This is a genomic window from Variovorax sp. F042, assembly GCF_057814215.1.
In genome coordinates this window covers 335,246-376,135 of sequence record NZ_JBVASX010000005.1, presented here as the reverse complement: position 1 = coordinate 376,135, position 40,890 = coordinate 335,246, and the positions used below count along the sequence as shown (strand labels likewise).

Annotated in this window: 39 protein-coding genes (1 of these 39 running past the window's edge); 20 read left to right on the top strand and 19 right to left on the bottom strand. The window is 66.0% G+C overall.

Going from position 1 to position 40,890, the window contains the following annotated elements:
• Positions 1-150 precede the first annotated feature (150 nt).
• From ACZYSP_RS19485 to hppD, 5 genes are all read right to left on the bottom strand, one after another.
• A complete protein-coding gene (locus ACZYSP_RS19485; RefSeq protein ID WP_354338756.1) occupies positions 151-1,083 on the bottom strand; it encodes an MBL fold metallo-hydrolase in 933 nt (310 codons plus the stop codon).
• Entirely contained in the window at positions 1,084-2,778 is a 1,695-nt protein-coding gene (locus ACZYSP_RS19480; RefSeq protein ID WP_093059820.1) for an AMP-binding protein, read from the bottom strand. It abuts the gene before it with no gap.
• 128 nt (positions 2,779-2,906) lie between these two features.
• Positions 2,907-3,779, bottom strand: coding sequence for a phenylalanine 4-monooxygenase (gene phhA / locus ACZYSP_RS19475; RefSeq protein WP_489015975.1), 873 nt, complete (start codon positions 3,777-3,779; stop codon positions 2,907-2,909).
• A gap of 15 nt (positions 3,780-3,794) precedes the next feature.
• Positions 3,795-4,598, bottom strand: a complete 804-nt coding sequence (locus ACZYSP_RS19470; RefSeq protein WP_093059824.1) for a transporter substrate-binding domain-containing protein — start codon at positions 4,596-4,598, stop codon at positions 3,795-3,797.
• Between the two features lie 32 nt (positions 4,599-4,630).
• On the bottom strand, positions 4,631-5,758 hold the full coding sequence (gene hppD, locus ACZYSP_RS19465) for a 4-hydroxyphenylpyruvate dioxygenase (RefSeq protein WP_489015973.1): 1,128 nt from the start codon (positions 5,756-5,758) through the stop codon (positions 4,631-4,633).
• Positions 5,759-5,902: 144 nt separating this feature from the next.
• On the opposite strand from hppD, the gene ACZYSP_RS19460 reads away from it, so the two are divergent.
• The 4 genes from ACZYSP_RS19460 (at position 5,903) to lnt (ending at position 9,756) form a co-directional block, all read left to right on the top strand.
• Entirely contained in the window at positions 5,903-6,376 is a 474-nt protein-coding gene (locus ACZYSP_RS19460; protein WP_093059828.1) for an Lrp/AsnC family transcriptional regulator, read from the top strand.
• A gap of 108 nt (positions 6,377-6,484) precedes the next feature.
• Positions 6,485-7,213: a GNAT family N-acetyltransferase gene (locus ACZYSP_RS19455; protein WP_093059830.1), complete on the top strand. Its 729-nt coding sequence runs from the start codon at positions 6,485-6,487 to the stop codon at positions 7,211-7,213.
• 99 nt (positions 7,214-7,312) lie between these two features.
• Positions 7,313-8,191, top strand: a complete 879-nt coding sequence (locus tag ACZYSP_RS19450) for a CorC family transporter (protein ID WP_007836122.1) — start codon at positions 7,313-7,315, stop codon at positions 8,189-8,191.
• On the top strand, positions 8,191-9,756 hold the full coding sequence (lnt, locus tag ACZYSP_RS19445) for an apolipoprotein N-acyltransferase (RefSeq protein WP_489015969.1): 1,566 nt from the start codon (positions 8,191-8,193) through the stop codon (positions 9,754-9,756). The genes ACZYSP_RS19450 and lnt overlap by 1 nt, the downstream gene beginning before the upstream one ends.
• Before the next feature lie 3 nt (positions 9,757-9,759).
• Here lnt and ACZYSP_RS19440 read toward each other — a convergent pair whose 3' ends face one another.
• The 7 genes from ACZYSP_RS19440 to ACZYSP_RS19410 form a co-directional block, all read right to left on the bottom strand.
• Positions 9,760-11,142 carry an FAD-binding oxidoreductase gene (locus ACZYSP_RS19440; RefSeq protein WP_489015967.1) on the bottom strand — a complete coding sequence of 461 codons (1,383 nt, stop codon included), beginning with the start codon at positions 11,140-11,142 and terminating at the stop codon, positions 9,760-9,762.
• Between the two features lie 9 nt (positions 11,143-11,151).
• Complete coding sequence (locus ACZYSP_RS19435) at positions 11,152-11,964, bottom strand: ABC transporter permease (RefSeq protein WP_177142370.1); 813 nt, start codon at positions 11,962-11,964, stop codon at positions 11,152-11,154.
• Entirely contained in the window at positions 11,961-12,791 is an 831-nt protein-coding gene (locus tag ACZYSP_RS19430; RefSeq protein WP_093059836.1) for an ABC transporter ATP-binding protein, read from the bottom strand. The genes ACZYSP_RS19435 and ACZYSP_RS19430 overlap by 4 nt, the downstream gene beginning before the upstream one ends.
• Positions 12,792-12,807: 16 nt before the next feature.
• Positions 12,808-13,791 carry an ABC transporter substrate-binding protein gene (locus ACZYSP_RS19425; protein WP_093059838.1) on the bottom strand — a complete coding sequence of 328 codons (984 nt, stop codon included), beginning with the start codon at positions 13,789-13,791 and terminating at the stop codon, positions 12,808-12,810.
• An 87-nt stretch (positions 13,792-13,878) separates the two neighbouring features.
• Positions 13,879-14,742: a creatininase family protein gene (locus ACZYSP_RS19420; RefSeq protein ID WP_093059840.1), complete on the bottom strand. Its 864-nt coding sequence runs from the start codon at positions 14,740-14,742 to the stop codon at positions 13,879-13,881.
• 24 nt (positions 14,743-14,766) lie between these two features.
• Positions 14,767-16,041, bottom strand: a complete 1,275-nt coding sequence (locus tag ACZYSP_RS19415) for an amidohydrolase family protein (RefSeq protein ID WP_489015963.1) — start codon at positions 16,039-16,041, stop codon at positions 14,767-14,769.
• The gene (locus ACZYSP_RS19410) at positions 16,038-16,625 is read right to left on the bottom strand and encodes an NAD(P)H-dependent oxidoreductase (RefSeq protein ID WP_489015961.1); all 588 of its coding nucleotides are present in this window, start codon (positions 16,623-16,625) and stop codon (positions 16,038-16,040) included. Before ACZYSP_RS19410 ends, ACZYSP_RS19415 begins: the two co-directional genes overlap by 4 nt.
• A gap of 328 nt (positions 16,626-16,953) precedes the next feature.
• On the opposite strand from ACZYSP_RS19410, the gene ACZYSP_RS19405 reads away from it, so the two are divergent.
• From ACZYSP_RS19405 to ACZYSP_RS19380, 6 genes are all read left to right on the top strand, one after another.
• Positions 16,954-17,460, top strand: a complete 507-nt coding sequence (locus tag ACZYSP_RS19405) for a Csu type fimbrial protein (protein ID WP_093059846.1) — start codon at positions 16,954-16,956, stop codon at positions 17,458-17,460.
• A gap of 19 nt (positions 17,461-17,479) precedes the next feature.
• The gene (locus tag ACZYSP_RS19400) at positions 17,480-18,208 is read left to right on the top strand and encodes a fimbrial biogenesis chaperone (protein ID WP_489015959.1); all 729 of its coding nucleotides are present in this window, start codon (positions 17,480-17,482) and stop codon (positions 18,206-18,208) included.
• Positions 18,159-20,570 (top strand): fimbria/pilus outer membrane usher protein, encoded by a 2,412-nt coding sequence (locus tag ACZYSP_RS19395; protein WP_489015957.1) that lies wholly within the window; start codon positions 18,159-18,161, stop codon positions 20,568-20,570. Before ACZYSP_RS19400 ends, ACZYSP_RS19395 begins: the two co-directional genes overlap by 50 nt.
• Positions 20,567-21,586: a Csu type fimbrial protein gene (locus ACZYSP_RS19390; protein WP_354338736.1), complete on the top strand. Its 1,020-nt coding sequence runs from the start codon at positions 20,567-20,569 to the stop codon at positions 21,584-21,586. Before ACZYSP_RS19395 ends, ACZYSP_RS19390 begins: the two co-directional genes overlap by 4 nt.
• A 163-nt stretch (positions 21,587-21,749) precedes the next feature.
• A complete protein-coding gene (locus tag ACZYSP_RS19385; RefSeq protein ID WP_426390551.1) occupies positions 21,750-22,223 on the top strand; it encodes a hypothetical protein in 474 nt (157 codons plus the stop codon).
• Positions 22,224-22,376: 153 nt separating this feature from the next.
• Positions 22,377-22,691 carry a hypothetical protein gene (locus ACZYSP_RS19380; protein ID WP_093078316.1) on the top strand — a complete coding sequence of 105 codons (315 nt, stop codon included), beginning with the start codon at positions 22,377-22,379 and terminating at the stop codon, positions 22,689-22,691.
• A gap of 26 nt (positions 22,692-22,717) precedes the next feature.
• Here ACZYSP_RS19380 and ACZYSP_RS19375 read toward each other — a convergent pair whose 3' ends face one another.
• Positions 22,718-24,328 carry a carboxypeptidase regulatory-like domain-containing protein gene (locus tag ACZYSP_RS19375; RefSeq protein ID WP_489015954.1) on the bottom strand — a complete coding sequence of 537 codons (1,611 nt, stop codon included), beginning with the start codon at positions 24,326-24,328 and terminating at the stop codon, positions 22,718-22,720.
• A 155-nt stretch (positions 24,329-24,483) separates the two neighbouring features.
• Complete coding sequence (locus ACZYSP_RS19370; protein WP_176929073.1) at positions 24,484-25,161, bottom strand: TetR/AcrR family transcriptional regulator; 678 nt, start codon at positions 25,159-25,161, stop codon at positions 24,484-24,486.
• Positions 25,162-25,338: 177 nt separating this feature from the next.
• Between ACZYSP_RS19370 and ACZYSP_RS19365 the strand changes: the two genes are divergently transcribed.
• On the top strand, positions 25,339-26,409 hold the full coding sequence (locus tag ACZYSP_RS19365; RefSeq protein ID WP_093059858.1) for an asparaginase: 1,071 nt from the start codon (positions 25,339-25,341) through the stop codon (positions 26,407-26,409).
• A 69-nt stretch (positions 26,410-26,478) separates the two neighbouring features.
• Here ACZYSP_RS19365 and ACZYSP_RS19360 read toward each other — a convergent pair whose 3' ends face one another.
• Positions 26,479-27,294 (bottom strand): phosphatase PAP2 family protein, encoded by an 816-nt coding sequence (locus tag ACZYSP_RS19360; protein WP_489015951.1) that lies wholly within the window; start codon positions 27,292-27,294, stop codon positions 26,479-26,481.
• A 172-nt stretch (positions 27,295-27,466) separates the two neighbouring features.
• Between ACZYSP_RS19360 and glyQ the strand changes: the two genes are divergently transcribed.
• Genes glyQ through ACZYSP_RS19335 form a run of 5 tightly spaced genes read left to right on the top strand, consistent with a single transcriptional unit; the run spans position 27,467 to position 32,904 of the window.
• A complete protein-coding gene (gene glyQ, locus ACZYSP_RS19355) occupies positions 27,467-28,390 on the top strand; it encodes a glycine--tRNA ligase subunit alpha (RefSeq protein ID WP_093059862.1) in 924 nt (307 codons plus the stop codon).
• Between the two features lie 15 nt (positions 28,391-28,405).
• Entirely contained in the window at positions 28,406-30,538 is a 2,133-nt protein-coding gene (gene glyS, locus ACZYSP_RS19350) for a glycine--tRNA ligase subunit beta (protein WP_489015949.1), read from the top strand.
• Positions 30,539-30,575: 37 nt separating this feature from the next.
• Positions 30,576-31,154 (top strand): D-glycero-beta-D-manno-heptose 1,7-bisphosphate 7-phosphatase, encoded by a 579-nt coding sequence (gene gmhB / locus ACZYSP_RS19345; protein WP_093059864.1) that lies wholly within the window; start codon positions 30,576-30,578, stop codon positions 31,152-31,154.
• On the top strand, positions 31,154-31,924 hold the full coding sequence (locus ACZYSP_RS19340; protein ID WP_093059866.1) for a lysophospholipid acyltransferase family protein: 771 nt from the start codon (positions 31,154-31,156) through the stop codon (positions 31,922-31,924). Before gmhB ends, ACZYSP_RS19340 begins: the two co-directional genes overlap by 1 nt.
• A gap of 41 nt (positions 31,925-31,965) precedes the next feature.
• On the top strand, positions 31,966-32,904 hold the full coding sequence (locus tag ACZYSP_RS19335) for a M48 family metallopeptidase (protein ID WP_489015983.1): 939 nt from the start codon (positions 31,966-31,968) through the stop codon (positions 32,902-32,904).
• 491 nt (positions 32,905-33,395) lie between these two features.
• Here ACZYSP_RS19335 and ACZYSP_RS19330 read toward each other — a convergent pair whose 3' ends face one another.
• The 4 genes from ACZYSP_RS19330 to ACZYSP_RS19315 form a co-directional block, all read right to left on the bottom strand.
• Positions 33,396-34,166: an SDR family oxidoreductase gene (locus ACZYSP_RS19330; RefSeq protein WP_093078323.1), complete on the bottom strand. Its 771-nt coding sequence runs from the start codon at positions 34,164-34,166 to the stop codon at positions 33,396-33,398.
• A gap of 79 nt (positions 34,167-34,245) precedes the next feature.
• Positions 34,246-35,166, bottom strand: a complete 921-nt coding sequence (locus tag ACZYSP_RS19325; RefSeq protein ID WP_489015946.1) for a pseudouridine synthase — start codon at positions 35,164-35,166, stop codon at positions 34,246-34,248.
• Positions 35,163-36,473 (bottom strand): leucine-rich repeat-containing protein kinase family protein, encoded by a 1,311-nt coding sequence (locus ACZYSP_RS19320; protein ID WP_489015944.1) that lies wholly within the window; start codon positions 36,471-36,473, stop codon positions 35,163-35,165. The genes ACZYSP_RS19325 and ACZYSP_RS19320 overlap by 4 nt, the downstream gene beginning before the upstream one ends.
• Before the next feature lie 10 nt (positions 36,474-36,483).
• On the bottom strand, positions 36,484-37,548 hold the full coding sequence (locus tag ACZYSP_RS19315; RefSeq protein WP_093056766.1) for an MBL fold metallo-hydrolase: 1,065 nt from the start codon (positions 37,546-37,548) through the stop codon (positions 36,484-36,486).
• 106 nt (positions 37,549-37,654) lie between these two features.
• Between ACZYSP_RS19315 and ACZYSP_RS19310 the strand changes: the two genes are divergently transcribed.
• The 4 genes in view from ACZYSP_RS19310 to ACZYSP_RS19295 are tightly spaced (at most 46 nt apart) and all read left to right on the top strand, a layout consistent with a single transcriptional unit that may run on beyond the window.
• Positions 37,655-38,083, top strand: coding sequence for a MerR family transcriptional regulator (locus ACZYSP_RS19310; RefSeq protein WP_093056765.1), 429 nt, complete (start codon positions 37,655-37,657; stop codon positions 38,081-38,083).
• A gap of 29 nt (positions 38,084-38,112) precedes the next feature.
• A complete protein-coding gene (gene can / locus ACZYSP_RS19305) occupies positions 38,113-38,901 on the top strand; it encodes a carbonate dehydratase (RefSeq protein WP_093056764.1) in 789 nt (262 codons plus the stop codon).
• Between the two features lie 33 nt (positions 38,902-38,934).
• Complete coding sequence (aceK, locus tag ACZYSP_RS19300; RefSeq protein WP_489015941.1) at positions 38,935-40,755, top strand: bifunctional isocitrate dehydrogenase kinase/phosphatase; 1,821 nt, start codon at positions 38,935-38,937, stop codon at positions 40,753-40,755.
• Between the two features lie 46 nt (positions 40,756-40,801).
• Positions 40,802-40,890, top strand: the beginning of a protein-coding gene (locus ACZYSP_RS19295) for an acetyl-CoA C-acyltransferase (RefSeq protein WP_489015939.1). Its footprint extends 1,096 nt past the window's final position; the window shows 89 of its 1,185 coding nt (coding positions 1-89); it begins with the start codon at positions 40,802-40,804; its stop codon lies beyond the right edge, outside the window.

The following is a 40,890-nucleotide window of genomic DNA, read 5'->3' as shown; positions in this document are numbered from 1 at the left end:
ATCCCGAACAGGACAGTGAAACGCGTCAGCGCCGATGATAGTGCGGGTTCCCGTGTGAAAGTAGGTCATCGTCAGGCTCTTACAGCCCAGAAACCCCCAGTCAGAAATGACTGGGGGTTTTTGCTTTGGAGGGTGCAATCAGGACGCGAATTAGGTATTGCGAATACCTGGAGTGCTCATCTCAGCTGCGCCTGCAGCAACCAATTCCGCCAAGATCTCCTTAGTCAATTGATCTAAATCGACAGCGCCGAAAAAGCGTGATCGAATGGCTTCGAGATAAGCGGTGCTCCGCAGCCAGGCATTCCAATCCGCGACGGAGATCGATTGCACCTCCAGCAGCTTGAACTTCATCAACACCTTGATGGCGTGCCGTGCGTGTTTCACGGGATCGCGCTGCAAGCCATCGAGCCGCCGACGCGCGACGGACAAAGCCTTATCGACGTCATCGAAAACAGCGCCATGCCCCGGGATCACCTGCTTCGGTGCAAGCTCCCCAATCAGATCCAACGTAGCGCCCACATCTGCGAACGACGGTTCGCCGGCCAGCTCGGGAAACGCAATGCCAAATCCGTTCTCCCACAGGGCATCCGCCGAAATCAGCGTCCGTGATTCCGCGTCGAACAGAATGACCGAATGAGGATCGTGGCCTGGTGCGGCATGCACCTGCCACGGCCTGTCCCCGAGCACGCATTCCGTCCCAGGCTGCAGCAACCCCGTAAAGCCAAATCGTGGACACGTCTGCCCCGTAGCCAAGAAACTCAACCCGCGTTGATCCCAACGCTCCACCAGTGCAGCCTCGCCTGGCGGAATGTCCGTGCGAGCTAATGGATAGCGCGCCTGCAGCGCCGCGTTCCCCCCGCAATGGTCGCTATGGAGATGCGTATTCAGGATGCGATCAAGCGGCCGCTCCTTCAGCACCGATTCGACCAAGGCCAAGGTCTGATCGGCATGCGTCGCATACCCCGTATCGACCACAGCCGTCTCTTCATCGCCTACGAACAGCACATTGTTCGAAGACAACCATCCTCGCTCAAACACAATGACATTCGCCGGCAGCCCGGCGCTCGCCGACGAATGACTCATTCAGGCGACTGCAGCTGTGCGAAGCTCACGGCGCAGGATCTTCCCCACATTGGTTTTCGGCAGCGATTCCCGGAACTCGATGTGCTTCGGCCGCTTGTAGCCCGTGAGCTGCGAGTGACAGTACTGGAGCACGGCATCTTCGGTCAGCGTCGGGTCCCTGCGGACCACGAAGACCTTGATGGCCTCGCCCTGCTTCTCATCAGGCACACCCACCGCCGCGCACTCCACAACGCCAGGGCACAACGAAATCACGTTCTCGAGTTCGTTCGGGAACACGTTGAAGCCGCTCACCAGAATCATGTCTTTCTTGCGGTCGACGATGCGGCTGTAGCCGTCTTCCTGCATCACGGCAATGTCGCCGGTGCGCATGAAGCCGTCCGTGGTGAACGCTGCTGCAGTCTCGGCGGGCTGGTTGTAGTAGCCCGTCATCACGTTCGGCCCCTTGATGCAGAGCTCGCCAGACTGGCCAATCGGCAGCGAATTTCCGTCATCGTCCTTAATCGCGATCTCAATGCTGGGCAACGGTAGCCCAATCGTCCCGGTGAACCTGGTGTTCGATACCGGATTGTTCGTCCCGATCGCGCAGGTCTCGCTCATGCCCCAGCCTTCGATCATCGGACAGCCGGTGGCCTCGAACCACTTGCGCGCCGTACCTTCCGAGGCCGCCATGCCGCCTGCCTGCGAAACGAACAGCGTCGAGAAGTCGATTGACTTGAACTCGGGATGCATCAGCAGCGCATTGAACAGCGTGTTCACCGCCGGCAGCATGTGGAACGGCCGCTTCTTCAGCACGGCAATGAACTTGTTGAAGTCCCGCGGGTTCGGAATCAGCGTCATGTGCGAGCCCTGGCGGATCACCAGCAGGCACAGCGTCAGCGCGAAGATGTGATACAGCGGCAGCGCCGCGATGCTGTTGACCTTCGCGAGGTCACCGGCGCGCGACAGCGCCGGCGTGAACCAGGCCTCGGCCTGCAGCGTTGCCGCGACGATGTTGCGATGGGTCAGCACCGCGCCTTTCGACAGGCCGGTCGTGCCGCCCGTGTACTGCAGGAACGCGATCGAATCGAGCGTGCTCTGATCGGGCCCCAGCGTGCGGCCGCGCCCTTCGGAGATGGCCTGGGTGAAGGGCGTCACCGTGCGCCCATCGCTCAACGGCAACTTGTAGGCCGGCACGAGCTTCGCCAGATGGCGCACCGCCACAGTGATCCACGCGCCGTACAACCCGCCCAGCAGGTCGCCCATCGACGTCATGACCACATGCTTCACGGGCGTGCGCTCGATCACCTTTTCAAGCGTTGCCGCGAAGTTCTCGAGAATGACGATGGCCGTTGCCCCGGAGTCCTTCAGCTGGTGCTCCAGCTCCCGCGCCGTGTACAGCGGATTGACGTTGACGCAGGTATAGCCCGCACGCAGCACGCCGCACATGGTGACCGCAAACTGCGGAATGTTGGGCAGCATGATCGCCACGCGCGCCCCAGGCTCGAGCCCGCGCGACTGAAGCCAGGCGCCCATTGCCTTCGACAGCGTGTCGAGCTCCCCGTAGGACATCCAGCGCTCCATGCAGACCGAGAACGGTCGATCGGCATAACGACCGAAGGCCTCGTCGAACATGTGAGGCAATGAACGGTACTGCTCGGGATTGATTTCGTGCGGTACGCCGGCCGGATAGTTTTGTTGCGCGGATGTTGTCTGCATGCAAACTCCTTTGGCGCGGATTGTGGGAGGCAGTGCGCCTCCGCCGCCAGCGGGCTTGTCCTAGGGGGCGGGTGTGTGCTGTCGCGCGCGCGATAGCTGCGCGGCGCGACTCACAACCCTTCAGGAATTCAGGCCTTGCCCGATTCGCCCGGTAGCAGCACCCCGGCTTCGATATCGGATGCGACCTTCAGTGACTCGTACAACGGCGTGAAGTCGGGCGCCGTGCAGTCGAACAGCTGCGCAAAGCTGTCGATCACGAAGTAGTTGGCCTGGTAGGTGTCGATCTTGTAGCGCGTGCGCATGGTGCGCAGCAGGTCCAGCGGCAGCCGGCGCGGCTCGTCGCTGAGCACCGCGTGCTTCAGTTCGCCCACCGAGCTCAGGATGCCGGCGCCGTAGGCGCGCAGGCCGTCTGGTTGGCGGATCAGCCCGAACTCCACCGTGTACCAGTAGAGCCGCGCGAGCTTCTCGCCAGCGCCCAGTTCGTGCGCCTTGATGCCGCCTGCGCCGTAGCGCTGCACGTAGTCGGCGAAGGTCGGGTCGAACAGCATCGGCACGTGGCCGAACAGGTCATGGAACACGTCGGGCTCGACGATGTAGTCGAACTCTTCGGGCTTGCGGATCCAGTCGGTCACCGGAAACTTGCGGTTCGCGAGCAGCGTGAAGAACGGCAGCTCCGGAATCAGCCCCGGCACCGCCACGATCTCCCAGCCCGTTGCGCGGTGCAGCCGTTCGTTGAGTTCCTCGAAGCGCGGGATGCGGTCCTTCACGCCGAGCGAAGGCAGTGCCTTGATGAAGGCGTCGCAGGCCAGCCCCGGCAACTGCGCTGCCTGGCGCTCATAGAGCCGGCGGTACGTGTCGTGATCGGCTTCCGTATAGCTGGCCCAGTCCTGCGGGCAGGTGTAGTCGGCCAGCACCGCGCCGCCGCGCGAGTAGTCGCCGCGGGGCGGGCGGTCCGAGGCGCCGTAGACGGCAGGGGTGACAACAGCGGCAGGGGTTTCCATGAGATCGGTCTTGAGTTACTTGAGCCAGCGGTCCATCGTGCGCTGGAAGTCGCCGCCGGCTTGCTGCAGGTGCAGCCATTGGTCGACATACGACTTGAAGGCCACGTCGTCGCGCGGCAGCATCCAGGCCATTTCGCCGTACTGCAGCGGCTTGTCGGGGTTGATCGCGCACAGGCCCGGCTTGAGCTTTTGCTGCGTGATGGCCTCGGCCGCTTCGGTCACGAACACGTCCGCGCGGTTGGCGAGGATCTCGTCGAAGATCGTCACGTTTTCGCCGTGCAGCGTGAGCTTGGCCTGCTTGAAATTGGTCCGGGCGAAGCGTTCGTTGCTGCCGCCCGGGTTGAAGATGACGCGCACCGACGGCTTGTCGATGGCGGCCACGCTCTGGTACTTGGACACGTCCGCGCAGCGCGCAATGGGCGTCTTGCCGTTGACCATGTAGGGGGCGCTGAAGAAGGCGCGCTTCTGCCTGTCGGTGGTGACCGACACGCCGCCCACGGCGATGTCGCACTTGCCGGCGCTCAGGTCGGGCAGCAGGTTGGCCCAGGTGGTCTTAACCCACTCGGGCTTCGCGCCGAGGCTGGCGCTGAAGCCAGTCATCAGGTCGACGTCGATGCCCTCGAAGGCGCCGTCCGTCTTCTGGAAGCTGAAGGGCTTGTAATCGCCCGGCGTGCAGATGCGCAGCACCGCGGCCTTCTGCACCGCATCGAGGTGCGAGCCGGCCACCGGCGCGGCCGCCGGTGCCATGGCACAACCCGAAAGAACGGCGGCAGCTGCCGCGATGAAGGTCAAACCGATTGAAGACGTAAAGCTGCGCATGCGGGCTCCAGAAGCAATAAGGGAAGGGGCTCTTATTTTGCGGCGCTCAGCACGCCGCGGCGCATCTGGTCGAGCTCGATGCTTTCGAACAGCGCCTTGAAGTTGCCGTTGCCGAAGCCGTCGTCGCCCTTGCGCTGGATGAACTCGAAGAAGATCGGGCCCAGTTGGTTCTCGCTGAAGATCTGCAGCAGCAGCGCGTCCTTCTTGCCGTCGATCAGGATCTTGCGCTTTTGCAGCTCTTCCACGCTCTCGCCGTGGCCAGGGATGCGCTTGTCGACCAGCTCGTAGTAAGTGTCGATGGTGTCGAGCAGCGTCACGCCGTTGGCGCGCAGCGCGTCGACCGTGCTGTAGAGGTCGTCCGAGCCCATCGCGATGTGCTGGATGCCTTCGCCTCGGTACATGTCCAGATACTCCTGGATCTGGCCAGCCTGTTCCTTGCCCTCTTCGTTGATCGGGATGCGGATCTTGCCGCAGGGGCTGGTCATGGCCTTGCTCTTCACGCCCGTCACCTGGCCTTCGATGTCGAAGTATTTGATCTCGCGGAAGTTGAAGAGCTTTTCGTAGAAGCCGGCCCAGACGTTCATGCGGCCGCGATACACGTTGTGCGTCAGGTGGTCGATGTAGGTCAGGCCGTTGCCGAACGGCGAAAGCGCCTGTTCCGGCGCAACGCCTGGCAACGCCTCGAAGTCGACGTCGTAGAAGCCGATGTTGCCGATGTCGCCGGGCTTCGCGCCGTTCTTGCCGGGCCAGCGGTCCACCAGGTAGATCAGGCTGTCGCCGATGCCCTTGATGGCGGGAATGTTCAGTTCGCCGGGACCGGCCTTGTCGGCAAAACCCCATGCGCCGAGTGCAGTGGCGCGTTCGTAGGCTTGCTTGGCATCCTGCACGCGGAAGGCGATGGCGCACACGCTCGGGCCGTGCTCGCGAGCGAACTTCTGCGCGAAGGAATCGGGCTCCGCGTTCAGGATGAAGTTGATCGTGCCCTGGCGGTACAGCAGCACGTTCTTGTGGCGGTGCTTGGCCACGGCCTTGAAGCCCATGCGTTCGAACACCTTGCCCATGGCGACCGGATCGGGTGCCGCGTACTCGATGAATTCGAAGCCGTCGGTGCCCATGGGGTTCTCCCAGGGCGTGAAGGCGGGTGCGTCGGCTTGGCTCATGTGCGGTCTCCGGTGGGGTGGAAATTGAATGAATAAGGCGCTAAATCGGCCGGTCATGCAATGTAGGGTGGATGCCTCTCAGGTTTTCTGCGTTTCCGGGCGCTCCTGGTGGCTCTTGCGCAGTAAAACTGCAAGAATGATGAAATGGAAGCTCTGGACAAGATTGATAGGATGATTTTGCGCACGCTGCAAGCAGATGGGCGCGCAACCTACGACCAGATCGCGGAGCAGGTGAGCCTGTCGCCCAGCGCCGTGCTGCGGCGGGTCAAGCGCCTGGAAGAACACCGCGTGATCGACCGCTACGTGGCCCTGGTCCAGCCCGAAGCCATCGGCCTGGGGCTGACCGCCTACCTCAACGTGCGGCTCGAAAAGCACACCGAGACCCACAAGCGCAACCCGATGGACCTGTTCCGCGCCAGCGTGCAGACCTGGCCCGAGGTGGTCGAATGCGCCGCGCTCACCGGCGACATGGACTACCTGCTGCGCGTCGTGGTGGCCGACATGGCCCACTACAGCCGCTTCATCATGGACACCCTGCTCAAGCACCCCAGCGTGGAAGACTGCAAGACCAGCTTCGTGCTGGACCGTGTCAAAGCCACAACAGCTGTTCCGGTTTAGCTACATCTGGTTGCGTGAGCGCCACGTCCCTCGGTACTGGTTCACGAATGTGTCCCGCGATTGACCCTGTGGACTTGTTGTTTAAGGGAAAACCCTTACATTTGAGCCATGCTTACCGCCAAGACCCTTCTCAAAGCGTCTCTCGGCCTCGGCTCTTTCCTGAAAGCGCCGATGGTTGAAGCGCAACCACGCGCCGTCAGCGCGCCTCAACCCGTCATGGTGCCGATCCGCTCGATCGGCCCGCGCGAACGGGAGCGCATCGCCCGCCACCTGCTCGAACTCACCCCGCACGATCGCTACCTGCGCTTCGGCTACGCGGCGGCCGACGAACAGGTCCAGCGCTACGTCGACAGCCTCGATTTCGAGCGCGACGAGCTCTTCGGCATCTACAACCGCCGCCTCGACCTGATCGCGATGGCGCACCTGGCCTTCGCGCCCGGCGATGAGCACAGCGACTGCGCCGAATTCGGCGTGTCGGTTTCGGCGCACGCTCGTGGCCGGGGCTACGGCGCCCGCCTGTTCGAGCGCGCCGTGGTCGTGGCCCGCAACGAAGGCGTGGGCATGCTCTTCATCCATGCGCTGAGCGAAAACGCCGCCATGCTGAAGATCGCCCGCAACGCCGGCGCCACCGTGGTGCGCAGCGGCTCCGAAGCCGAAGCTCACCTGGAGCTGCCCAGCGCCACCTTCGACAGCCGCATGAGCGAAATCGCCCTGGAGCATTACGCTGCGGTCGACTTCGCGCTCAAGAGCCGCGCCAAGCAGTTCTGGGCCTTCCTGGCCAGCCTGCAGGAAGTGCGCAGCGGCATGCGCGACGCCCGAAAAAAATCCGCCCCCTGAGGGAACGCGGCGCCCCCAACCGGCTTATGCCGGCCGTGGGGTAGAGCGTGTCACACGCAATCCGGTATCCTTGTCCCTCCTCAACTAAGCCCTCCCGCAGTGGCCGACCCTCACCCTGAACGCGCTCCCGTTGAACGGGAAGACAAGCGCGGCTTTCTCCAGAAGCTCGCCGAATTCATCCACCCCGGTCCCGACTCGCGCGACGAGCTGATCGAAACCCTGGCGGACGCCGAGGACAACGAGGTGATCGGTGCAGAGTCGCGCGTGATGCTCGAAGGCGTGCTGCGCATGGCCGACATGACCGCCGGCGACGTGATGGTCGCCGCGCCGCGCATGGACCTGGTGAACATCGACGCGCCGTTCGATGCACTGCTGCACCTCATCATCGACACCGCGCACTCGCGCTTCCCGGTGTACGAGGGCGAAAAAGAAAACATCATCGGCATCCTGCTCGCGAAAGACCTGCTCAAGCTGCAGCGCGCGCCGGGCCTGAACATCCGCGCGCTGCTGCGCCCGGCCACCTTCGTGCCCGAGAGCAAGGGCCTGAACGACCTGCTGCGCGAGTTCCGCGGCAACCGCAACCACCTGGCCATCGTCATCGACGAGTTCGGCCGCGTGGCCGGGCTCATCACCATCGAGGACGTGCTCGAGCAGATCGTCGGCGAGATCGAGGACGAGTTCGACATTGCGGAAGACGAGGGCGACATCTTCGGCCTTGCCGACCACACCTACCGTGTTTCGGGCGACACGCCCATCGAGCGCGTGGCCGAGGCCTTCGGCATCGTCTTCGACGAAGAACAGCTCAGCGAAGACTTCGACACCATCGGCGGCCTGATCGCGCACGAGATGGGCCACGTGCCCAAGCGCGGCGAGCACCATGCGATCGGCGGCTTCGACTTCGTGGTGCTGCACACCAAGGGCGGCGCGGTGCGCTGGTTCAAGGTGTCCCCGGCCCGCGGCGGCGACGCGGCCGACTGATGCGCGGCGCGCCGGCTTCCTCTTCCGCCAACCTGTTCCGCCTGCTCGGCTTCGGTGTCGCCGGGCTCGCGCAGGCGCTTTCGATGGCTTCGCCCGTGGGCGGCAAGCCGCTGTGGTGGCTGCAGCTGCTGTCGCTCGGTGCGTTCGTGTGGCTGCTCGACGGCCTGCGGGCGCAGGGCGCGGGCTGGCGTCGGGCCGGCCTGCATGGCTGGCTGTTCTCCACCGCCTGGCTCACCGGCAGCTTCTGGTGGCTCTTCATTTCGATGCACACCTACGGCGGGCTGCCCGCGCCGCTCGCGGCCATCGCCGTGCTGGCACTGGCCGCAGCGCTCGGGCTGTACTACGCCGTGGCTGCTGCCTGGTTCGTGGTGCGCGGTCCGAAGGGGCGGGTAACGGGCGCGCTCGTCTTCGCTGCGCTGTGGACGTTGGCCGAGCTTGTGCGCGGCAGCTGGTTCACGGGCTTTCCGTGGGGCGCTGGCGGCTATGCGCATGTCGAAGGTCCGCTGGCCGCGCTCGCGCCGTGGGTCGGTGTCTACGGCATCGGTGCCGCGGCTGCGCTGGTCGTTGCGCTGGTCGCGCTGCATCGACCCGTTCGCGGCCTGGAGCTTGCGCAGGGGCTGGTGCTGATCGCGCTGGTGTTCGCGGTGCCGCACTTAGTGCCACAACTGAATGGTGACGTTCAGGGCGCCAAGGGTTCGACCGGCAAGCTCCAGGTCGCGCTCCTGCAAGGCAATATCCCGCAGGACGAAAAATTCATTCCCGGCGGCGGCATCGAGACCGCGCTGCGCTGGTACGGCGAACAGCTGCGCGATGCGAAGGCCTCGCTCGTCGTGACGCCCGAAACCGCCTTGCCATTGCTGCCGCAGCAGTTGCCGGCCGGTTACCTCGATGCGATCCAGGCGCGCTACAGCCAGGGCACGCAGGCCGCCATCGTCGGCCTGCCGATGGGCGGGCAAGGCAGCTACAGCAACTCGGTGCTTGGCTTCCAGCCCGGCGCTGTGCAGCCCTACACGTACAGCAAGCACCACCTTGTGCCTTTCGGCGAGTTCATTCCGCTGGGCTTCCGCTGGTTCATCCAGATGATGAACATCCCGCTCGGCGACTTCGAACGCGGCGGGCTCGCGCAGGCGCCTTTCGTCTGGCAGGGCCAGCGCATTGCGCCGAACATCTGCTACGAAGACTTGTTCGGCGATGAGATCGGCGCGAACTTCCGCGACGAGGCCACGGCGCCCACCATCCTGCTCAACGTGAGCAACATCGCGTGGTTCGGCGACTCGGTCGCCATCGATGAGCACCTGTCGATCTCGCGCATGCGTGCACTCGAGTTCGCGCGGCCGATGGTGCGCTCCACCAACACCGGCGCCACGGTCGTGATCGATGCCGAAGGCCGAGTGACGCACGAACTGCCGCGCCTCACGCGCGGCGTGCTCGAAGCCAGCGTCGAGGGCCGTCGGGGCCTCACGCCCTATGCGCGCTGGGTGGCGCCATTCGGCCTCTGGCCGCTGTGGATATTGGCGATGGCCATCGTGGCAGCAGCCTTCGTGCAAGGCCACCGCCGGCGCTGAATCTCAGGCGGCGGGCGCAGCCTTCACCGGCCAGTCGCGCAGCTTGCCCGGGTTCAGCAGGCCCATCGGGTCGAAGCGCTTCTTCACCGCGATGACCTCGGGCGGCAACGGCCCGCCGGCCTTGCCGTCTTCCACGATGTTCACGTGCGGGTTGTTGATGTGCACCTGATGCGCGCGGTGGATATCGATGATCTCGTTCAACCGCTCTTCAGTGCTGAAGCGCACCAGCTGCAGCCCGCTGCAGGTCATGAGCCCCGCCACGTTGCGCAGGAACTCGATGTGCATCATCACCTCGCCGCCTAGCAGCTTCTCCATCTCGATGACCTGTTCGACATGCTTGCCGGGAATGAATCCGCTCTGCAGGTAGGTCAGCGTCGGGTCGACCTTCAGCGCGTGCAGCGTCGTGTGGTTCCAGGTGAACTCCATCAGCGTGCGGTTGCTCTTCTGCACCTCGTCGGCCGTCTTGCGGTAGCTCACGGTGCCGCCGTGCGCTTCTACCAACAGCATCATCGCGGGCTCGCTCGACTCGGCCACCAGCGACAGCACCGTGTGGCAGCCCTTTGGCAGGTGCGCGGCCAGCTGCGCGAGGTGGTCGGAGATCGGCGCTGCGAAGAAGGAGATGCCGCGCTTGATGATGCCCGGCGCGTGCGCGAGCTTGTCCGCGAAGTTCAGCGCGTTCTCGAAGTCGTCGAAAGTCACCAGCGTTTCGAGCCATGGATGCGCGGGCGCCAGTGCGATCTCCAGCTCCAGCACGAGGCCGTTGGTGCCCCACAGGTGGTGCATGCGCATCGCCTCGGCGCCGCGCAGTTCAACCACTTGAGGCTCGGCCTCGATGGTCATCGCGCGAATGCCGAGCACATTGCCCGGCGCGCCCAGCGGCCCATAGTTGATCGAGCCCACGCCGCCGAAGCCGCCGCCGAAAAGGCCACCCAGCGTCGCGCTTCGGTAGGTCGAGGGCACGCAGCGCATCTCCTGCCCCGTGGGCTTCGTCTGCTTTTCCAGTTCGCCCAGGCGGATGCCGGCCTGCGCCCGCGCCACGCCGGGCCGCACCCACAGGCAGGTGTTGTAGCCCGTCATGTCGAGTACCACGCCGCCGGCCAGCGGCGTGGTCTGGCCGTAATTGCCGGTGCCGCTTCCGCGGATGGTGATCGGCACGCAGCGGCGCGCACAGGCACCGACCACCGCGCGAATCTCTTCCTCGGTGCGCGGGCGCACGACCACGTCGGCGCGCTTGTCTTTCAGCTGGCGCGTGAGGACGGGGCTGAACCAGGAGAAGTCTTGCGACAGCCGCGTGACGCGGCTTTCATCGGTGATCCAGTCGAGATCGGGCAGTTCGAGCAGCAACTGCTCGATGGCGCTGTCGAGCGTGAGGGTGGGAGCATTCATGGTCAAGGTTCAATCCTGGGAAAGTTCGCTCGCATGCCACGAGCCCAGCGCCAGCTTGGTCAGCCAGGCCATCAGTACGAAGAGCGCGACACCGGTCAGAGAAATGAGCAGCAGGGCCGCGAACATGCGCGGAATGTTCAGCTGGAAGCCCGCCTGCAAAATCTGGTACGCGAGCCCCGCGCCCGAGCCACCTGTGCCGGCCACGAACTCCGCCACCACCGCGCCGATCAGCGCAAGGCCGCTTGAAATGCGCAGCCCGCCGAAGAAGTACGGCAGCGCGCTTGGAATGCGCAGCCGTACCAGCTGCTGCCAGCGCGTCGCGCGGTTCAGCTTGAAGTAGCTCTGCAAATCGGGGTCGATGCTGCGCAGGCCGAGCGTGGTGTTGCTGATGATCGGGAACAGCGCCACCAGCGCCGCGCACACCGTCATGGCGGCCACCGGGTTCTTCACCCAGATGATGATCAGCGGCGCCACCGCCACGATGGGCGTCACCTGCAGCAGCACCGCGTACGGAAAGAGCGCAGTCTCGATGCGCTTGCTCTGCACGAACAGGAACGAGATCAGCACGCCCGCCACCGTGGCCAGCAGGAACGACAGCACCGTGATCTTCAGTGTGACCAGCAGCGCATTGCCCAGCGGCGCCCAATCGGTCACCAGCGTCTGCATCATCAGGTAGGGCGAGGGCACGAGGTAGGGCGGCAGCTCCATCGCCACCACCATCCATTGCCACAGCGCGACCAGCACCACGCCGATCAGCACCGGGTAAAGCACGCGTTGCACGCGCGGCTGGTTCAGCAGGGGCGTGGCTTTCACTTTCGTCATCGCGCGGTCTCCTCGTCGGCGCTGCTGGCGCGCAGCAGGCTGTCCTGCAGCCGCTTGGCGTAGCGCGCGAACTCGGGCGTCACCATGAAGTCGGCGCTGCGCGGATAGGGTTCGTCGATGCGGAACTCTTCCACCACGCGGCCCGGCCGCGCGGCCATCATCACCACGCGGCTCGACAAAAACACCGCCTCGTGAATCGAGTGCGTCACGAAGATCACCGTGAGCTTCTTCTTGCGCCACAGCTCCAGCAGGTCGGCATCGAGCTTGTGGCGCGTGATTTCGTCGAGTGCACCGAAGGGCTCGTCCATCAACAGCAGGTCGGGCTGCGTGACGAGGCCGCGCGCAATCGACACGCGCATCTGCATGCCGCCCGAGAGCGCACGCGGCAGCGCATCGGCAAACTTCTCGAGTCCCACCAGCGCGAGCGATTCCATCACCCGCGCATCGGCCTCCTTGCGCGGCACGCCGGCCAGGTCAAGCGGCAGGCGCACGTTGGTCCGCACGCTGGCCCACGGCATCAGCGTGGGCGACTGGAACACGAACGACAGCTTGTGCGGGCAATCGTGAAGCTGCGCCACGGGCCTGCGCCACACCAGCAGCCGGCCGTCGCTGGGTTCGAGCATGCCCGCCACCATCTTCAGCAGCGTGCTCTTGCCGCAGCCCGAGGGGCCCAGCAGCGTGACGAATTCGCCCTCGGCGATCGACAGGTCCACCGGCAGCAGCGCCTGCGTGCCGTTGGGATACGTCTTCTCGGCCGAGAGCACTTCCACCGCGGGCATGGCAGGCGCCGTTGGCGGCGCGAGGGTGTGAGGTTCGATGCGATTCATGAAAGGCTGAGGCTCGTCAGGGCAGGACCTTGGCGTCTTTCACGAACTCGGTCGTGTAGGTCTTCGCCAGTTCGACCTTGGCCGGGTCGAGCAGCTTCGCAGTCACGAGGAAGTCGTAGCTCGCCTTGGAGCGCGCATCCGTCATCACGCCGATGCCGAGCTTGGCCGCGTCTCCGCCGGTGACCATGCCCATCTCCTTGAGCTTGGCCACGCTGTAGGCCAACTGGTCGTCCGTCATGTTGGGGTTGTCTTTCTTGATGAGCGCGTTGGCGGGCGCCGGGTCGGCGAGGTAGCTCTTCCAGCCCTCGGCCGAGGCCTTCACGAACGCGGCGACCTGCTTGCTGCGCTCCTTCACCGTTTTATCCATGCACGACACGGTGGTCGCGTACGCGGGGAAGCCGTGGTCGCTGAACATCAGCACCGTGCTCTTCACGCCTGCCTTCTGGATGGCGTAGGGCTCGGAGGTCAGGTAGCCCTGCTGCGCGGTGTTCTTGTCCGCCACGAAGGGCTGGATGTTGAAGGTGTAGGGCCGCGTCTGTTCGTCGGTGAAGCCGAACTTGGCCTTCAGCCAGGGCCAATAGCCGCGCTGCGCCTGCGCGCCGATCAGCAGCGTCTTGCCCTTCAGGTCTTCGAATTTCTTCACGTCGTCGTGGGCGATCAGCACCTGCGGATCTTTCTGGAAGAAGGCCGCCACGTTGACCACCGGCACGCCGCCTTCGCGCACCTGCATCATCTGGATGTCGCTCGAACCCATGATGCAGTCGGCTTGGCCGGCGGCCATCATCTGCGTGATGTTGACCTGAGGGCCGCCCATCTTGATGGTCACGTCGAGGCCGTACTTCTTGTAGATGCCCTGCGCCACTGCCTGGTAGAAGCCGCCGTGCTCGGCCTGCGCGTACCAGTTGGTCATGTAGGTGAACTTGTCCTCGGCCTGCGCGGGCGCGGCGGCGAGGAAGGCGATGGCGGCGGCGCCGGCCAGGGACAGTGCGAAGGAGCGCATGGTGGAAACCTCTAGAGGGCAGGGAGTTGAAGGAAGAAGAAGCGAGAAAGCGAAGGGGCCGTTGCAAGAAGCGGGCTCAGGCCCACCTCAGGCCGGTTGGAAGCTCTGCTGGATGAAGCCCTGCTGATGGCCGCGCTCCCAGGTGGCTTCTTCGCGCACGACCCAGCGCAGCGCGTACAGCTCGGTCAGCGCCTGCACCCAGCTGTCGGAGAGCGTGTCGAGAATGGCTTCGCCCTGTTCGCGCGTGGCGGTGGTCGGGTCGCCGATCACGCCGCTGGGGCCGAAGTCGCGCGCGGTCCATGCGCAGGCCGGGCGGCCGTCGGCCGACAGCAGCTTGATCGGGAAGGGCGGCGGAAAGTTGGCGACCGCGCGCTCCATGTGCACCGTGTCGGGTGCGAGCGCGAGCATCAGTGCGGTTTCTGAATGGCCGGCGTGCATTGCGAGCTTCTTCTCCTGCTCGCTCACCTGTTTGCTCGCCGCACTCGGCAGGCGCGACACGCCATGCGGCACGATCACGAAGTCGCCGTGACGCAGGCGCAGTTCGCGCGCTGCCATTTCCAGCACCTGTGGCTGGCCGCCGTGGCCATTGGCGAACAGCAGCTTGCGAAAGCCCGAGCGGTACACCGACTCGCCGATCTCGATCACCGTCGACAGCAGCGTGGTGCCTGTGAGCGTCATGGTGCCGGGGAAGTGCAGGTGCTCTTCCGACTTGCCATACGTGATGGTCGGCAGCGCGAAGGCGCGCACCTCGGCGGGCAGCTTCTCCAGTGCCTTGCCCATCACGCCCGAGCAGATCACGCTGTCGACCGAGCACGGCAGGTGCGGCCCGTGCTGCTCGATGGCACCGCAGGGCAGCACGATGACGGTGTTCTCGCGGTCGGGCAGCGCGGCGATTTCGGTCCAGCTCAGATAGGGCAGGAAGCGGTGGGGCGGGATGTAGCCGTGGAGCATGGGGAATCCTTGTGCGTTCGTTCGTTACCGGGGAAGGAAGGGCGTTGCGTCGCCGTGCGTCACGCGGCCATCGCGCAGCACCACGCGGGTGGCGGTGCGCGAAGGCCAGCCATGGCGGTCGGCCTGCGTGAACAGCACCAGGTCGGCGGCGCGGCCCACCAGCGTGGGCGTGGCGGGCGCTGGTGCGCGCTGCAGCCAGTCGCTGCGGCACAGCGCCTGCGACCAGGTGTCGAAGGGCTCGTCGAGCTGTGCCACCAGCGCGGCCGTGCCCAGCGCTTCGACAGGGTCGAAGCTGCCGAGCCGGCAGAAGGGGTCTTGCACGTTGTCGCTGGCAAACAGCAGCGGAATGCCGCGCTCGCGGGCTTCCTTCACCAGCGTGATGCCGCGCTGGCGTGGCGTGCGGCCGGTGACGGCGTCCTGCAGCAGCAGATTGGTGGCGGGCAGCGAGACGACCGTGATCGGCGCACGCGCCACCGCATCGAGCGTGGCGAAGGCCTGCGCCTCGGGCTGGGCAGCGAGAGCGCAGATGTGTCCGCAGACCACGCGGCCTTCGTAGCCGATCTCGCGCAGGATGCGCGCCGTGGTCTGCAGGCCGAGCGCCGAGGCGTTGAGTTCTTCGTCGACATGCAGGTCGATGTCGAGATCGCAGGCCTGCGCCGACACCAGCAGGTTGCGCAGCGCGTTCTCGCTCCAGTTGGTGGAGTGAACGAAGCCGCCGAGCAGCGCATGCGGCCCCGTGGCCTTCACCTGCTTTGCGAGGCGCATCGCCTGCGCCGCGTCTTCGAACAGCGGCAGCTTGATGAGGCTCACCTGTTCGAGCCGCACCCTGCCGGCCCATTCCTGCGCCAGTTCGGCCATCACGGGCCAGGCCATCGCCACCGAGTCGGGCTCCCACCAGTCGACGTGCGTGCGCACGTGCGTGGTGCCGCACTCCCATGCCCACTGCAGCCCGCGCGCGGCGCGCTCGCGCACGTCGTCGGGCGTCCAGTGCACGCGGTCGCTCAGCATCGCGTCGATGGCGCCGAGCAGGCCGGGCTGCACCTGTTTCATGCGCGGCAGGGTGAAAGCCTTGTCGAGGTGGGTGTGGGCGTCGACGAAGCCGGGCAGGGCCAGTGTGCCGGCAAGGTTCCAGGCTGACGGTGACGACGGCGCTGCGGACGTGGCGGGCTGCACCGATTGCACGCGGCCGGCTTCGATCGCGATGCGCGCCAGTTCGGGCACGCCGTCGCGCTCCGGCCAGTCCGTGGGCAGCAGCCAGCGCGGCAGCCGCACGTTGTCGAGGAGCGAGGGCGCGCTCATGCGAAACGCGCCATGGCTTGCCCCACGCGCGCCATGAAGCGCTTGAGCTGGGGCTCGGTCGCGATGTTCATGTGGTAGTGGGCGTGGTAGTCCACCTTCGCGCGCTGCCCGGTCAGCCGCTTCATGTATCGCGTGACGATCTTGCGCGGCGGATCGCCCATGTACATCGCCATCCAGCGCGGCCGGCCGTAGGTAACGACGGCGCTGATGCGCTTGATGTGCGTGAGCATCGGCTTCACGTTCGCCGGGTCGCTGATGTCGAAGGCCACGCCCGGCATGAAGAGCCGGTCGAAGTAGCCCTTGAGCATCGCCGGCAGGCCGAAGCACCAGGTCGGAAAGCAGAAAACGATGCCCTCGGCCCACTGCAGCCGCTCCACATAGGGCTTCAGCGGCAGCTGGTTGGCCGGCACGTCGTGGTAGCCCAGCCGCTCCTCTCGCGACAGCACCGGGTTGAAGCCCTCGGCGTAAAGGTCGCAGTCGTCCACCTCGTGCCCGGCGGCGCGCAGGTTCTTCAGCACCTCCTGGTGCAGGGCGGCGTGGAAGCTGGTTTCGACCGGATGGCAGTAGACGACGAGCACGCGCATGGTGTGTTTGACCGCTTAATCAGAGCAAGTGGTCAGGTTATGCAAGCGACGTGCCAGTGCGGGTGCACCGGTTTGGTTCTACGTGGCGATCAGGCGACGTTAGGTCTAAAGACCGCCTCCGGGCTCGGCTGAATTTCGTAACAAAAGTCACGGAAGTCTGCAAAAACACAACGAGAAGAGCGAGGGTGCCGCTCTTTACGTAACACTCACACACCCTTTCTTCTAATTGTTAACTAAAATTCACACTTCCAAGGTTGTGAACTTTGGACTTCATTTTCCGTTCGATTCACCAAGAGTTCCGTCTTACTTACACCTGTAGGCATTCCTCATGAAAAAACCTTCCCTCATCGTTGCAGCCGTCCTTGCCGCCATGGCCACCAGCGCGGCGGTAGCCGCAACAGCCACCTCCACGTTCCAGGTCCTCATCACCGTGACCAAGGCCTGTTCGGTCACGGCAGGTGCGGCATCGAACATCGATTTCGGCTCGGTCGCTTCCACCGCCACCGCCCTGTCCGCCAGCAACAACATCAGCGTGACCTGCTCCAAGTCGACGCCCTACAACATCGGCCTGCTGCCCTCGAACAACAACACCACCGGCGCCGGCGTGATGAGCCCCGTCGTGGCGGGCCCTGACACCATCGCCTACCAACTGCGCTCGGTGAGCGCCACCGGTCCGATCTGGGGCAACACCGCCACGCCCGTCGCGGTCGGCAATGGCGTGGCCGGCACCGGCACCGGCGCGGCTCAGTCGATCCCCGTGTGGGCCACGGTCGCGAGCGTCAACGTGACGCCTGGCGCCTACCTCGACACCGTGACCGTCCAGGTCAACTACTGATCGATTGCCTGGATTGCCCGTGCACCGCTTGCTTCGCTACACCTTTGCCCTCGCGTTTGCCCTGGCTCACGCGGTCGCTTCGGCGAGCGGGCTGCAGGTTTCTCCGGTCACGCTGACGCTTCAGGCCACGCAGAACGCCGATGGTCTCTGGCTCAGCAATACCGGGGACGACGTGGTGCACGCCCAGGTGCGGGTCTATCAGTGGTCGCAGGAGAATGGTGGCGAAAAGCTGACACCCTCGCGCGAACTCCTCGTGAGCCCGCCGATGGTGCAGCTGGCCCCGTCCGAGCGGCAGCTGATCCGCGTCATCCGCACCGGGGTTCCCGCCGGCGCGGTCGAGAACTCGTACCGGGTCATCATCGATGAGCTGCCCGTCGAGATGAAGGAAAAGAAGGGCCTGCAGCTCGTGCTGCGCTATTCGGTGCCCATCTTCATCGCAGCCGCCGGCGCGCAGCCGGCCGCGCCCCAGCTCAGTTGGTCGCTGCGCCGCGAAGGCAGCCAGGCGGTGCTCGAAGTCGCCAACGGCGGCGGGATGCACGCCCAGCTTGCCGATCTGGATTTTGTCGATTTCGCCGGCAAGCGCACCGCGGTACACGGCGGCCTGATGGGCTACGTGCTGCCGGGCGCGAGCATGCGCTGGCCCTTGAAGACACCCGCGGAGGCCTTTGCTTCAGGCGGCGTCCTGGAAACGAAGATCAATGGCAACGCGACGCAGGAAAAAATCCCGCCGCTTCAACGCGTCCGCTGAGCGCCTGTTGCCACTGCTGCTGCTGCCCGGTCTGATGCCGTTTGCTGCTCAGGCCGAGGGCGCCGCAGCCGGCCCGAGCTCATGGCTGGTCGCGTCCGCCGCGGAAAGTGACCTTACCGGCCCGACCGGCAGCGACCTCTATCTGGAGCTGAGCCTTAACGGCAACCCGCAGGGGCTGGTGCATTTCGGCCTGCGCGGCCAGGAGCTCTGGGCCAGTGCCACCACGCTGCGGCAACTGGGCTTCATCTTGCCGGCGGGCGCGTCCGATCCCGTGCGGCTCAAGAGCCTTCCCGGGGTGCAGGTGTCGTACGACACCGCAAGGCAGACCCTTTCGATCAACGCCCCCGACGACGTGCTGCGCCTGCCCAGGACCGTGGTCAACACGTCGACGGTCGTCTCGCCGAAGGCCAGCGCCTCGCCCGGCCTGCTGCTCAACTACGACCTCTATGGCACGCAGGGCCGGGGCAACAACTCCAGCCTCAACGCGCTCGCCGAAGTGCGCGCGTTCAGCGGAACCAGCGTGTTCAGCAGCACGATGATGTCGCGCGCGACCCGCGTCGACAGCGAAGGCTGGCAGCACGATTCGGTCCGGCTCGACACCACCTGGAGCCAGTCGTTCCCCGAAGACATGCTGACGCTGCGCGTGGGCGACACCACCACCGCATCGTTGCCGTGGTCGCGCTCCACCCGGATCGGCGGCATCCAGCTTTCGCGCAATTTTTCGCTGCAACCCTATCGCACCACCACCCCGCTGCCGGCGTTCCTGGGGTCGGCCACGCTGCCTTCGCAGGTGGAGCTCTACATCAACGGCCTGCGCCAATACACCGGCCAGGTCCCGGCGGGGCCCTTCCAGCTCAACACGGTTCCGAGCATCAACGGCGCGGGCAACGCCCAGGTGGTTCTCACCGACGCCTTCGGCCGTGCCACGACACTCGATTTCTCGCTGTACGACACGCAGCGGCTGCTGGGGGAGGGCCTGTCCGACTGGTCCGTCGATCTCGGCGTGGTGCGCAAGAACTACGGCCTGCGCTCGAACGACTACGGCAGCGACCCCGCCGCTACCGGCGTCTGGCGCTACGGCGTGAGCAACAGCTTCACGCTGGAGGCGCACGGCGAGGCCACCAGGGGGCTGGTCAAGGGCGGCGTCGGCGGCGCATGGCTGCTCGGGCAGAGCGGCGTGTTCACTGGCGCCGTGGCGCGCAGCAGCTATCGCGGGGAGGGGGGCTCGCTGCTCAGCATGGGCTACAGCTGGCGCGACAACCAGTTCAATTTCGCGGTCGAGGGCACGCGCACGCGCGGCGAGTACCGCGACGTCGCATCCCTGTACGGCAGCGCGCCGCCGAGCGGTTCGGGCCGGGCGTCGATCGGCTACACCACCAAGGACTTCGGCAGCTTCGGCCTCAGCTACCTCTATCTGCGCTATCCGGCGCAGGAGGCGACGCGCTTGGCCAGTGTCTATTGGTTCAGGGCGATCGGATCCAGTGCCTCGATGAACGTGAGCCTCAACCAGAACCTGGACAACCGCCGGGAACGCAGCCTTTTCGTCGGCTTTACCTGGGCGCTGGACGGCAAGGTCACGGCCAGCGCCGGCATCCAGCGCGACCGCGGCCAGACCGTCTACACCGCCGATGCGCAGAGCTCCATGCCGGGCGACGGCGGCATCGGCTGGCGCGCCGGCCTGCGCCAGGGCGGCGGCCAGAACGGCGGACAGGCCGAGATCGACTACCTGGGCCGCTACGGCCGCGCCATGGCCGGCATCAGCGTGCTCGGCGACAACCGTTACGCCTATGCCGGCGCCACCGGTTCGATCGCGTTCATGGGCGGCCAGCCCTTCGCGGCCCGGCGCATCGACGATGCCTTTGCGGTGGTCTCCACCGACGGCATTGCCGGCGTGCCCGTGAGGCTGGAGAACCGGGACATCGGCACCACGGACGACAAGGGCATGCTGCTGGTGGCGCCGCTGCGGTCCTACCAGAGCAACCAGCTGTCGATCGATCCGATGCAGTTGCCCGCCGACGTGAAGATCGAGCGCGTGAAAACGGTCGCCACGCCGAGCGACCGCTCCGGCACGATGGTGCGATTCGGCATCACGCCGGTCAGCGCGGCCGCGCTGCTGCTGGTGGACGAGGCGGGCAAGCCCCTGCCGCTGGGCAGCCGCGTGCGCGCCAATGGGCAGGATGGCGAGCCGGCGCTGGTCGGCTTCGATGGCGCGGTGTATCTCGAATCGCTCCAGGCCCACAACACGCTCGATGTGCAGACGCCCGGCGGCGCCTGCCGGACCAGCTTCGACTATCGCAAGGACGGCGTGGCAATCCCGCAGATCGGGCCGCTGCGCTGCGCCAGGGAGGCCAAGACGCCATGAGTCTTCTGACCAGTACTTTGCGCGCCCTGCGCCTGCCTCTGTTCTGCGCACTGCTGTGGCTGCTGTCGGCGGGCAGCGCGCAGGCGTCAATCAATTGCACCGCGACGATGACGGCCGTGGCTTTCGGCACGGTCGACCTGGTCGCCGGCGGCACGCCCACGCCCGCCACCGCCACGCTGAGCTACACCTGCACCAAGACCGGCAACACCAACACTACCGAGTACGCGAGGGTCTGCTTCAACATCGGCGATGGCAACGAAGGTCTCACGAACTTCAATCCGCGCGTCATGAAGAGCGGCGCGGGCGACTCCTTGAAGTTCCAGCTCTACCAGGGGACGACCAGCACGATCTGGGGCTCGAGCGGCAACGCCGCGGTGCCGAACCCGTACACCATCAACATCGCCATTCCTGCCCGGTCCACCACCTCCTCGGGAAGCACCACGATGCGAGGGGAGCTGATTGCCCTGCAGACCACCGTGCCTCCGGGCGCGTACCAGGACAACTTCGCCGGAATCCATACCTCGATCACGCTGACGTCGAGCACGAACGCCCCGCCGACGACATGCGGCACGGCGGTGGCGGACCAGTTCGCCTTCATCGTCAGCGCGACCATCGCCAAGAGCTGCCTGGTCACGGCCGATCCGCTGAACTTCGGCTCCGTCGCGGGCCTCCCGGGCGGGGCCAACATCGACCAGATCAGCACCATCAACGTCACCTGCACGACGCCCACGGCCTACACGGTCGCGCTGACGCCATCCAACAACGCGACCACCGGTGCAGGGGCGATGACGCCGACCGGAGGCGTGCCCGGCAACACCGACACGGTGGCCTACCGGCTCTACAGCAATGCCGCCCGCACGAGTCCCTGGGGCGGCGTCACGGGAACCAACACCGTCGCGGGCACGGGCACCGGCCAGGTCCAGGCGCTGACCTTGTATGGCCGCGTTCTGGGCGCCAGCGTCAACGTGCGGCCGGACAGCTACCTTGACGTCGTGACGGTCGGCGTGACCTACTGAGCTGCACCGGCGGCTTTGCCGACACGGAAAAGCCTGCTGGCAAATTGCAGGCAATGCGCGAAGAATAGCGCCCGGACTGCCTTCATTTTCCCGAGACTCTGCCGATAAACAGGGTTGGGCATCGATGCGATGCCTCCCATCCAGGTTGCGAGGAGGAGTTCCCATGTCCGGAAACAGGCGCTTTGCAAGGGCGGCTGCGCTGCAATCACCGCGAACGGTGCCACCGCTGGCCGCCGTCGGCGTGCTGCTGCTCTTGCTGCCACTGCCGCTGCAGCTCAGTTCCGCGGAGCCGACGCGCGGCATGAACAGCGCCACGGGCCGCTTCGACCTGACGATAGTCGTTCTCCCGACTTTCAAGGTGCTGGAGGTCACGCCCGTGAAGGGAGGGCATGAATACCGTGTCTGGACCAACATGAAGTCGGTGCTCATCAAGGGGCGCGAGTACCGGTTCGACAAGGTCGGAGAAACGACGTTCATGGTGGCTGGCACCGATGCCGATGGCCGCGACAGCCTCGGCTCCGCTTGGCGCGGCGCGATCGGTGCGATGGCGGCGACCACGGGCGGCGCTGCGCCGCAGGCCGCAGCCGCTCCGGCCGGCGACGGCAGCAACGCGACGCGGGTGACGGTGACTTACTAGGGGGCTTGCCCTGGATGTTGCCTTCCGGGTCCGGAAGGACTGCTGAGAAAAAAGCCGCCTGAGCCCTGCACTTCTTCCCGTTTCCGCCGATATCCGGAGGTCGGGCGCCGATGCAGCGCCCGAAGCTCATGTTCTTCGGACGGATCGGGCCTTATGACGGGAAATTGGCTTCAATCGGCGCGCTGTGCGCTGGCCGCGTCGTTGCTGCTCGCGCCGATGCTGTGCGTGGCGGAGAGCGGCTTCGGCAGCAATTCCGCGACGGCGCGGGTGCGCATCACAGTAGTCGTGCTGCCGGTGTTCCGCGTGCTGCAAGTCACGCCGACCGCCGAGGGGTATGACTACCGCGTCTGGACCAACATGAAGTCGATCGTGCTCGGCGGGCACGAGTACCGCTTTGCGCGCGTCGGCGAGAACACGCTGCGCGTGCCTACAGCGCCGGGCGACACCTGGGTCGTGCACGGGCTGTAGGACGGGCGCGTGCTCGCGCCGTCACGTCAGTTGCAATACTGCGCGTTGCCGCTCGTATCGAGCGACACCGGCGGATCGGCCAGGAACTGCTGCACTGGAACGATCGACGCATTGCAGGCTTCATCCGTACGCACGTCGAAGACATGCCAGTAGTCCGTGCTGCTGCTTTCACCGGCGGGCGGCGAAAACACCGTCTGCGCACCCCGGTTGCTCACCTCGACCCGCGCAGGAGAGCCGGTCTGTCCCGGATCGAAGGTGCCGGAGAAGTTGCGGATGTAGAAGCGGTAGGTGCGGTTTTTGGCCAGCTTGGCGAAGGTCGTCACTTCGGGTCCGAAGCTGTCGACGTCGTCCACGTCGAGCGCGATGAAAGGCGCGGCCGCGAGGCTGCCCTTGTCGCTGTAGTAAACGTGTTCGTCGGCGTTGGCGCCCAGCGTGTGCGAGTCGAGGTCGCGCGGGCGCTCGCCCCAGGTCAGCTTGATCGACAGCGCGGAGCGCGTGAGTTCGAGGCAACTGCCCAGCGGCACGTCCTCGTCCGCGACGTTCACCGTCGGCGCATTGGAGATCTCGCTGGCGGTGGTGGCGACCACGAAGGCCGAACTGGTGCGCTTCACGGCCACCGAGAACTCGCCGTTCGCATTGGTCAGCGCAGTTGCCTGGCCGGTGTACGACTTGCCTTCGGAAGCCACCAGTGCGCCTGCGACTCGCGCACCCGTCGCATCCTGCACGCAGCCATTGATTCGCACGGTGTTGTAGATCTGGTCCGCGTTCCAGGTGGTGAAGTGCGTCACCGTGCCTTCGTAGTACTGGTTGGGCGCGGTGCCTTGCAGCGTGGCCGAGCCTTCCTGCACCCACAGCCCCGTGGCCGTGTTGTAGAAGAACAGCGGCACCGACGGCGGCAGCGTGCCGGCGCGCGAGGACGGGGCGATGCGCACCGTCGCGCTGGTGCCCGCGGCCAGGTTCAGCGGCGTGCCGTCGGCATCCGTGAAGCTGGCGTCGAGCGCGCCGAAGCTCTCCATCGGCGCGCTGCCGCCGTCCGTGGCGGCGAGGTAGTTGCCGGGCATCACGTTGACGTCGCTGGCCGGCGCGATGGGCGTCACCCGTGCGGTCACCAGTCCGCTAGGCGCGCTGCCGTCGGGGCGGCGAAGCGAGTTGGCGCTCAGGCGGACCATCGCGGTCGAGCCCGGAACGACAACGTCGTGCGCCGATTGCCCGTCGAAGGTCTCGGTCACCGCCACGGGCAGCATCGGCACGTTGACGACCGTCGATGCGCCCGAGCCGCTCAGCGCGGCCGTGGCTCGGCTCTGCGGCACCATGCCGGCCTTCGAGAAGCTCAGCAGCACCGACGCATTCGGCGGAATCTCGGCGAGCGAATAGCTGCCGTCGTCGCCTGTGACGGCGGAGACGCCGGCGGCCGCGACCGTGACCTGCGCGACGCCCTGGCCGTCGAGTGCATTCGTCACGCGGCCGCTGACCTTCGCGTTGGTCTGCTGCGGCGGTGGTGGAGGCGGTGGCGGCGGCGGCGGTGCGTTCTGGTCGGGTGGGGGCAGGGTGACGAAGCCCGCGCCTCCGTCGCTTCCGCCGCAGGCCACCAGTGCCACTGCTGCCGCAAGCGCGGCAAAAAACATCCTCGTTTTCATGATCCCTCTCTCCTTTGTGTTCGTGATTCGCCGCAACCGGACAACCCGGGCAGCGAGCGTGCGAAGGTAGGCGCGCAGGCGCGGCGTCGCCAGTGCCGAAAGTCACCGCGTCGCGGGAGTAAGAAGAAAGGATTGGCCCAGACAGGGCCGCTTGCTCAGGCCTTGATGCCGCAGCCGTTGAGCACGAAGGCTACGAGCTCGCGCGCGATCGGTTCGCGATCGATGGGCGCGTCGGGCGGCAGGCCGAGCATCACGCGCGTCTGGATCGCGTAGTCGGCATAGCTCTGGGTCATGGCCCAGATGTGCATCAGCAGGATGCGCGCGTCGAGCGGGCGCATCAGCCCGCGCGCGATCCAGCCGTTGATGATGTCCACCTTCTTCTGCGTCCAGGCCCGTGCGTTGGGCCAATAGCGGTCGAGGTTGCGGCCGCCGTCGAGGATCTCGCGCGTGAAGATGCGCGACATCTCGGGGCTGTCGATGGCGTGGTCGAGCTTCTTGCGGATGTAGTCGCCGAGCACCGTGGCAGGGTCGTTCGCGTCCTCGAACGAGAACACCACCTTCCACGCATGCAGCACCTGCATCAGCAGCTCTTCGTAGAGCTCTTCCTTGCCGGCGATGTAGTAATGAAGCTGGGGCTTGGTGAGGCCCGCGCGCGCCGCGATGGCCTGGGTCGAGGTGCCCTTCAGGCCGTGCAGGCTGAACTCGGCGACCGCCGCGGTGCGGATCGCCGCCATGATGCGTTCGCGCCCGGGCCGCGCGCGCGACAGCGGGCCGTCGGGGGCGGGCATTTCCTGGGCGGTCGAGACGGGGAGGGCGGCGGGATCGGCGTTCATGATGGCGGTGGGCGGCAGGGCGCGCGGTCGATGGTAATACCTCGCCCTTGTCCGGGCCGTCCCGGCCCTCGTGCATGACCGCATGCCATGCCGGCATGGGCAGGCAGGGCATGCGGGCACGGTTCATGTATCTTCCTCGCCGCCCCGAAAAATTCCACCTCAACACAGGAGTTCTCCATGTACCTCTCTCCCCGTTTCCGTGCCTTCGCGGCCGGCGCCGCTTTGCTGGCTGCCAGCGCGCTCGCGCAGGCGCAGCAGGCACTGCCCAACGTGGTGATCCTCGCCACTGGCGGCACCATCGCCGGGGCCGGTGCCTCGGCCGTCAACAGCGCCACGTACGCGGCCGCCAAGGTCGGCGTCGAGAAGCTGATCGCAGGCCTGCCGGAGCTCTCCAAGGTGGCCAACGTGCGCGGCGAACAGGTGTTCCAGGTCGCATCGGAAAGCCTGACCAACGACAACCTGCTGACGCTGGCCAAGCGCGTATCGGCACTGTCGAAGCAAGCGGACGTGGACGGCATCGTCATCACCCACGGCACCGACACGCTTGAAGAAACCGCCTACTTCCTGACCCTGACCGTGCACACCAACAAGCCGATCGTCGTGGTCGGCTCGATGCGTCCGGGCACTGCGCTGTCGGCCGACGGCGCGCTCAACCTGTACGACGCCGTGAACGTGGCGGGCAGCAAGGACGCGATGGGCAAGGGCGTGCTGGTAACGATGAACGACAACATCGACAGCGGCCGCGACGTGAGCAAGAACGTCAACATCAAGACCAATGCGTTCTCCAGCCAGTGGGGCCCGCTGGGCATGATCGTCGAGGGCAAGAACTACTGGTTCCGCGCACCGGTCAAGCGCCACACCATGAACTCGGAATTCGACATCGACAGCATCACCGCGCTGCCGCCGGTCGAGATCGCGATGGGCTACGAGGGCGTGTCGTCGGTGGCCATCGACGCCATCGCCAAGAGCGGCGCCAAGGCGCTGATCCACGGAGGCACGGGCAATGGCTCGGTGGCCGACCGCATCGTTCCGAACCTGCAGAAGGCGCGCTCCGACGGCGTGATCGTGATTCGCAGCGCGCGCGTGCCCGACGGCTTCGTCATTCGCAACGCCGAGCAGCCCGACGACAAGTACGACTGGGTGGTTGCGCACGACCTGCGCCCGCAGAAGGCGCGCATCCTGGCCATGGTTGCCCTGACCAAGACCAACAACACCAAGGAACTGCAGCGCATCTTCTGGGAGTACTGATCTCCCCTCGGGTGCATTCGGCACCCTTCCCGGATCGGGCCGCAGCGGTGCAAGCCGCTGCGGCCTTTTTCATGTGCGTGTGCCGCGATGGTGCCGTGCGTACTCGATGCTCGCGATGCAGATCGCCAGCCAGGCACCGCCCGAGCACAGTCCCGCGAGCACGTCGCTAGGAAAGTGCGCCCGCACGAAGATGCGGCTGCAGGCCACGGTGACGACCACCGCCGTTGCTGCCATCACCGACGGCACCCGCCAGCGCGGCGGCAGCATGCGCAGCCCCAAGTAGCCCAGCATGCCGTAGAGCACCATCGAGCCCGAGCTGTGGCCGCTCGGAAAGGAATAGCCCGACACCTGCGCGAAGCCGAAGTCGTGCACCGGCCGGGCGCGCTCGAAGATGAGCTTGAGCACGTGGTTCAGCACCCCGTTGCCGGCGATGGCTGCGACCCAGCCAGCCGCGAAACCGCGGTGCCCGCGAAGCCACAGCGCCACCGCCACGCCGGCGCACAGCAGCACTGCGACGATCGGGTCGGCCATGTGGGTGAGCCATGAGAACGCCTCCCTCACGACCGGCGGCGTGTGCGCGCCCACGGCACGGCTGATCGTCTCGTCCAGCAGGCCCATGGGCCGACCGTCGCCGAGGCCTTCCGCCACTTCGGCGAACAGCCAGGCCAGCGCGACCACCGACGCAGCACCGATGGCCAGTCCGCCGAACAGCAGGCCGGCGCCCGGCTCGGGCTGCGCCGCATGCCGGCGCCGCAGGTGCTCGAAGCCCCAGGCTGCGAGGCCGGCGGCCGCAGTCAGCGCGACGAGAAGAATCAGGAATCCGGGCCAGGCCTGGGCGCCGAGGCGCTCTCCCAGGGCGATCAATGCGGCATCTTCAACGGGCATGGGCGAGGCGGGCGGACGGCAGGGGCAGGCGAATCACGGCGTGTCGGCAGGAGTTCCAAAAGGGGAGGCCGAGCATAGCGGCCCGTTCCTGACCGCCCGCTGCCTCGTAAAATAGCCGGTTCGTTGCGCCGCGGGTTCTTCTCCCACCGGGCGGCCGCCTTCACGCAGAGCCATGCTGACCTTCCAACAAATCATTCTCAAACTGCAGTCGTACTGGGCCGACAAGGGCTGCGCGCTGCTGCAACCGTACGACATGGAAGTGGGCGCGGGCACCTCGCACACCGCCACCTTCCTGCGCGCGCTCGGCCCCGAACCCTGGAAAGCCGCCTACGTGCAGCCCAGCCGCCGGCCCAAGGACGGCCGCTATGGCGAGAACCCCAATCGTGGCCAGCACTACTACCAGTACCAGGTGGTGCTGAAGCCGGCGCCCTCGAACATCCTCGAGCTCTACCTCGGCAGCCTCGAAGCCCTGGGCTTCGACCTGAAGAAGAACGACATCCGCTTCGTGGAAGACGACTGGGAGAACCCCACGCTCGGCGCCTGGGGCCTGGGCTGGGAGGTCTGGCTCAACGGCATGGAAGTGACCCAGTTCACCTACTTCCAGCAGGTCGGCGGCCTCGATTGCAAGCCGATCACCGGCGAAATCACCTACGGTCTCGAGCGGCTGGCCATGTACCTGCAGGGCGTGGAAAACATGTACGACCTGGTGTGGACCGAAGGCCACGGTGGCAACAAGCTCACCTATGGCGACGTGTTCAAGCAGAACGAAGTCGAACAGTCTGCCTACAACTTCGAGCACAGCGACGCCGAGTTCCTGTTCACCGCCTTCAACGCGCACGAAAAGCAGGCCAAGCACCTCATGACCGAACAGCTCGCGCTGCCGGCCTACGAGCAGGTGCTGAAGGCCGCGCACAGCTTCAACCTGCTGGACGCGCGCGGTGCAATCAGCGTGACCGAGCGCGCGGCCTACATCGGCCGCATCCGCAACCTGGCGCGCAGCGTGGCGCAGAGCTACTACGACAGCCGCGAGCGCCTGGGCTTCCCGATGGCGCCGCGCGAATGGGTCGCGCAGATCCCCCCGAAGAAGGCCGCCTGAGCGATGACGACCCCCATGAACAAGAACTCCCTGCTGGTCGAACTGTTTGTCGAAGAACTGCCGCCGAAGGCACTGAAGAAGCTCGGCGATGCTTTCGCGGGCGTGTTGCGCGAACAACTGGTGGCGCAAGGCTTGGCCGAAGCCGGCTCGGTGCTCACCGCCTACGCCTCGCCGCGTCGCCTGGCCGCGCACCTCACGCACGTGGCCGAGCGCGCCGCCGACAAGGCCGTGTCGCAAAAGCTCATGCCCGTGGCCGTGGGCATCGACGCCTCGGGCCAGCCCACGCCCGCGCTGCTCAAGCGCCTGGGCGCGCTCGGCACCGACGCCTCGGCCGTGCCTGGCCTGAAGCGCGCGATGGACGGCAAGGCCGAAGCCCTGTTCTACGAAAGCACCGCCAAGGGCGCCACGCTGGCCGAAGGCCTGCAGAAGGCGCTGGCCGAGGCGATTGCCAAGCTGCCCATTCCCAAGGTCATGAGCTACCAACTCGAAAGCGGTTGCGAAATGCCGGGCTGGAGCAGCGTGAGCTTCGTGCGTCCCGCGCACGGCCTTGTGGCGCTGTATGGCGACGCCGTGGTGCCCATCGAAGCGCTGGGCCTGAAGGCCGGCCGCGAAACGCACGGCCATCGCTTCGAGGCGGCGGTCGATCCGGTCGTGCTGCGCGACGCCAACAGCTATGCGCTGCAGATGCAGGAAGACGGCGCCGTCATCGCGAGCTTCGAGGCGCGCCGCGCAGAAATCGCGCGCCAGCTTGCAGCGGCCGCGGTGAAGGTCGGCGGCGGCTCGGTGCCCATCCACGACGACGCGCTGCTCGACGAAGTGACCGCGCTGGTCGAGCGCCCCAACGTGCTGGTCTGCAGCTTCGAGCGCGAGTTCCTCGAAGTGCCGCAGGAATGCCTGATCCTCACGATGAAGGCCAACCAGAAGTACTTTCCGCTGCTCGACGCATCGAGCAGGCTCACAAACAGGTTCCTGGTCGTCAGCAACATCAGCCCCGACGACGCGAGCGCGGTCATCGGTGGCAACGAGCGCGTGGTGCGCCCGCGCCTGGCCGACGCCAAGTTCTTCTTCGACCAGGACCGCAAGAAGTCGCTGGCCTCGCGCGTCGAGTCGCTGGGCAAGGTGGTCTATCACAACAAGCTGGGCACGCAGGGCGAGCGCGTGGAGCGCGTGATGCGCATCGCGCGCGGCATCGCAGAGAAGATCGGCGACACGGCCTTGGCCGCGCACGCCACGCAGGCCGCCCAACTCGCCAAGGCCGACCTCGTGACCGACATGGTCGGCGAGTTCCCCGAGCTGCAGGGCACCATGGGCCGCTACTACGCGCTGCACGACGGGCTCGACGCATCGGTGGCCGACGCCATCGAAGACCACTACAAGCCGCGTTTTGCCGGCGACGAGCTGCCGCGCAACAGCGTGGGCCTCGTGGTCGCGCTGGCCGACAAGCTCGAAACGCTGGTCGGCATGTTCGGCATCGGCAACCTGCCCACCGGCGACCGCGACCCGTTCGCGCTGCGCCGCCACGCGCTGGGCGTGATCCGCATGCTGATCGAGAAAGACCTGCCGCTGGGCCTCGACGCCTTGCTGCAGGACACGGCCGCGCAGTTCAGCGGTATCGCCGGTTTCGAAGGCAGCCGCGCTACGGGCGAGCTGCAGGACTTCATCCTCGATCGCCTCGCCGGCAGCCTGCGCGAGCAGGGCGCCAGCGCGCAGGAAGTCGATGCCGTGCTGGCTCCGCGCCCGCGGCGCCTGGGCGAAGTGCCCAAGCTGCTGGCCGCCGTGCGCGCCTTTGCCGCCTTGCCCGCCGCCGCCGCACTGGCAGCTGCGAACAAGCGCATCGGCAACATCCTCAAGAAGGCTCCCGAAGCCGACGCGCACGTCAGCGAGCTGCTGCTGCAGGAGCCGGCCGAAAAGGCGCTGCACGCGGCCATGGCGCAGGTCGTGCCCGCTGCCAACGCACAGTTCGAAGCTGGCGACTACACCGCCTCGCTGCAGACGCTGGCCGCGCTGCGCGAGCCGGTCGACGCCTTCTTCGACGGCGTCATGGTCAACGCCGAACAGGCCGACCTGCGGCTCAACCGCCTGGGCCTGCTGATGTCGCTGCACACTGCGATGAACCGCGTTGCGCAGCTCGAACGGCTGGCCGTCTGAGCTCATTCACGACGCCTCCCCCAGGAGTGGCACCACCATGAAACTCGTCATCCTCGACCGCAACGGCACGATCAACGTGCACCGCGAAGACTTCGTGAAGAGCGACATCGAGTGGACGCCGCTGCCCGGTGCGCTCGAGGCCGTGGCGCGGCTCAACCATGCGGGCTGGCACGTGGTGATTGCATCCAACCAGTCGGGGCTGGGCCGGGGGCTGTTCGACATGGCTTCGCTCAACGCGATGCACGCCAAGATGCACAAGATGCTCGCGGCCGTGGGCGGCAAGGTCGATGCGGTGTTCTATTGCCCGCACAGCCCCGACGAGGGCTGCGAGTGCCGCAAGCCCAGGCCCGGCCTGTTCCTGCAGATCGGCGACCGCTACGGCATCGACCTCAAGGGCACCCCGACCTGCGGCGACAGCCTGCGCGACCTGCAGGCGGGCGCGGCTGCCGGCTGCGAGCCGCACCTGCTGCTCACGGGCATGGGCGCGGCCTGCCGCGGCGTCGATCCGCTGCCTTCCGAATACCCGGCGAACACGTTGGTCCACGACGATCTCGCCGCCTTTGTCGACTTTCTGCTCGCGCGCGAAGCGCGGGCCGCACTGCAGGTGGCTGTCTGATGGCGTTTTTCCGTTCCGTTCTCCACGCGCTGTGGATGCTCGTCACCGTGATCCCCTGGGGCATCATCATGTGCGTCAGCTCGCTCTGGAAGCGCGGCATTCCGCTCTACTGGATGGCGGAGCAATGGCTCAGCTGGGCCATCGGCGGCGCGCGCGTGCTGCTGGGCATCAAGACCCGCGTGAGCGGCATGGAGAACCTGCCGACCGACAAGCTCGCCGGCGCGGTCCTGCTGGTGAAGCACCAGTCCACGCTCGAGACCTTCCTGATGCCCACGCTGATGCCGCACCCGCTGGCCTACGTGTTCAAGAAGGAGCTGATCTACATCCCCTTCTTCGGCTGGGCGATGGCGCGGCTGGACATGATCCACATCGACCGCAGCCAGCGTGCGCAGGCCTTCAACAAGGTGGTCAACCAGGGCCGCAAGCTGCTCGCGCAGGGCATCTGGATCATCATGTTCCCCGAGGGCACGCGCATTCCGCGCGGGCAGAAGGGCACCTACAAGAGCGGCGGCACGAGGCTCGCCTGCGAGACCGGCGTGCCGGTGATCCCCATTGCCGTGACCTCGGCCAAGGTGTGGCCGCGCAAGGCCTTCATCAAGCGCCCGGGCGTGGTCGACGTGTCCATCGGCCCGGCGATTCCGAGCGTGGGCCGCAAGCCTGATGAGTTGATGCGTGAGGTCGAGGCCTGGATCGAGGCCGAGATGCGCCGCCTCGACCCCGAGGCGTATGTCGACAGCCCTCTGCAGCCCACGCAAGAAGCGGTGAGCTGAAGAGGAAAAGAGAGCCCGTCATGGGATTGCTTCGGTTCACGATGGATCTTTTCGAGGGGCTGGGCAGCGAGTTTGCGCCGCCAGCGCCCGCACCGGCGCGGCCGCGCAGGGTGAAGAAGCCGAAGCTGGTGGCACCGCCGGCCGTGCCTTTGGCTCCGTCCGCACCCCTGGACCCGCATGCGCCACCCGCGGTGCCGCTGGCCGATACGCTGACGCTTGCGAACTTCGCGCATCCGCAGGCCACGCGCGAAGTGGTGCTCGGCTCCGCGCGCGTGGCCTATGAATTCAAGCGCGGCAAGCGCAAGACGATCGGCTTTCTCGTCGGGGCCGAAGGGCTGTCGGTGCGCGCGCCGCGATGGGTGGCGCTGCGCGATGTCGATGCGGCCATTCATGAGAAGTCGGACTGGATCCTGCGCAAGCTGACGGAAACGCAGCAGCGCCATGCGCGCGTCGAGGCCACTCGCATCGAGTGGAAGGATGGGGCCGGATTTCCGTTCCTGGGCGAGCCGGTTGTGATGCGGCTTGATCCGAAGCATGGCTTTGCGAGTGTTGGCGGCACGCTTGACGACGCTGTTGAAGAAGGTGGGCCGCGGGTGCTGCGGCTGGCTGTGGCGCAGAACGCCGAGCCTTCGCAGATTCGTGATGCGGCGCAGGCGTGGTTGATGCGGCAGGCGCGCAAGTTGTTCATCGAGCGGCTGGATCACTTTGCGCCGTTGCTTGGGGTGCAGTGGCAGAAGCTGTCGCTGTCGAATGCTTCGACGCGCTGGGGTAGTGCCAGTGCGGATGGGTCGATTCGGCTGAACTGGCGGTTGATTCACTTTCGGCTGCCGGTGATCGACTATGTCGTGGCGCATGAGCTGGCGCATCTGCGGGTTATGGATCACTCGCATCGGTTTTGGGAAACCGTTGAGAGTGTTGTGCCGGATTACGACTTGCTGCGGCGGCAGTTGAAGGATGAGGCTGTTCCTCGCTGGGGGTGAGATGGCCTTTTTTCGTTTGTGTTCCGGGGCCGGGACTCGCCCCGGCGGGCGACCTACTTTTCTTTGCTTCGCCAAAGAAAAGTAGGCAAAAGAAAGGCGACCCCACTGTCTGCGACCCCTTCGCTTTGCGAAGGGGCAACCTGCGGTGCTCGCGTTTCACGGGGTCTCGCCCAAACTCGCTTCGCTCAGACAAGGGCGAGCCCTGATCCGCGAAACGCTGCGCTCCTCGGCGCAGCCAGAGGGGAGGGGAGACGGAACGGGCCTTTGCTTCGCTCGGCTTGGTATTGGCTGTTGGATGTTGGATGTTCGGGGGTCGAGCGCAGCGAAGGCCTGCTGGGTTCCCCCATCTACGTCGAGCACCGCAGGTTGCCCGTAGCGAAGCGTAGGGACGCAGACAGCAGGGTCGCCTTTTCTTTGCTTACTTTCTTTTGGCGAAGCAAAAGAAAGTGAGTCGGCCGCCGGGGCGAGACCCGGCCCCGGAAAGAAAAACCTCAGCGAGCGTGCGTAACCCCCCCATCCACAACCAACGTAGACCCCATCACATAGTCCCCCGCACGCGAGGCCAAGTAGATAGCCGCCCCAGCCATATCCTCAGGCACCCCAATACGCCCAGCCGGAATCCGCTCCTTCACCTCATCCCCGTGATCCCGCGCCAGCTTGTTCATGTCAGAAGCAAACGCACCAGGCGCAATAGCACTAACCACAATCCGATCCTGCGCCAACCGAAGCGCCATCCGCCGAGTCAACTGAATCAGCCCAGCCTTGCTCGCCGCATACGAATAAGTCTCCTGCGGATTGACCGAAATCCCGTCGATAGAAGCGATGTTGATCACCTTCGCCAGATGGTCCGTCGCCGCCTTCTTCAGCATCGGCGTCAACGCCTTGGTCAGAAAGAACGGCGTCTTCAGGTTCAGGTCCACCACCTTGTCCCATCCACTCTCGGGAAACTCTTCATAAGGCGCCCCCCAGGCCGCACCGGCGTTGTTCACGAGGATGTCCAGCGAGCCTTCGTGCTTCGAATAGGCATCGACCAGCGCCTGCGCACCTTCGAGCGTCGACACGTCCGCAGGCAGCGACACGCAATGCCCAAAGGCCGACAGCTCCTTCGCGGTTTCGTCGCAGGCTGCGGCCTTGCGAGCCGAGATGTACACGCGCGCTCCCTGGGCCAGGAAGCCCTCGGCGATCATGCGGCCGATGCCGCGCGAGCCGCCGGTGATCAGCGCCGTGCGGCCCTTCAGCGAGAAGAGTTGGGTGGTGTCCATGGTGCGGGTGTCTCCTGAATGAAAGATCGGCAATGCAAGTTCAGGAAACGAGCTTAGTGCGCGCCGCGCCGTGCGCGCGTCACCTCGGTGTCAGCGACAGGCTCCGGGGGCTCGTGAAGCTGCGCAGGTCGCCGGTCACCGGATCGAGGAAGGCCAGCGACCGGGCCAGCAGCTGCAAGGGCTTGCCGAAGTCGTCCGCGCCCTCGGGCAGCAGCACGGGGTAGATCGGGTCGTTCACGATCGGCATGCCCAGTGCCATGCAGTGCACGCGCAGCTGGTGCTTGCGGCCCGTCACCGGCGAGAGCTTCAGCAGCGCATGGCCGTCGCGCACCTCCTGTACCTCGATGCGGGTCTCGGAATTGGGCTCGCCGGGCTCTTCTCGCACGCGCATGAAATGTTCGTCGTCGACCAGGCGGCTGCGGTAAATCTCGGGCACAGACGACACGCCCTCGCGCCACGGCACGACGGCCTCGTAGTGCTTGGCGATGCGGCGCTCGGGAAACATCGCCTGGTACGCGCCGCGCGTGGCGTGCCGCACCGAGAACAGCACCAGCCCCGAGGTGCTGCGATCGATGCGGTGCATCGGCACGAGGTCGTCGAGCTTCAGCTTGCGCTTGAGGCGCACCAGCAGGCTTTCCTGCAGGTACTTGCCGGTGGGCGTGACGGGCACGAAGGGGGGCTTGTCCACGACCAGCAGATCGTCGTCCTGGAACACGATCTGCTCTTCGAATGGGATGCGCGCTTCGTCGTCGAGCGTGCGGTAGTAGTACACGCGCAGCGGCGACTGGTAGCGGCGCGTGGCGGTCACGGGCACGCCATGCTCGTCGATGACGTCGTTCGCTTCGATGCGCTCGAGCCAGGCCTGGCGCGTGATCGCGGGAAAGCGTTCGATCAGGAATTCGGCAATGGTCGGCCAGGGGCCGGAAGACAGGCCGACGCAGCTCGGGCCTACGCCGTCGCGCGTGGGTAGCGGCAGCTGCGGCGGTCGGCGCCGGGTCATGGCGATAAAGATGCCTGCTGCAGTAACGACAGCGCTTGGGCGAAGGTCGGGCGCGCGGCGGCGTCGGGCTGCAGGCAGCGGTCTTTCAGCGTGGTCACCGATGCGGGCACCGCGTCGGTGCAGCGTTCGAGCAGTTCTTCCAGCAGGCAGCCGAAGGCGCGCATTTCCAGCGCCTGGAACGCGCGCGCCTGTGCCGCGTCGAGCGCGCCGGTCATCCAGGCCGCGCCGAAGTCGCCGAGCCGGCCGCCGCGCTGTGCGTGCCACAGGATGTTGTGCGCGTAGAGGTCGCCGTGAAGAATCCCTCGCGCATGCAGGTGCTGCATGGCCGAGGCGATGTCGCGTGCGATGCGCAGCGCCACGCCGGACGTCCAACGCGCTTCCTCGGCATAGACGTCGCGCGTGCATGAAGCAAGGCTCGGTGGCCCCGCGAGGGTGACGAATGACGGATCGACCAGCCCCATCACCAGGCCTTCTGTGCCTTCGGGGTGCCCGTCGATGCGGCTCTGCGCAGCGATCAGCGTGGGGTGCACGCCGGCCGCAATGCAGGCGGCCATTTCACTGTGCGGCCAGCCGTCGCTGGTGACTGCACCCTTGAAGAGCTTGACCGCCACCTGCTGTGCTTTGCCGAGCGTGGCTTGAAGGATCACACCCGAAGCGCCTTCGCCGAGCTTTCTGCCCAGCGCCAGTTCGCGCCAGTCGATGTGCGGCACCGACTGCGCGGTGATCGCCGCGTCTTCGGCCTGCGTGTCGAAGGGGTTGCCCGCGCAGGCGAGCCATGACAGGCGCGGCAGCGAGGGCAGCCATGCGGGCAGTGTCTCGAAGCGGTTGGCCGAGATGCGCAGCAGTTCGAGCTGCTCGAGCGCGGTCATCGACTGCGGCAGCGCGCGCAGGCGGTTGCCCGCCAGCATCAGCTTCTGCATCCGCGTGCATTCGCCGAGGGAGTCGGGCAGCTCTTCGATCTGGTTGTCGGTGAGGATCAGCCAGCGCAACGAGGCCGGCAACGATGCGGCCGGTACCGTGCGGATCTGGTTGGCCTTGAAGCCGACGATGTCGAGGTCGTGGCACCGGCCGATCGACTCGGGCAGCGTGGTGAAGCGGTTGTCCGAGCAGAACAGCACGCGCAGCCTGTGCAGGCGGTTCAGGTCGTCGGGCAGCGTGTCGAGCGCATTGCCCGACAGGTTCAGCACCTCGAGCGAATCCGCAAGGTCGAAAAGCTCGCGCGGAAACTCGGTGAATCCGCACGAGAGATCGATTCTTTTTGCGCCTGCCAGCCGGCCCGCGCGCAGCTGAGCCAGCATGTCGTCCATCCGGGGGAGTTTAGGCGGCCTTCGCGCCGAAGCGGTAGATGCCGTCCTTGCCCAGTTCGCGCTTCACCTGGCCGGAGAACCACAGCAGGTGCAGGTGAGCCACCGTTTCGCCCATGGCGAAGGTCATCTGGTGCAGGTCGAGCTCGCGCTTGAACAGAATCGGCAGGCCTTCGGCTGCCGTCAGCGCGCGTGCCGTGCAGGCTTCGAGCAGCTCTGCCAGCCGGTCGCGGTGGTGCTCCTGCAGCTGGTCGACGCGTCGGTGGATGCCCCGGAAGGGCTTGCCATGCGAAGGCAGGCCCAGCGTGTCGGCCGGCAGCGCCTTGAACTTGTCGATGCTGTCGAGAAAAAGGCGCAGCGAGTTCGCCTCGGGTTCGCCCGCGTGCACGCTCACGTTGGTGGAAATGCGCGGCAGCATCATGTCGCCGCCCAGCAGCAGCTTCAGGTCGTCGCAGTACAGTGCGATGTGCTCGGGTGCGTGGCCGTAGCCGCTGATGCAGCGCCAGTCGTGGCCGCCGATGGTGACGATGTCGCCGTCGAGCATGCGCACGAAGCTCTCGGGCACCGAGGGAACCATGTTCGCGTAGTAGTTGGTGCGCGCGCGGATCTTGGCGATGGATTCGGGGTCGGTCAGGCCGTGCGAGGCAAAGAAGCGCGCCGCCGGTTCGCCGCCCGCCAGGGTGTCGCCGGCGGTGCTGAGCACGCGGGCCACGTGGTAGTCGGTCGAGCTGATCCACAGCGGCGCGTTCCAGCGGGTGCACAGCCAGTCGGCCAAGCCGATGTGGTCGGGATGCATGTGCGTGACGATGACGCGCAGGATCGGCATGCCCTGCAGTTGCGTCTCGAACACCTGCTCCCACTGCGCGCGCGCCTCGTCGCGGGCGATGCAGCAGTCCACCACCGTCCAGCCCTCGACGCCGTCGAGGGTGTCGCGCAGCAGCCAGAGGTTGATGTGGTCGAGCGCAAAGGGCAGTCGCATTCGAATCCAGCGCACGCCGGGCGCCACTTCCAGGGTTTCACCGGGCTCGGGGAGCGTGTCGCCGAGGGGGTAGTGGAGTTCGCGTTCGAGGAGGTTCATGTAAGATTGACGTTTACGTAAACGTCATGGAGTAGTGGCACCATTGTAGGGATCGCGGCGCAAACCTGCTGTCGCGCCCGTAACGCCCCTTCTCCAGACCCCCGTCATGCCTGCGCAAACCTTCACCATCAGCCAGCTCGCGAAGGAATTCGACCTCACGACGCGGGCCATCCGCTTCTACGAGGACATGGGCCTGCTCACGCCCGAGCGGGCCGGCCTGCAGCGCATCTACAGCGCGCGCGACCGCGCCCGGCTCACGCTCACGCTGCGTGCCAAGCGCCTCGGCCTGAGCCTGACGGAGGCAAAAGACATCCTCGACATGTACGACAGCCCGCGCGACACCGTGCCGCAGCTGGAAAAATTCCTCGGCGTGTTGGGTGCCCACCGGGCCCAGCTCGAGGCGCAGCTGGCCGAGTTGCAAGCCAATCTCGCGGAGGTGCGGGAGCACGAAAAGAAGGGGCGGGCCACCCTTGCCAAGGCGCAAAAAGCGAAAGAGACAAACAAGACGCGCAAGCCCGCCGAAGCCAGAGCCTGAAAAACACGACTCATCGACAATAGCCGCCTATGCCCGACAACACCGATAACCTCGACGACCTCTTTGCCCACAACCGCGCCTGGTCTGCCCAGATGGAGCGCGACCGGCCCGGTTTCTTCACCAGCCTGGTGAAGCAGCAGACGCCGCGCTACATGTGGATCGGCTGTTCCGACAGCCGCGTGCCCGCCAACCAGATCACCGGCCTGGAGCCGGGCGAAGTGTTCGTGCACCGCAACGTCGCCAACATCGTGGTGCACTCCGACCTCAATGCGCTCTCGGCGATCCAGTTCGCGGTGGAGCACCTGAAGGTCGAGCACATCATGGTGGTCGGCCACTACGGCTGCGCCGGCGTCAAGGCCGCGCTCAGCGGCAAGCGCATCGGCCTGGCAGACAACTGGATCCGCCACATCCAGGACGTGCGCGACCGCCACAGCGTGATGCTCGAAAGCCTGCCCGAAGAAGCGCGCGTCGATGCGCTGTGCGAGCTCAACGTGGCCGAACAGGTGGTCAACGTGGCCGTCAGCACCGTCATGGTCGACGCCTGGGCGCGCGGCCAGAAGGTGCGCATCCACGGCTGGACCTTCGGCGTGCACGACGGCCTGCTGCAGGACCTGGGCCTGAGCGTCGACGGCGCCAAGCCGCTCGACGCGGTGTACAAGGCCGCGGTGCAGCGCATCCGCTACAAGTGGAGCAAGCCCGGCGAGGTGATCCAGTCGCTGACGCTGCAGGGCACGCAGGTGAACCAGTCGGTGCAGGAGGCGCAGGCCATGACGCCGCAGCCCGAGGCCGACGGCACGACAGACGCCGCCGCTGCCTGAGCGGCCCGGGCGCCTCCAACTGCCTGCCCGCCCATGTTCCCGCAGCGCCTCGATTCGCCGCTGGCCTACGACATCGCGAAGGCGATGATGGACGGCTTCAACCGGCACTACCGGTTGTTCCGCGCCGAATCGGCGCGCGCCAAGCACCGTTTCGAAACCGCTGACTGGCACGGCCAGCGGCGGGCGCAGCGCGAGCGCATCGAGTTCTACGACCTGCGCGTGAGCGAGGCCGTGGCCCGGCTCGAAAAAGAGTTCAAGGCCGGCGACCAGCCCATGGACGTGTGGCACCAGATCAAGCTGCACTACATAGGCCTGCTGGTGGACCACCACCAGCCTGAGCTGGCCGAGAGCTTCTTCAACTCGGTGACCACGAAGATCCTGCACCGCGCGTACTTCCAGAACGACTTCATCTTCGTGCGCCCGGCCATCAGCACCGAGTACATCGAGCCGCGCGGCGCGCCCACCTACCGGCCGTACTACCCGGAGCCCGAAACGCTGGCCGACACCCTCGAGCAGATGCTCGACGACTTCGCTCTGCTCGGCAGCTTTGCCAACAAGCGGCGCGATGCGGAGCGCGTGGCGCACGTCATCCTGAACCGCTTCCACCAGGTCAAGCTGCGCGCCAACTTCCAGCTGCAGGTGCTGTCGGGCCTGTTCTTCCGCAACAAGGGCGCGTACGTGGTCGGCAAGATCATGAACGGCTTCACCGAGATTCCGTTCTCGCTGCCGATCCTGCACGATAGCCATGGCAAGTTCTACATCGACGCGGCGCTGTTCGGCGAAGACGACCTGCAGATGCTGTTCAGCTTTGCGCGCGCGTACTTCATGGTCGACATGGAGGTGCCCTCGGCCTGGGTGCAGTTTTTGCGCTCGCTCATGCCGCGCAAGCCGCGCGCCGAGATCTACAACGCGCTCGGCCTTGCCAAGCAGGGCAAGACGCTGTTCTACCGGGACTTCCTCTCGCACCTGAACTATTCGAGCGACCGCTTTCGCATCGCGCCCGGCATCAAGGGCATGGTGATGCTGGTGTTCGACCTGCCGTCGTTCCCCTTCGTGTTCAAGGTCATCAAGGACTTCTATCCGCCGCAGAAAGACACCACGCGTGAGCAGATCAAGGGCAAGTACATGCTCGTGAAGCAGCACGACCGCGTGGGCCGCATGGCCGACACGCTGGAGTACAGCGACGTGGGTTTTCCGCTCGATCGCTTCGAGCCCGAGCTGATCGAGGAAATCCGCAAGTTCGCGCCCAGCCAGCTCGAGATCGGCGACCGCGACGGCAACGGGGAAATGGAAGTCGTGGTCAAGCACGTCTACATCGAGCGGCGGATGATCCCGCTCAACATCTACCTGCAGGAAGCCTTCGACACGCTGGCCCACCCCGAGAGCCCGGCGCATGCCAGGCGCGCGAAAGACCAGCTGGAGCACGCGGTGATCGAGTACGGCAACGCCATCAAGGACATGGTCGCAGCCAACATTTTCCCTGGCGACATGCTGTGGAAGAACTTCGGCGTCACGCGCGGCGGCAAGGTCGTGTTCTACGACTACGACGAAATCGAATACGTCACTGACTGCAAGTTCCGCAAGGTGCCCACGCCGCGCAACGAAGAAGACGAGATGAGCGGCGAGGTCTGGTACTCGGTGGGTCCGAAGGACGTGTTCCCCGAAACCTTCGAGCCCTTTTTGCTGGGCAACAAGGACGTGCGCGAAGCCTTCATGGCGCACCACGCCGACTTGCTCGACGCAGCCTTCTGGCAGCACCACAAGGAACGCATCCAGGCCGGGCAGATGCTCGATGTGTTCCCGTACGAAGAATCGCAGCGCTTCCAGCACGAAGGGCACGCGACGCATTTCTGACCGATCGCTTCTTGATTCCGCTTTCACACTTCTGAAGGAGACCTCCATGTCCGAATCCATCGTCATCGTCGGCGCCGCCCGCACCCCCATGGGTGGCTTCCAGGGCGACTTCTCGTCCCTCTCCGCGCACGACCT

What these genes read in the sequence shown, in the direction of transcription:
- ACZYSP_RS19485 (WP_354338756.1), bottom strand. Translation starts at nt 1,083, where the DNA reads ATGAGTCATTCGTCGGCGAGCGCCGGGCTGCCGGCGAATGTCATTGTG.
- ACZYSP_RS19480 (WP_093059820.1), bottom strand. Translation starts at nt 2,778, where the DNA reads ATGCAGACAACATCCGCGCAACAAAACTATCCGGCCGGCGTACCGCAC.
- phhA (WP_489015975.1), bottom strand. Translation starts at nt 3,779, where the DNA reads ATGGAAACCCCTGCCGCTGTTGTCACCCCTGCCGTCTACGGCGCCTCG.
- ACZYSP_RS19470 (WP_093059824.1), bottom strand. Translation starts at nt 4,598, where the DNA reads ATGCGCAGCTTTACGTCTTCAATCGGTTTGACCTTCATCGCGGCAGCT.
- hppD (WP_489015973.1), bottom strand. Translation starts at nt 5,758, where the DNA reads ATGAGCCAAGCCGACGCACCCGCCTTCACGCCCTGGGAGAACCCCATG.
- ACZYSP_RS19460 (WP_093059828.1), top strand. Translation starts at nt 5,903, where the DNA reads ATGGAAGCTCTGGACAAGATTGATAGGATGATTTTGCGCACGCTGCAA.
- ACZYSP_RS19455 (WP_093059830.1), top strand. Translation starts at nt 6,485, where the DNA reads ATGCTTACCGCCAAGACCCTTCTCAAAGCGTCTCTCGGCCTCGGCTCT.
- lnt (WP_489015969.1), top strand. Translation starts at nt 8,191, where the DNA reads ATGCGCGGCGCGCCGGCTTCCTCTTCCGCCAACCTGTTCCGCCTGCTC.
- ACZYSP_RS19440 (WP_489015967.1), bottom strand. Translation starts at nt 11,142, where the DNA reads ATGAATGCTCCCACCCTCACGCTCGACAGCGCCATCGAGCAGTTGCTG.
- ACZYSP_RS19435 (WP_177142370.1), bottom strand. Translation starts at nt 11,964, where the DNA reads ATGACGAAAGTGAAAGCCACGCCCCTGCTGAACCAGCCGCGCGTGCAA.
- ACZYSP_RS19430 (WP_093059836.1), bottom strand. Translation starts at nt 12,791, where the DNA reads ATGAATCGCATCGAACCTCACACCCTCGCGCCGCCAACGGCGCCTGCC.
- ACZYSP_RS19425 (WP_093059838.1), bottom strand. Translation starts at nt 13,791, where the DNA reads ATGCGCTCCTTCGCACTGTCCCTGGCCGGCGCCGCCGCCATCGCCTTC.
- ACZYSP_RS19420 (WP_093059840.1), bottom strand. Translation starts at nt 14,742, where the DNA reads ATGCTCCACGGCTACATCCCGCCCCACCGCTTCCTGCCCTATCTGAGC.
- ACZYSP_RS19415 (WP_489015963.1), bottom strand. Translation starts at nt 16,041, where the DNA reads ATGAGCGCGCCCTCGCTCCTCGACAACGTGCGGCTGCCGCGCTGGCTG.
- ACZYSP_RS19410 (WP_489015961.1), bottom strand. Translation starts at nt 16,625, where the DNA reads ATGCGCGTGCTCGTCGTCTACTGCCATCCGGTCGAAACCAGCTTCCAC.
- ACZYSP_RS19405 (WP_093059846.1), top strand. Translation starts at nt 16,954, where the DNA reads ATGAAAAAACCTTCCCTCATCGTTGCAGCCGTCCTTGCCGCCATGGCC.
- ACZYSP_RS19395 (WP_489015957.1), top strand. Translation starts at nt 18,159, where the DNA reads ATGGCAACGCGACGCAGGAAAAAATCCCGCCGCTTCAACGCGTCCGCT.
- ACZYSP_RS19390 (WP_354338736.1), top strand. Translation starts at nt 20,567, where the DNA reads ATGAGTCTTCTGACCAGTACTTTGCGCGCCCTGCGCCTGCCTCTGTTC.
- ACZYSP_RS19385 (WP_426390551.1), top strand. Translation starts at nt 21,750, where the DNA reads ATGTCCGGAAACAGGCGCTTTGCAAGGGCGGCTGCGCTGCAATCACCG.
- ACZYSP_RS19380 (WP_093078316.1), top strand. Translation starts at nt 22,377, where the DNA reads ATGACGGGAAATTGGCTTCAATCGGCGCGCTGTGCGCTGGCCGCGTCG.
- ACZYSP_RS19375 (WP_489015954.1), bottom strand. Translation starts at nt 24,328, where the DNA reads ATGAAAACGAGGATGTTTTTTGCCGCGCTTGCGGCAGCAGTGGCACTG.
- ACZYSP_RS19370 (WP_176929073.1), bottom strand. Translation starts at nt 25,161, where the DNA reads ATGAACGCCGATCCCGCCGCCCTCCCCGTCTCGACCGCCCAGGAAATG.
- ACZYSP_RS19365 (WP_093059858.1), top strand. Translation starts at nt 25,339, where the DNA reads ATGTACCTCTCTCCCCGTTTCCGTGCCTTCGCGGCCGGCGCCGCTTTG.
- ACZYSP_RS19360 (WP_489015951.1), bottom strand. Translation starts at nt 27,294, where the DNA reads ATGCCCGTTGAAGATGCCGCATTGATCGCCCTGGGAGAGCGCCTCGGC.
- glyQ (WP_093059862.1), top strand. Translation starts at nt 27,467, where the DNA reads ATGCTGACCTTCCAACAAATCATTCTCAAACTGCAGTCGTACTGGGCC.
- glyS (WP_489015949.1), top strand. Translation starts at nt 28,406, where the DNA reads ATGAACAAGAACTCCCTGCTGGTCGAACTGTTTGTCGAAGAACTGCCG.
- gmhB (WP_093059864.1), top strand. Translation starts at nt 30,576, where the DNA reads ATGAAACTCGTCATCCTCGACCGCAACGGCACGATCAACGTGCACCGC.
- ACZYSP_RS19340 (WP_093059866.1), top strand. Translation starts at nt 31,154, where the DNA reads ATGGCGTTTTTCCGTTCCGTTCTCCACGCGCTGTGGATGCTCGTCACC.
- ACZYSP_RS19335 (WP_489015983.1), top strand. Translation starts at nt 31,966, where the DNA reads ATGGATCTTTTCGAGGGGCTGGGCAGCGAGTTTGCGCCGCCAGCGCCC.
- ACZYSP_RS19330 (WP_093078323.1), bottom strand. Translation starts at nt 34,166, where the DNA reads ATGGACACCACCCAACTCTTCTCGCTGAAGGGCCGCACGGCGCTGATC.
- ACZYSP_RS19325 (WP_489015946.1), bottom strand. Translation starts at nt 35,166, where the DNA reads ATGACCCGGCGCCGACCGCCGCAGCTGCCGCTACCCACGCGCGACGGC.
- ACZYSP_RS19320 (WP_489015944.1), bottom strand. Translation starts at nt 36,473, where the DNA reads ATGGACGACATGCTGGCTCAGCTGCGCGCGGGCCGGCTGGCAGGCGCA.
- ACZYSP_RS19315 (WP_093056766.1), bottom strand. Translation starts at nt 37,548, where the DNA reads ATGAACCTCCTCGAACGCGAACTCCACTACCCCCTCGGCGACACGCTC.
- ACZYSP_RS19310 (WP_093056765.1), top strand. Translation starts at nt 37,655, where the DNA reads ATGCCTGCGCAAACCTTCACCATCAGCCAGCTCGCGAAGGAATTCGAC.
- can (WP_093056764.1), top strand. Translation starts at nt 38,113, where the DNA reads ATGCCCGACAACACCGATAACCTCGACGACCTCTTTGCCCACAACCGC.
- aceK (WP_489015941.1), top strand. Translation starts at nt 38,935, where the DNA reads ATGTTCCCGCAGCGCCTCGATTCGCCGCTGGCCTACGACATCGCGAAG.